This is a genomic window from Sphingomonas asaccharolytica NBRC 15499 (genome assembly GCF_001598355.1).
In the GTDB taxonomy this organism is placed as follows: domain Bacteria; phylum Pseudomonadota; class Alphaproteobacteria; order Sphingomonadales; family Sphingomonadaceae; genus Sphingomonas; species Sphingomonas asaccharolytica.
Window position 1 is genome coordinate 1 of the sequence record NZ_BCYU01000031.1, and the last position, 50,916, is coordinate 50,916.

Sequence of the window (50,916 nt, forward strand, 5' to 3'; positions counted from 1 at the left end):
CCCGATCATTATCGCTACTAAGGCAGCGTCGATGCACAGCTCGCTCACGGCGCCATCCAGCGCTGCCGATCCGGCGGAGGCCCTGCGCGAGCGCATCGTCGATCTCGCGCGCGAGGCTTCGTATGAAGTCTCCGCGCGCGACGACAAGGGAATCGACGCGGCGATTGCCCGGCTGGCGCCCGGCACGCGCGTGTCGGTGACCTGGCTGCCGGCCGACGACGACGATAATCGCGTCGCAGCCTCGCGCAAGTTGCGCGACGCCGGGTTCGAGCCGGTGCCGCACATCGCCGCGCGGATGGTGACCAGCCAAGACCATCTCCAGCGGCTGCTCGGCCGGCTGTGCGACGACGCCGGGGTCACGCAATTGCTGGTGATCAGCGGCGACGTGAATCAGGCCAGCGGCCCGTTCAACGACAGCGCCGCGCTGATCGCCGGTCCCGCGTTCAGGCAGGCGGCGTTACGGAATATCTGGCTCGGCGGCTATCCCGAGGGACATCCCAAGGTCGATGATGCGACGCTCGACGCGACACTCGATGCCAAGATCGAGACCATCCGGAGCCTTGGCATGACGCCGGGCGTGATCACCCAATTCTGTTTCGACGCGGACCCGATCCTGCGTTGGATGATCGCTTTCCGCCGACGCAATGCCGACGTGCCGGTGCGTATCGGCCTTGCCGGCCCAGCCGGCATCCGCACGCTGCTGCGTTTCGCCGCGATCTGCGGCGTGGGAGCGTCGGCCAAGGCGCTGATCACGCGCGGATCGTCGATTGCGAGACTGCTCAGCGAAACCGCGCCCGATCCGATCATCCGCGATCTTGCCGAGACATCGGCTTATCGCGAGCTTCAGCCGATGGGCTTCCATCTGTTTCCCTTCGGCGGCCTCGACCGAACCGCGCAATGGATGGGGTCGGTCGCCGCCGGCGAATTCCAGTTGCGCGGGTCCGCATCGGGTTTCCAGGTGACCGAATGACCGTGAACAATTCCCACCTTCTCACCCTCTCGTGCCTCGACCGCCCCGGCATCGTCGCGGCGATCTCGAGCTTCCTCGCCGAAAGGGGCGGGAATATCCTCGAGGCGCAGCAGTTCGACGATGCCGAGACCGGGCGCTTCTTCATGCGGGTCGATTTCGGGCTGAGCGGCACGACCCGCTACGAACAGGTCCATCGCGAGTTCGCGCCGCTCGCGCGCACGTTCGAGATAGAGTGGCAAATGCGGCCCCGCGCCGAATGCCGCCGGACACTGATCCTGGTCTCGAAATTCGATCACTGCCTGGTGGATTTGCTCTATCGCCAACGTACCGGCGATCTCGAGATGGATATCGTCGGCATCGTCTCGAACCATCCGCGCGAGGCATTGGCGATCCCGCTGATCCAGGATTTGCCGTTCCATCATCTACCGGTCGACGCCGCCACCAAGGCAGTGCAGGAAGCGCGGATCAAGGCGCTGATCGAGGCGACCGGCGCCGAACTGATCGTGCTCGCCCGCTACATGCAGATATTGTCGAACGACATGGCCGCCTATCTGTCAGGCCGGTGCATCAATATCCATCACAGTTTCCTGCCCGGCTTCAAGGGCGCCAAGCCCTATCACCAGGCCTATGCCCGTGGCGTCAAGATGATCGGCGCGACCGCGCATTACGTCACATCGGACCTCGATGAAGGCCCGATCATCGCGCAGGATGTCGAGCCCATCACGCACGCCGACCGCCCCGACGCGCTGGTGGCAAAGGGGCGCGACATCGAGCGACGGGTGCTGGCGCAGGCGGTCAAGCTCCACCTGGAGGACCGCGTGCTGCTGAATGGTGCCAAGACGGTCGTGTTCCGGAATTAGAACGCGCTGTCCCTGGCCGGCGGCGCGGCTATTCCCCGGCCTGAATCTTGGCCCAATCCTCGTTGGCGCGGTGAATCAGATAGGTGTGGACCGCTTCGGCATCGGACTTGGAAACCAGGTCGGCGAAGCTCGCCATTCCCTTTTCCCGGCGCTTGCCGCCAAGGACGATATTGAGGAAATCGTCGTGCGTCGTCGGGCTCATCCGGCGCAGGTCCTTGACCCCGCCGCGCGCCTGCTCGCCGTGGCACGCCGAGCATTGCTGAGCATAGACCAACTCGCCGCGGGCGATCGTCTCGGGGCTGGCATTGGTCTCGGCGGGCCGAACGAGCTCGGGGCCACTGCCCTTGATCGCCGGCAATTGCGCGGTGCCGCCAAGCTTGAACACCAATAGCCGCGGCGAGGGCGACAGCGGGAAGCCGAGCGATTTGGCGCTGGTCGAATGGGCAAGTCCCCCACCCCAGCCGGCATTGACCGCGATATACTGGACCCCGTTGACCATGTAGCTGATCGGTGCCGCGATCGGCACTTGTTGAACCGGCATTTCCCAGACCTTGGCGCCGGTATCGGCGCGGTAGGCCGCGAACGTCCCGCCGACAGTGCCCTGGAACACGAGGTTGCCGCCGGTGGCGAGCAGGCCGCCGCTGCCGCGCACCGGATAGGGCACGCGCCAGCGCTCCTTCTGCGCGACCGGGTCCCAGGCAGTCAGCCAAGTCTTGTTGTTCGCGGTGGCGTAGTCGTTGATGGCCTTGCGGTTGAGCTCATAGCCGGTGGTGGCGATGCCAAGCTGGCTCATATTACCCGGCGTCGGCTTGAAATTCGGGTTGAGCGCATACGCCATGTACATCTCGGTAACCGGAAAATAGGCCAGCCCGGTCAGCGGGCTGTATGCCATCGGATTCCAATTGTGCCCGCCGCCCGCGCCAGGGGTGATCATCACCGGCGTCACGCCATAATGCGCTTCGGGATTCACGTTCGGACGGCCGGTGGCCATGTCGATACCGTTGGCCCAGCTCATCGCCACATAGGGCCGGCCGGAGATCAGCTTGCCCGTCGCGCGATCGAGCACATAGAAAAAGCCGTTCTTGGGCGCCTGCATCAACACCTTGCGGAGCTTGCCGTCGATCGTGAGGTCGGCGAGGATCATCGACTGGGTGGCGGTGAAGTCCCATTCGTCGCCCGGCGTGGTCTGGTAATGCCAGACATAGGCGCCGGTCTTGGCGTTGAGCGCGACGATCGACGACAGAAACAGGTTATCGCCGCCGCCGGGGCTGCGATAGGCCTGCACCCAGGGACCGCCATTGCCGACACCGATATAGACCAGGTCCAGATCGGGATCGTAGACGATCGAATCCCAGACGGTGCCGCCGCCGCCGCGCTTCCACCATTCGCCTTTCCAGGTCTTCGCAGCCATTTCGAGCGCCGAGTTCGCCTGCGGCTTGGAGGGATCGCCGGGCACGGTGTAGAACCGCCAGAGCATCTTGCCGGTGTTGACGTCGTACGCGGTGACATAGCCGCGCGCGGCGCCCTCGGCGCCGGCATTGCCGATCAGCACCTTGCCGTTGAACACGCGCGGCGCCCCGGTGATCGTGTAAGGCCACACCGGATCGAAGGTATTGACGCTCCACTTGGGCTTGCCCGTCCTGGAATCCAGCGCGATCAGACGGCCGTCCAGCGTGGCGATGAGGATCTTGCCTTGCCAGGCAGCGAGACCGCGGGAGACGATGTCGCAACAGGCCAGCCGACCCTTGTCGCGATCGACCTTGGGATCGTAGCGCCACAATTCCTTTCCGGTGGCCGCGTCATAAGCGACCGTGACGTTCCAGGGCTCGATATTGTACAATATTCCGCCGATCATCAGCGGCGATGCCTCGACCCCGCGATCGACCTTGAGTTCGGCGTACCAGGCGAGCCCAAGCGTGCCGACACTGGCATCGGTGATCTGCTTGAGCGGGCTGAAGCGTTGCTCGTCATAGGTGCGGCCCGGGCCCATCCACTCGCCGGGCGTCCGATCGGCCTCGGCCATGCGCTTTTGATCGACATTGGCGGCATTCTGGGCCTGGCCGATCTGCGCTACGCCAAGCCCCAAGCCGGCCACGAGCGCGATCCACAACCATTTACTCGCCATGCCCTACTCCTGATTGTGCCGACGCTCGACGCCGTCCTATTTATAAGCCTGTATGATATCTAAGTCGCCGCGACGGGGGAAGGAATTTCGCCGCTGACCAATCGGCGATGCAGGCGCAGCAGATCGCGGCGATTGGCGACCCCGAGCTTGCCGTAAGCACGGCGGCGATAGGTAACGACGCTGCCGCGCGAAAGGCGAGTGCGCACGGCGATCTCCTCCTGGGTTTCGCCGAGTATCATCGCCGCCGAAATCTCCGCCTCGCGGATGCTGAGCCGGCATTGTAATCCCATCAGCGACTGGACCAACGCCGTCTCGTCGAACATCGGTATAGTGGCGTGCTGGTGGCGCTCGATCGCGGCCATCAGCAGTGCCGCATAGGTTTCGAGCCGGAGAATGTCATCGGCCGCAAAGGGCGCGCTGGCCGCGGTGAGATAGCCGTTGGCGACGAGGATCGACGCACCATGCAAGACGATCGACAGCCGCTCGGCGACCCCGCCGCGATCGTAGCAGGCTGCGCGCCAGGCGGGATCGGCGATGTCGCTGGCGCGCTTGCGTACGACCACCGGCCCGGCCCGCGCCGAGCGCGCAAGCCGGATGATCTGGTCGTCCGAACGCCAGTAATTGCGGGCATAATCGAGCGAGGCCCGCATCGGGAAATCGGGCGTAGACGGCGCGCCCTCGGCGAACAGCAGTTCGACCGGCTGACCGCGGTCGCAGCGGAAGACCGAGCACAGCTCCACGCCCGCGAGCGCGCGCATCGCGCTCAGGAACCTGCTGGGGAAAGTGGCGCCGCCGATCGCGCCGACCAGCTCGGCCAGCGCGCCGGCAATCGCCTGCTCGCTGGCCGGCGTCGCGGTCATTGCGCGAGCAGGCCCTTGCGCTGGCTCCAGTCGATCACCGCATGAATGCACTGGGCAAGCAGTTCGGGCTGGCCGAGATAGTAATGCGTCGCCCCCTTGAGCTGGAGATATTCCTTGTCGGGCGTCGCCAGCGCCGCGAAGATCGCCGGATTATGCGTCGCGGGCACGGCTTCGTCGGCGGTATTCTCGATCAAGAGCACCGGCGAATTGTGAATTTTAGCCGCGTTGAGCGGGCCCTTGGCGTTGGATTCGTCATAGCTCCACTGGCTCAGCCATGAGCGCAGCGTGGTGTAGCGCGCCAGGCCGACCGGCCCGACATTCACCGCGATCGGATCGCCCATATAGCTCCAACCGACACGACGATCCGAGGGATCGACCGCCGGGTCGAACCAGCGGACGTCGCACATCGTGCGGTGAACGATGAAGGCGCGCTCCTGCTCGGCGGTGCCCTTGGCCTTGAGCGTCTTGAGCATGTCCTGCGCCCAGGCGGTGATCTTGCGGTTGCGCGCCCGTTGCGCCTCGCGGAAGCGCGCGACGAAATCGGCGCTATAGGGCGGCTGGTTGGGGCAATCCGGCGAATAGATATCGAGCTCGGGATCGCGACTGTCGGGATCGAGCTCGTCGATCACCGAGGGATCGAGCCATTCGGTCAGCGTCTCGGCGCGCGACAGATGCGCGGCGATGAAGATCACCCCGTCAGCCGGTTGCAGCCCTGCATCGACCAGATCGACGGGGTCGCCGGCCGGGGTGTGGGTGATCGTCGGAGTCTCGGCCTGCGCCTGATAGAAGAGCGACAGCGAACCGCCGCCGGACCAGCCGAGCAGAACGACTTTCTCATAGCCAAGTTCGCCGCGGGCATAAGCGATCCACTTGCCGAGATCGATCGCGACCTTTTCCTGGATCAGCGCCGCGTCGTTACGTGGATAGCGGCTGGCTGCACACAACACGTCGAGGCCGGCATCGGCGAGCGACACCGGCATGGGCAATAGATGCAGCACCGAGGTCGGGTGCATGAAAATATAGACCGTGCGCGCTGTCGAGCTCGGGCTGCGCATCAACTGGCCTTCCAGGTTCACATGGCCCGAATTGCCGGCAAAGCCGTAGGTCTCGTTGAACTTGGGATTGTCCGGAAAGGACAGGATCAGCGGCTGACGCGTCCATTCGGTCTTTTGGTTCGTCATGTCAGGCGTCCGCCGCTTCGGGGTCGGTCAGCGACACCCTGGTAGCGTCGTAGCGGAACAGCCATTCGTAGCGCTCGACGACCTTATCGGCCGCCCATTGCTCGTCGATATAGGCCTGGCCGTTGCGCGGATCGGCAAGGGCGGGATTGTGGAAGCGCTCGGTATTGGCATAGGCACCCATCACCGCGCGCGTGGTGCGCGGGATGCGGGCCTGCTGATAACGGTCGAGCGCTTCGGCGATCGTGTCGAATTCCTCGAAGGCGCGCGCGAGGATGCAAGCGTCCTCGAGCGCCATCACTGCCCCTTGCGCCAGGAACGGCAGCGACGGGTGGCAGGCATCGCCGAGCAGGGCGACGCGACCATTGACCCATTCATTCATCGGCGGACGCGCGATCAACGCCCATTTGAACGGCTGCGGAATCGCCGAGATATACGCGTGCACATCGGCGTGCCAGCCGGGATAATCGTCGTGATATTCCTGGTTGGTGCCAGCGCTCGACCAGCTTTCGGTGGTCCAGTCGTGGCGCTCGATGACGCTGGTAAAGTTCATCAATTCGCCGCGGCGGATCGGATAATGGATGACGTGCCCGCCCGGCCCGACCCAGTTGGTTCCGACCGGTCGGGTCAGCCGCGCGGGCAGCAATTCGGCGGGAATCACGCCGCGCCAGGCGACGATGCCGGTGAACTTTGCGGGGCCCGCCCCGAACAGCAACTCGCGAGTCTTCGAATGAACGCCGTCCGCGCCGATCACGATGTCGAACGTCGCCGCAGGCTTGCTATCGAACGACAAGGTCACCTTGTTGGCGTTCTGCTCGACCCCGCAGACGCGATGATCGAGCCGGATCGAACTCGGTGATGCCTGCTCGACAGCCTTGACCAGAATTTGGTGGAGATCGTTGCGGTGAACGGTGACGTACGGAAAGCCGTAGCGTGCCGAGGATTCAACGCCGAGGTCGAACAGCTTCCAGGTGTCGCCGGTATTCCACAGGCGGATTTCCTTGCCCTCTGGCTCGAAGCAGATGTCGAGCAACTCCTTCTCGAGCCCGAGCAGGCACAGCACGCGAACCCCGTTGGGACTGATCTGCAGCCCCGCCCCGACTTCGGCCAGCACGCTGGCCTGTTCGAACACGGTAACGTCGAACCCCTTGCGCAGCAGCGCCAGCGTGGCAGTAAGCCCGCCAATTCCACCACCGATGATCCCGATTCCCGGATTATTCTTCAAAATTACCCCTCCACCTCAGTGGCTTATCGATATGACGAACGGCATTCGTCACGAACGCATGACGCAAATTTTTTTAGAGCGCGATCGCCACGGACTTGACCTCCGTATAGGCATCCACACCCTCGCGGCCGTTCTCGCGGCCCCAGCCTGATTGCTTGAAGCCGCCGAACGGCAATGCGGGGTCGAGCCCGCCGCCATTCACCCGGACGGTGCCGGCCTTGAGCTTGCGCGCCAGTTTGTGCGCGGCGGACAAATCATTGGTCCACACCACCGCGCCCAAGCCATAATCACTGGCATTGGCGTCAGCGGCGATGCGATCGAGGTCCTGGTCGGCGAACGACATCGCACACAATACCGGGCCGAAAATCTCTTCTCGGCGCACGGCCATCTCAGCGCTGGTCCCGGTGAGGACCGCCGGCGCGACGAAGAAGCCCTCGCCGTCGATCTCGCGGCCGCCGGCATGCAGGGTGGCCCCATCGGAAACGCCGCTTTTGACATAGCCGCGGACGCGGTCGCGCTGTTCTTGCGAGATCAACGGGCCCATGGTCGTATCGGCGTCGAACCCCGAACCGAGCTTCATCGCGTCGGCGATCTTGCCGACCCCGTCGACGACCTGGTCGAAATGGCGCTCATGGACGAACAGCCGCGAGCCGGCGTTGCAGACCTGACCGGCATTGGTGAAGATCGCGCGCGCCGCGCCTTCGACGGCCTTGAGCGGATCGGCATCGGGCAGCACGATCACCGGGGTCTTGCCGCCAAGCTCGAGCGTGACGCGCTTGAAATTGCCGGCGGCGGCGCGAAGGATCAGCCGCCCGACTTCGGTCGAGCCGGTAAAGGTGACCTTGTCGACGCCGGGATGCGCGGTCAGCGCCGCGCCGGCAGGCTCGCCGAAACCGGTCAACAGATTGAACACCCCGGCAGGGAAGCCGATTTCCTCGACCAGATGCGCGAGGCGCAGCGCGGTCAGCGAGGTTTCTTCCGCAGGCTTGAGGATCACGGCGCAACCGGCGGCAAGCGCCGGGCCGATCTTGGCGCAGGCCATCGCGAGCGGCGCGTTCCATGGGACGATCTGGGCGACGACGCCGACCGGTTCGCGCAGGGTATAAGCGTGCCACGTGCCCATACCCGACAAGGCGACCGTCTCGCCGTTGAGCTTGGTCGCCCAGCCGGCATTGTAGCGCAGCGATTCGATCGCGTAAGGGATGTGGAAGAATTTGGCGTCGCGCACCGGCATGCCGTTGTCGAGCGTCTCCAACGCGGCGAATTCGTCGATATTGGCCTCGAGCGCATCGGCGAGGAGATTGATGAGGCGCGCACGGCGCGACGGCTTCATCTCGCTCCATTCGGGATCGTCCATCGCCGCCCGCGCGGCGACCACCGCGCGATCGACATCGGCTGCGCTCGCTTCGGCGATATCGGCATGCTTGGCGGCGGTCGCCGGATTGTGGCTTGCGAAGCTTTTGCCGTCGAGCGGATCGACCCACTGGCCGCCGATGAACAACTTGTGCGTCCTGGCGGCAAAGGCCTGCGCCTTGTTCAGCGAGGGCACTTGCGGGTGTTCCAGCGTTACCGCGCTCGTCATTTCTAGGCCCCTCTCAGCACAATTTCACGCTCGGAAGACGGTCCACATTTGTCCGCCAAGCTCCGCCTGCAGGAGGCATCATAACCAACGACATTATATCTTGTCGAATGCTATTTGCCATGCCACAACGCAATCGACCGGGTCGCGTCAGGCTTTCGCGCCCCAAAATCACCATGCGTCAGGGGCGTTTGCGCTTCCGAAAGACGGAAAGACGGCATGCCTGAGAGAGAGCGCGAATTTGATTACATCGTCGTCGGCGCCGGATCGGCCGGCTGCGTGCTCGCCAATCGGCTGAGCGAAAGCGGTACGGAATCGGTGTTGCTGATCGAGGCCGGCGGCAAGGACGACAATTGGCTGTTCAGGATGCCGTTGGGCTTCATGATGGCGGCCGCCAATCCGGTCTATGACTGGGGCTATTCCAGCGAGCCGGACGCCAAATTGGCGGGGCGATCAATGCCCCTGCCGCGCGGGCGCGTCCATGGCGGCTCCTCCTCTGTAAATGGCATGATCTATATGCGCGGCCATTCGGGTGACTATGACGGCTGGGCCCAGATGGGCGCCCGCGGCTGGAGCTATGCCGATGTCCTGCCCTATTTCCGCAAGATGGAGACGAGCTGGCGCAGCGCCGGGAAATATCATGGCGACAGCGGACCGCTCAGCGTTACGCCGGTCGATGGCAGCCGCTTGTTGCAGGCGCCGATCCGGCAATCGGTGGTCGCTGCCGGCTATACGGAAAGCGACGATCTGAGCGGGGACAGGCAGGAGGGCTTTTCCGGGTGCGAAGTGACGGTCGATCGCAAGGGCCGGCGCGCCAGCACGGCCCGCGCGTATCTCGCGCCGGCGCTGAAACGGCCCAATTTAACGGTGCTTTCTGGCGCGCAGGCGACCCGGATACTGATCGAGGACAAGCGCGCCGTCGGCGTCGAAGTCAGCCAGGAGGGCAGGCTTTCGCAGCTGCGCGCGCGCAAGGAAGTGGTGCTGAGCGGCGGGGCCTATAATTCGCCGCAATTGCTGATGCTGTCGGGGATCGGACCGGCAGCGCAGCTCGACGCACTGGGCATCCCGGTGGAAATCGATGCGCCGGGGGTCGGCCGCGACCTGTCCGAGCACCCCCTGGTCTACATGACCTTCGCGGCGCGCGAGACCAGCTTTCTCAGTGCGCTCCGCTTCGATCGTGCGGCCTGGTCGGTGCTGCGCTGGATCGCGACCGGGAAAGGCCCTTTCGCCAGCCAGATCACCAGCGGCGTGCAGATGCTGCGGACGAGGCCCGAGCTGGAGCGGCCCGACATCCAATTGGTGTTCCTCCCGGTGCGGCTCGATGCCAAGCTGTGGTACCCATTCGGCAAGCGGCAAAGCCACGTATTGTCGGTAATGGTGATGCAATTGCACCCCGAGAGTCGCGGCACGGTCGAATTGCGGTCATCCGATCCGCTCGCCAAGCCGCGTATCGATCTCAACCTGCTCTCCACCCCCACCGACTTCGCCGATATTCGCGGCGGCATCGCGGCGGTGCGCAAGATCTTCGCGGCGTCGCCGCTGCGCGACATGGTCGAGAAGGAGATCGCGCCGGGCAGCGACGCCGATCTCGACGACTTCATTCGCAACAATCTCAAGATCACCCAGCACCCGACCGGCACCTGCCGGATGGGCGAAGACCCCGCTGCGGTCGTGGACAGCGACTTGCGGGTAAAGGGCATAGCTGCGCTGCGGGTCGTCGACGCATCGGTGATGCCGACGGTGCCGGGCGCCAACATCAACGCCGCGGTGATCATGGTCGCCGAACGCGCCGCGGATTTGATCCGCGGCCTGACACCCCTCGCGGCGGAAGCTGATCGAGCTGTAATCTAGAGTTGAACGCGACCAAACTGAATCGTCACTCCGGCCTTGTGCCGGAGTCCACCGGGCGGCAAGTCCGGGAAAAGAAGCTCTTGTTACTGCGCTAACCTGCACGGTGGATGCCGGACAAGCCCGGCATGACGGCCAAAGCTGATCGCAACCGATTTTAGAGCCTGATGACGAGCGTACGTTTCGTGTGGAAGTTCATGCCGGATACCGGCGCGGCTCCGCCGTCCAAAGCCGGCCGCCTCCGAATGGGAGGGCTCATATCACTGCTTGTCGTCGCTGCCTTGGCTCTCACGCTTCTGGATGACGTTCAGGAGCAGCCGCGAGGCCGTGATCGACGCGGGCCAGGAGGCGTAAAAGGCGAGATGAAGCATCGCTTCGCCCAATTCCTCCTCGGTAACGCCGTTATCGAGCGCCAATCCGAGATGCGCCTCGAGCTGCTGGTGGCGATTGGCGGTCATCAGCGCGGCAATGGTGAGCAGCGAGCGGTCGCGCTTCGACAGTTCCTTTCGCTCCCACACCTCGTTGTAGAGGATCCGGTCGGTCATCTCGACGAGGCCGGGAGCCACTGCTCCCAGTTCGTCGCCCTTCTTGGCGCTGGGCCGCCGCATGGCGCCTACTTCCCTTCGCGGTTGTAGTTACCGAGACCCGGCTTGTAGGTCTTCTCGTCGAGGAACTGGACCATGCCCTTTTCGCGACCCTTCTCGCGATCGACGAACGTGGTTTGATCGACCTTGGCGGTAAGATATTCGGCGGCGAATTCCCAGTCCATCTCCCGGGCGTATTTATATGCCATGCGCGCCTGGCGCAGCGTCGTCGGGTTCTTGTCGATCAGGACCTTGGCGAGTTCGCGGGTGCGCTCCTTGAGCCTGTCGGCGGGCACCGCTTCGTTGACGAGGCCGAGTTCCTTCGCGCGCTTGCCGTCGAAATTCTCGCCGGTCATCACGTAATAGAGCGCTTCGCGATCGCCCATCAGCGTCGAGATCGCCTTCGAGACCACGCCGCCCGGGATGATGCCCCAGTTGATCTCGGAGAGGCCGAACACTGCTTTCTCGTCAGCGATCGCCAGGTCGCAGCAGATCAGCGGCGTGAAGGCGCCACCGAAGCACCAGCCATTGACCATGGCGATGGTCGGCTTGGCGTAATACATCAGGGTTCGCCACTGCCAGGCACGAGTCTCGCGATAGGCCCGATGGCGCTCGACATCGCTGACCGCGTCCGAGGCGCGGAAGAATCCCTGGAGATCCATCCCCGCCGAAAAGGCTTCGCCGCTGCCGGTGAGAACAATGACCGAGCAGCGATCGTCGATCTCGAGCGCGTCGAGCACCTGGTTCATCTCGCGCGCCAGTTCCATGCTCATCGCGTTGCGCTTTTCGGGTCGGTTGAGGTGGACCCAGGCGATACCGTCCTCGAACTGGACGAGGACGGTGTTGCCGCCGGGGATGGGCTTTTCTTCGGTGGTTGCCATGGTCGTTTCCATCTGTCTGATCCTGTAACTATGCGCCGGTGACGATCAGCGCGTCGAGCGCGACTGCGCCCTCGCCCTGGGCCAGCACCATCAGCGGGTTGATATCGATCTCTTCGATGCCGAGTCCGGCGCGCATCGCCGCGCCAACCTTGACCACGACATCGGCGACGGCGTGAACATCGCGCGCGGGCCTGCCGCGGAATTCACCGAGCATCTTGGCACCGCGCAGCCCCAGGATGCGCGCGACAGCGCGATCATGGGAGATGTCGGCCGGGAGCAGTTCCGCGGCGTCAAGCGCCTCGATCAGCACGCCGCCCAGGCCGACGAGTACCGACGGACCCCATTCGGGATGGTTTCGCGCGCCGACGACGAGTTCGAGCCCGGGTGCGGACATCTGTTCGACCAGAACGCCATCGAGCGCCACCGCGCCGACATTGGCCATCAGCGTCGCCCAGCCGTCGCGCAGCGCGGCCTCGTCGCGCAGGTTGAGGATCACGCCGCCGGCGTCGCTCTTGTGCGACAGCGCCACGGCCTGCGCCTTGAGCACGACCGGAAAGCCGATCCGGGCGGCGATGGCGACGGCTTCGTCGATCGTGGCGGCGAGGCCGCCGGCGGGGATTTGGACGCCGATGCGGCGCAGAAAATCCTTGCCGACATATTCGGGTTTCACGCCGGGCTCACCCCAGCCGGTCAGGCCGGCCGCGGCCGGGGTGCGATCGCTGACGCTGGCCAGCGCCGCCGCGTAGCGGGCAACCCCGGCGAAGGCGCGCATCGCGCGCTCAGGCGAGCGGAACAGCGGCGTTTCGCTCGCGCGCATCGCCGCGATGAACTCGGCGTCGAGCGCCGATTCGTCACCGGTGATGACGACGGCCACGGGCTTGGTCGCGGTCAGCGCCACCGGGATGATCGAATCACCCTTCGAGCGTTGCTGCGAGGGCCCGCCACCGGCCATGGGCAGGAGGACCGCGCCGACTGCAGGATCGGCGAGCATGGCCTGGGTCGACTGGCCGAAGATGCCGCCATTGATGAAGCCGGTGGTGCCGACGTCGAGCGGATTGTCGATCTCCATGCCGGCGGGAAGCAGGGTCGAAATTCGCGCCAGCGTCTCGGCCGAAAGATCGGCGATCGGCAACGCGATATCCTCGGCGAAGTCGAACGCCATGCCGCGGATCGCGCCCGAGTTGGTCACGACGCCCAGCGCGCCGGTGGTGGGCGACGGAAAGCGGTGGAGGATCGCGACAGTGTCGAACAATTCGTCCATCGTATCGACGACGACGACCGCTTCGTTCTCGACCGACGTCCGCATCAACGCATAATCCCCGACCATCGAGCCGGTGTGCGATTGCGCCGCTTCCTGCCCGCGCTTGCTGCGGCCAGGATGCATCATGATCACCGGCACGCCGGCGTCGCGCGCCTTGCGGACCGCGCGTAGGAACGCCTGCGGGTTGCGGATCTGCTCGACATAGAGGGCGATCGCATTGGCGGTTCCCTCGGCAACGACCAGCTCGATCAGATCGCTGGCATGGACCACGGCTTCGTTCCCGGTGGCGACCGACAGCGATACCGCGATGCCACGACCGAGCATGCCAGCGCGAATGCCCGAGGCGGTCGCGCCACTTTGCGCGATTACCGCGACGTTGCGGCGATCACCGAGCGGCTGGGGGTGCGCGGGTTCGAAGGTCAGCGCCGCGCCGCCGGCATAATTGACATAGCCCATGCAATTGGGGCCGAGCAGCGCCATGCCGGCTCTGTTGCAGATCGCGGCGATATCGTCCTGCTCGCGTCGGCCCTCGTCGCCGCCCTCGGCAAAGCCCGAGGCGAAGACGATGACGCCGCCGACACCACGCGCCGCGGCCGCCTCGACCGCGGGCAGGATCGCCGCGCGCGGCACATTGAGCACCAGCGCATCCATGCCTTTGGGCAAGTCGTCGACCGACTTCACGCAAGGGCGGCCGTTGATCTCGTCGCGGGTCGGGCTGATCAGGTGGATCGGCCCGTCGAAGCCGAAGCGTTCGCAATTGGCAAGGAGGACGCCGCCCATCGTCGCCGGATCGGGCGAGGCGCCGGCAATGGCGATCGAGCGCGGCTTGAGAAGGCGTGCGAGAGAGGATGCGGGATCGGCCGCCGCCGGCGCGCTTCGTAACAGAGCTTGCGCTAAGTCCACCAAGTCCAATTCCTCTCCCAAACCCCTCGCGGGCAGTGCTTTGGCGGCATGTTGTCGCACCCCCTTCGCAGGTCCAATGCCAATTTCGGCCGGTTACGATAAGATCACGATATGAGTCTCAATTCGGTCACTCTGATACCTATGCGGTATCATGCCGCCCGCGATTAGGAATTAGACGAACCGGCAATTCCGGCGCTATATAACAGCCAAGCTGCGATAACAGCCACTTTGGATGAGGAGCGCCGATGTACGGGCAGAACGATTTGCGGACGACGCTTGTCGCCGCGCCAAACGGGCCCTCGCCCAAGAGCTTCAAGCACGCCAGCTATGCGCGCTTCTACGCGCAGCCGCCGCAGCAACGTACCGACCTGGCCGCTACCTGGTATGCTCGCGGCGCAACCATGATCGTGGCCTATAGCGACGTCGAAGCGGGAGCGGTGTTCGAGCGGAGCGGCCAGCCCGACGAATATGCGGTGGTGATCCCCGACGATGGCGTCGAGATCGAGATCAGCATCGCCGAGGGCAGCACGATCGCCAGCGGCAAGACGGTCAGCTTCGTACCGGCGGGCGCGAGCAAGATCACCGTGTTGAAAGGAGGACGGATCCTCCGCCTGTTCACCGTGGACTCCACCGACCTGGCAGCGCTCTGCTCGAACGCCGCCGATTATGCAGAGCCGGATCCCAACGTGCCGCCGCTCATGGCATGGCCAGATCCGGTCGGCGGCCGCAAGGTGCGCGTCTATTCGGGCGATGTCGCCCCCGAACAGGGTCGCTTCGGGCGGATCTATCGCGGTTCGACCATCATGGTGAATTTCGGCGACGGCCGCGTCGGCCCGCGCGCGGCGGACAATCTCTCGCCGCACCACCATGACGATTTCGAGCAATATTCGGTCGCGCTCGACGGCGACTATATCCACCATCTGCGCTGGCCGTGGATCAGCGATTCGACGCAGTGGATCGAGGACGACCATGAGCGCTGCGGAGCGCCTTCGGTGGCGGTGATCCCGCCCCCGGCGACGCACACCTCGCAGGGAATCGGCGACGGGCTCAACCGCCTGCTGGACGTCTTCTGCCCGCCTCGCCGAGACTTTTCGAACAAGCCCGGCTGGGTATTGAACGCGGCCGATTACCCGATGCCCGAAAATAAGGAGATCGCAGCATGAGCGACCGGATCAGCGACCTCCTGAAAGGCGCGATCGACCTGCATTGTCACAGCGGGCCGTCGGTGATGCCGCGCAGCCTCAATCATGTCGAGGCGATCAAGGAAGGCGAGGCGGCGGGCCTGCGCGCGATCCTGTTCAAGGACCATTATTATTCGGTCACGCCGGTCGCGGCATTGCTCGACGAGATCATGCCGGGCTCGGTGAAGTTGCTGACCGGGGTGCCGCTCAACAACACCACGGGCGGGCTCAATCCGTATGCCGTCGAGCATGGTTTCAAGCTCGGCGCGCGCCTGGTGTGGATGCCGACCTTCTCGGCGGCCAACCATATCCGCCATTCGCACCGCCGGCAGTTCCTGCCGACCAAGGACGCAATGCTCGCGCCGACGATGCTCACGGTGGTCGACGAGCGCGGTAAGCTCAAGGACGAGGTCAAGCAGATCCTCGACCAGATCGCCGCTTACGACGCGGTGCTGTCGGCCGGGCATCTCCACATCAGCGAGATCTGGCCGTTATTCGCCGAGGCCAAGGAGCGCGGCGTCACCCGCTTGCTGGTCAACCACCCGACCTTCCTGATCGGATGCAGCGTCACCGATATGGCCGAGCTGGCAAAGATGGGCGCCTATCTCGAGCATAGCTGCTGCATGTGGGCGGGCGTGCAGGGCAAGGGCTATAGCCATGACAGCCTCAAGATGTGCGTCGATGCCGGCGGCGTCGCCAACACCATCATCGGATCGGACCTTGGCCAGGTCGGCAATCCCTCCCCGGTCGAGGGATTGCGCTACGTCGTCCAGATGCTGATCGACATCGGCTACACCGATGCCGAGATTCGCGCGATGATCGGCGACAATCCCGCCCGGCTGGTCGGCCTCGACGATGCCGAGCCGGCCGCGGAAGGCGTGCTGGCGCAGGCGCTGTCCGCCTGACCTCCCGACAAGGAAAACCCATGGACCACCAGTTTCGTCTGCTCATCGATGGCGCCTTGGTCGCCGGAGCGAGCAGCTTCGACGTGATCAACCCGGCGCTCGACGCGCCGTTCGCGCAATGCCCCAAGGCCGATGCGGCGATGCTGGAGACCGCGATCGCCGCGGCCAAGCGCGCCTTCCCGGCCTGGGCCGCGACGCCGATGGCCGAGCGCGGCGCCAAGGTGGAGGCACTGGCGGCGGCGCTCGAAGCGCGCGTGCCCGAATTCGCCGCGCTGATGACCTCGGAGCAGGGGAAGCCGCTCGACCAGGCAACCAAGGAAGTCCGAGGCTGCGTGTTGGTGCTGCGCGCCTTCGCGGCGATGCGGCTCGAGCCGAAACTGCTGCGCGACGAAGGCGGCAATCGCGTCACCGAGCATCGCACGCCGTTGGGCGTGGTCGCGGCGATCACCCCGTGGAACTACCCATTGATCCTGCTCGCCAACAAGGTCGGGCCGGCGCTGATGGCGGGCAACACGATGGTCTGCAAGCCGGCGCCGACGACGCCGCTTACGACGTTGCTGTTCGGCGAGCTGTGCCAGGCGATCCTGCCCGCGGGCGTGATCAACATGCTGTGCGATCAGAACGAGCTTGGGCCGGTGCTGACGACGCATCCCGATATCGCCAAGATCTCGTTCACCGGATCGACCGCGACCGGCAAGAAAGTGCTCGCCTCGTCCGCGGACAGCCTCAAGCGCGTAACGCTCGAGCTGGGCGGCAACGACGCCGCGATCGTGCTCGACGATGTCGATGCCAAATATGCCGCGGGGAAGGTCTTCGAAGGCGCGATGCGCAATGCCGGGCAGATCTGCGTGGCGGTCAAGCGCGCTTATGTGCCCGACACGATGTACGACGAATTCTGCGACGAGATGGCGCGGTTGGCCAGGGAAATGGTCGTCGACGACGGCGCCAACCAGGGCGCGCAGATCGGACCGGTCCAGAACAAGCTCCAGTTCGACAAGGTCTGGGCGCTGGTCGAGGACAGCAAAGCGCGTGGCACCGTGATCGCCGGCGGCGAGCCGCTCGACCGGCCGGGCTATTTCATATCGCCGACGATCGTCCGCGATATCGACGACGACGCGCCGCTGGTGCGCGAAGAGCAGTTCGGGCCGGTGTTGCCGGTGCTCCGCTATTCCGACGTCGATGATCTGATCGACCGCGTCAACGGCACCGATTATGGCCTGGGCGGCACGGTCTGGGGCAAGGATCTGGTACGCGCCAACCAGGTGGCGACGCGCGTGACGTCGGGCACGGTGTGGATCAACCAGTTGATGGCGATCGATCCGCGCATTCCGTTCCGCGGACTCAAGCAATCGGGGATGGGCACCGAAATGGGCCTCGAGGGGCTGGAGGAATATACCCAGCCGCAGGTAATCAACGCCGTGGCGCTCGACGCGGCGTGACGCTGGCGGCATTGCGGCCAAGCGCGGCCGAGCGGATCGACGGACGCGCGATCGCCGCGCGGCTCGATGCCGAGACCGCAGCCAACGTCGCCGCGATCGTCGCACGCGACGGGATCGCACCCGGCCTGGCAGTGGTGCTGGTGGGTGAGGATCCGGCGAGCCAGGTCTATGTCGCACACAAGATCGAGACGTGCGCGCGCGTCGGCATTGCCTCGTTCGAACACCGCCTGCCTGCCGATACGCCGCAGGACGCACTGCTGACGTTGATCGCACAGCTCAACGCCGACCCGCGCGTCCATGGCATCCTGGTCCAGGTGCCCCTGCCCGCTCATATCGATGCCGGGATCGTGCTCGGCGCGATCGATCCGGGCAAGGATGTCGATGGCTTCCACCCGGTCAATGTAGGGAGGCTGTCGACCGGAACCGGCGGGCTGGTGCCGTGCACGCCGCTCGGGGTGATGATGCTGCTCGACAGCGTGCTGCCCGATCTGACCGGGCTCGACGCTGTGGTGATCGGCAAGTCGAACATCGTCGGCAAGCCGATCGCGATGCTGCTGCTCGAGCGCGAGGCAACGGTGACGGTGACGCATATCGAGACGCGCGGGCTCGCCGATATCGCCCGCAAGGCCGACATCGTCATCGCCGCCGCGGGGGCGCCGCGATTGGTGCGCGGCTTCTGGATCAAGGAAGGCGCGATAGTCATCGATGTCGGCATCACGCGCATGCTTCAGGACGATGGGCGCACGCGGCTGGTCGGCGATGTCGCGTTCGACGAAATCCAGCATGCGCGGGCGGTGACTCCCGTCCCGGGTGGGGTTGGGCCGATGACGATCGCGTGTCTACTGGCGAATACGGTGAAGGCCGCCAATCAGAAGAAATAGAAGCGCAGCGCCGCGTCGGACATACGCCGGCGGTCGCGGGCATCGGGGACGATGCGGTAGAGGGTGGCAAGCGCCTCGCCATAGGTCATCCGGTCCTCGGCGCCGACGAACGGCGCATCGCTACCCCAAAACAGTCGATCGGGTCCGGCGACCTGCAGCAATCGCGCCGCATAGCCGCTGAGGCTTTCGGGCGGCAGGCGGAAGCCGGCGGAGATTTTCACGAACGTCAGGCCCCGGTCGATCGCTTCGATCATCGCCTTGAAGCCGGGACCCTCCATCTCGTTCTCGCTGCGCAGCAACCCGAAATGGTCGACCACCACCCGGACACCGTGATCGGCCAGCGCGGGCAGCATGGTACCGAGTTGCTCGCCGCCGAGATTGAGCTCGAGATGCATCCCGGCATCGGCCAGGCGGGTAACGAAACGGCGGAAGCGATAGCCGGTCAGGTCGGGCAATTCCGCCTCGAGCGGAATCTGGAAGCGCACCCCGCACACGCCCTGTGCCTTGAGGTCGGCGAGCTCGCGCGGCGCGGTGTCGGGATCGAGCATCACCGTCGCGCGCAGCCGTTTATGCCGCGCCAGCGCCGCCAGCGAATAGTCGTTATAGTCTCCGAACAAACTGGCCGCGGTGATCACCCCGAAGGCAATGCCCTGCGCATCGAGTTCGGCAAGATAGGTTTCGACCGGATATTCGTAGTCCGGCCGCGTCCAGGCAGTGTCGGTGAACGGCATTCCCTTGACGAAGACGTGCGCGTGGGCGTCGATGACCGGCGGTTCGGGCGCTGCGTTCACAGGCGATCCGCGAACAACTTGGCGCCGTTGTCGTGCAGCACCTGCGCGCGCTCGGCTGCGCTCAGGAGGCTCGTTGCGGCGATCGCCTGCGCGACCATGTCGGGATAGGCATCCTTGGTGTTGCCATAATCCGACCCCCACATCACCCGGCTGGCGCCATAGGTATCGACAATCAGCCGTACGAACTGCGCCGCGTCGATCCCCGTTTCGCGGAAGCGGTTGAGGTTGATCTGGGTGAATTTGAAGACGATGTTGGGGACGTCGACGAGTTCGAGATGCTCGGACCCGATGGTACCGGCGACGCCGTTTTCGACACCAGGCCAGCCGCAGTGATCGAGCGCGATCACCGTCTTGGGAAACCGCCTGGCGAGCGCGATGATCCGGTGCAGCGCCGCTCTGGTCGGCTTGCCCGGCGCATACATGATCACCATCGTCAGCCCCAGCGACGCGGCGACTTCCCACGTTTTCAGCGCTGCCGGCGAATCGAGCCAGGGATAGCTGCCGTCCGCATCGGGAAAGCCGAACAGCCGCAGCCCGCAGACATTGTGCCGGGTTGCCAGCGCGCGCAATTGTTCGGGCGTCTCCGGCAACTCGGCGCGCAGGATCAGCACCGCGGAGACGCGGTGGTGGTTCACGTCGGCGACCGACAGCGTGTAGCTGTTGTCGGTCTTGTAGATGGTATTGTATTGCACCGCCGCGCCGCCGGTGACGCCGCATTGGTCCCACAAAGCCAGCAACCGCTCCGCCGTCGCCGGATCGCGAGCGATGCGCGCGCGGACTTCGGCCTCGCCCTCGCGCGCGCCGGTCACGTCGATCGGGAAGCGCTCGGTATCGTTGGTGAAGAAATGCGCGTGGGTATCAAACAGACGCGGGTTGGGCACCGAAATCTCCTGCGAGGTGACTCGCCGCGCGCGCGGCGAGGCGATTGGCGAGGTACATCGTCACGGCGGGGATCACCGCGATGATCGAGAACACGATATAGGTGTCCATGCGCGTCAGCCCGGCGCTGAACAGGAAGCCGCCGATCATCGGGCCGATGATCGCGCCGATCCGCCCGAAGCCGACGACGAAGCCGAGCGCGGTGTTCTGGATCGCGGTCGGATACATCACCGCGGTAACCAGGAACAATCCGGTATAAGCGCCGACGACGAAGAACGTGGTCAGCCCGGCCATCGCGAGCAGCGGGATCGGGGCGGCCGGCATGATTCCGAACATCACCAGCGTGACCGCCGCCATGCTGAAGAAGAACGCCGTCAGCCGCCCTTCCCCGACGCGCCGGCCGAGCAAGCCCATGGCGAGATGGCCGACCGCGCCGCAGGCGCCGGTGATGATTCCGCTTGCCGCCGCCAGGCTGGGGCTGAGCCCGGCATTGGCGAGGACCGTCGGCTTCCAGTTGAGCAGGAAATAGCCGACCAGGGCATAGGTGAGCGAGGCGATCCAGATCAGGATCGTCGGGTTGCGCATCGGGCCGGCGAGCATCGATCGGATCGCATGTGCGCTGGTTTCGGCAGCTGCCGGCCGCGGCGGCATCGCCGTCAACTCGGGCAGCTTCATGCGGCGATGGAGGCGGTTGAGCGGGGCGACGTCCTTGGGTCCCTGGCGGCGCAGCAGGAAATCGCGCGATTCGCCGAGGATGAACAGCGCCAGCGTGAAGGTGACGGCGTTGAGCAGGCCGGCGGCCAGGAAGATGGTGCGCCAGTTACCGGTATCCAACACCGCCGCGGCGATGCCGCTTCCGAGCATCATGCCCAGCGTGAAGCCGATATGAACCGTGGCCATCGCCATGTTGCGGAAATTGACGCTCGAATATTCGGCGGCGGTTGTATTGAGGCAGACCACCAGCGTCCCCAACCCGATCCCGGTGACGAAGCGCAATGCCAGCAAATGCAGGATGTCGGTGGCGGCGCTGGTCAGCAGCAGCGATACCGCCAGCGAGCCGAGCGCACCCAGCATAACCGGGCGGCGCCCGACCTTGTCGGCGAACGGCGCGACCAGGAACGCGCCGATCACCAGCCCGACCGCGACCGCGCTGAACATGGTGCCGAGCACCGCCGGATCGATATGCCATTGCTTGGAGAGAACCGGCGCCGCAACCGAAAGCGACACCACGTCAAAGCCATCGGCAATATTGGCGGCGCAACACAGAGCGACGACGAGATACTGATACCGGGTCATGCTGGGAGGCGCTGCCATTGCGCCGCTCGGTTCCATAGCCGCCGCCATCCCGCTCTCTCCCGTTTCGACCCGTTATCGGCCCGCACAATCGTCCTGATCCGTGACGCTTATATCAAATGTCGTTCGGCAGTATCCGATTTTTCTCTTGTCGGCTAGAGAATATATGTCATAAGCAACTACCGTTCGTCATTTCAGAATGAATGGCGAGGCGACTGCGAATACGCGAGCGTCGAGACGTCGGTGCATCAGGATCGACGCGAAATTCTGATGACGGCCCGAAGGGCCGCATCGACTTGGGGAGGAAGCAATGCGCACGTCACCTTCAGTATCGGGCCGCACGCAATCGTCGCGATTCAGGGATCCCAGCCTCGCGGCCATTGCGCTGGTGCTTTCGACAACCGCCGCGCCCGCATTCGCGCAGACGGCCGCCGCGGCCCCCGCGGCCGGCGATCCCAATGGCGTCAGCCCCCCGCAAGACGCCCCCGCCGCCCCTCCCGAAGGGGCCGGGCAGGAAACCGGCGACAAGGAAATCGTCGTCACCGGTTCGCGCCTTGGTGCGGGCTTCACCGCGCCGACCCCGGTCACCACCATCGCTCCCGAGCAGATCAAGGACCGCGCGCTCGCCAGTGTCGCCGAGCTGGCCTATGATATCCCGCAACTGCGCATCAATCAGAATGTCGGCAAGTCGAGCGAGCCGGTCGGCCAGAACGTCGCCGATCTTCGCGCATTGGGCGGCGCGCGCACGCTGCTGCTGCTCGATGGCCGTCGCCTCGCGGCGACCAGCCCGTTCGGCGGCGTCGACACCAATATCTTCCCGCTGTCGCTGATCAGTGGCGTCGAAGTCGTGACCGGCGGCGCCTCGGCCGCTTATGGCTCGGATGCCGTCGCCGGCGTCATCAACTTCTCGCTGCAGAAGAAGCTCGAGGGCGTCAAGATCGACGCGTCGTACGGCATTTCGAACTATAACGATTTCAACCGTCCGGTGATCTCCGCAGCGGCGGGCAAGACGTTCGGGCGCCTCAACATCACGATCGCGGGCGATTTCTATCGCAACACCGGCCAGACCAACGTCGGCACGCGCGACTGGGGCCGCGGTGCGCCGGTGCTGTTCAACAATCCGAACTACACCGCCACCAACGGCCAGACCAAGAACTACATCGCCTATAACGCGCTATATTCGCGCATGACATTCGGCGGTGTCACCGCCGTCCCGACCACCAGTCCGCTTTACGGCATCCAATTCGGCGTCAACGGCACGCCGCAGCCGTTCGTCTACGGCAACCCGATCAACACCACCTTCATGCTGGGCGGCGGCGGCGTATCCATCGAGGATCAAGGCAATATCCTGCCGCATATCACCCGCTATTCCGGATATGGCCGCGCCACCTATGACCTGACTGACGGGATTTCCTTGTGGGCAGAGGGGTTGTGGTCACGGGTCGAAGTGCTGTCCGACCTCGCGCCGAACTATGACAATGGCACGCTGAACATTCAGCGCGACAATGCATTCCTGCCGGCGTCGATCCGCGCAACGATGGCCGCCAACAATATCAATTCATTCAGTTTTGGCCGCATGAACCTCGAAGACGGCAATTCGCAGAACAACAGCGTTTCCCGCGCGCTACGCTATGCCGTGGGCGCCGAGGGCAAGATCGGCGATTGGTCCTGGGATGTCCATCTTCAGCGTTCGGACAACCACTTCCGCCAGGAAAGCGTGAACAACCGCATTCAATCGCGCTGGTTCCAGGGTGTCGACTCGGTGATCAGCCCGGTCACCAACCAGCCGGTATGCCGGATCAACGCCGATGCCAGCACGACCAACGACAACCCGGCGTGTGTCCCGATCAATGTGTTCGGCCCCGGATCGATCAGCCAGCAGGCGCTGGCCTGGTATCGCGGTACTTCGTGGTACGACGCCCGGATGACCCAGAACAATGCCGGCGCCAACCTGTCGGGCTCGCCGTTCAAGACCTGGGCAGGTCCGGTCAAGCTCGCGGTCGGTGCCGAATATCGCAAGGAGACGATCAAGAGCGTCTCCGACCCGATCTCGGCGATATCGGGATGGCGTTCGATCAACCAGCAACCCTTCGCCGGTGAACTCACGGTCAAGGAAGTCTATGCCGAGGTGGCGATCCCGCTGGCCCAGGATTGGGCCTTCGCCAAGAATCTCGAGGTCAGCGGCGCCGTCCGCTACGCCGATTACAGTTCGAGCGGCGGCGTGACGACGTGGAAGGTCGGCTTCAACTATTCGCCGATTTCCGACATCCGCTTCCGCGGCACGATTTCGCGTGACATCCGCGCGGCCAATATCAACGAACTCTATGCCGGCCAGAACCAGGTGATCAACTCGATCTCCGATCCGCGCATCAACGTCACCACCAACACGCTGCAGCTGACCGGCGGCAACCGCAATCTCAACCCCGAAAAGGCCGATACCAAGGCGATCGGCGTTGTCCTGCAGCCCAGCTTCATCCCGGGCCTGAACGCCTCTATCGATTATTACTCGATCAAGATCAACGACGCGATCACCGCGATCGCGCCACAGACTATCGTCAACAATTGCTTCACGTTGAAGATCGACTCGTTTTGCGGTCTGATCACCCAGGACGCGGGCAATCACATCACGTCGATCCAGGCGACGCTGATCAACGCCCAGACCATCGAAGCTGCCGGGCTTGACTTCGAATTGTCCTATCGCCGCCCAGTGACGTGGTTCGGGGCGACCGGGACGATCGGCAGCCGCCTTCTCGTCAACTATGTCGACAAGCTGCAACTGACCGCATCGAACGTCACGACGATCCTGCTGGGCGACATCGCCACCGATCCGGGCGGTCAGCCGCGCTGGAAGGGAAATTTCGATCTGACCTATTCGGGCGGCCCGCTGCGCCTGGGCGCGTATGTCCGCTATATCGGGGGTGGCAAATTCCGGACGATCTACGTGGACAATGTCGATCTCCCGACGTCGCAGAACCGGGTCAAGGGGCGCGCCTATGTCGATCTGTCGGCGTCCTACAAGATCACCAAGAATATCGAGCTCTATGGCAAGATTGATAATCTGCTGAACCAGGATCCGCCGGTTGCGCCGAACAGCATCATAGCGCCGACGGTGTCGAACTCGCAGATGTACGACAAGATCGGCCGTTACTATGTCAGCGGCGTCCGTATCCGCTTTTAACCCGCGCTTCGGCTGAAAGGTCGGGCGAAATCCCGGCGCGCCACAAACGCGCCGGGCTTTTCGCAACGGCCGAAACGCAACGGATGTCGTTCGTCTCGATTCGCGCATTCGCAATGGCGTTTGTAATTGCCGAATTGACAGGGCATTGATAAGAGGTGCGTGTGCGTAGACAGCCGACCGCCAGACTGCCGCGTCGTCACTCGGGCGAAGGGCAGCCCGCATGAGCCAGCCGATCACCCCCAACGATATCGTCAAGCAATCCCCCATGGGCTGGTATCAATATGCGATCGTCGCGATCTGCATGCTGGCCTATGCCGCTGACGGGCTCGACGTCGTTACGCTGTCTTATGCGGCGCCGGTGATGATCAAGGAGCTGCACCTTTCGATCCAGGAGTTCGGGCTGGCATCGAGCGCGACGCCCGTGGGCGTCGCAATCGGATCGATCTTCGTCGCACCGCTGGCCGACCGGGTCGGACGACGAGCGCTCACGCTAACGCTGCTGGGTTCGCTGGTGTTGCTGCTGCTGATCACAGCGACCAACGGCACGATCACCACATTGATGATCCTGCGCCTGCTGACCGGTGTTTGCCTGGGCGCGCTGGTCGTTTGCCTGAACGTCACCGTCACCGAATTCAGCAACGAAAAACGTTCCAATCTGCTGATCGGCATCCTCCACTCCGGCTATGCCTTTGGCGGGATGCTGTGCGGCGCGATGGCAGGGCTGCTGATCGAACCATATGGCTGGCGATCGATCTTCCTCGGCGCCGCGGCGCTCAACCTGACCGCGTTCCTCCTCGGACTGTTCATCCTTGCCGATTCACCCGCCTTCCTGATGGCGCGACGTCCGCCGGACGCACTCGCGCGGATCAATGCGTTGATGCGGCGGATGCGCAAGCCAGAGGTAGCGGCGCTGCCCGAAGAGCCGATCGTCATCGGCAAGCAGCGGGCAAGCCTGACGATGATCCCGCGCTCGCTGTGGATCGGCACGGCATTGCTGTGCCTGGCTGGCTTCGTGTTCACGATCAGCGGCGGCTTCATGGCGGGCTGGCGCCCACAGATATTGTCGATGGCCGGGATGAACATGCAATGGAACGGCGTTGCCGGCGTGACCACCTACGGCGCCGGAATCGTCGCGCAACTGATTGTCGGGGCGCTGTCGCGCCGCGTCGGCGAGGTGCGGATCGCGGCCATCTTCCTGCTGGCGATGGCGGCATCGTTCACGTTGCTCGGCGCGGTGCCGGATGGGGCGAACTGGGCGTTGGTCGGCGCCTCGACCTTGTGCGGCTTTTTCAACGTCGGCGCTTATACGGCGCTGATTCTGGTCACGCTCAACTATCACGGTGTGGCTACGCGCAATGTCGGCCTCGGCATCATGCTCGGCTGCTCGCGCATCGGCGGGATCATCGGACCGCTGCTCGGCGGCTATGTGATCGGCGCCGGCATAGGGCGATTCTCGGTGATGCTATTGTTCGGCGGACTGATGATCGTCCCCGCGGCGGCAGCGGTATTGGTGCGAATGCGCGCGGTACGCCAGCAGCCCGAGCCCATTCCGGCATGAGGAAATTACAGTGACTCACAAAAATGCATATCTGAACGCGGCCATGATCGGCGCTGCATTGCTGTCGATCGTCGTATCGGCGCGCGGCGTCGGTCGCGCGGCAGCGCCCGCAGCGCCGATGCTCCCGGCCGCTGCTGCGCCGCCCGCGGCCTTCGCGACGTGTAATGCCTGCCACAATACCGCCAAAAGCGAGCCCAACGGCGTCGGCCCCAATCTGTTCGGCGTGGTCGGCAGAGCGGCAGGAACGAGGCCAGGCTATGCCTATTCTCCGGCCATGAAGGGATCGAATATCCGCTGGGCGCGTGCCAAGCTCGACGCCTTTCTCGCTGATCCCAAGGGCGTCGTGCCGGGCACGAAGATGATGATTCCCGGGATCAAGGATGCCGCCAAGCGCGGCGAAATCATCAGCTATCTCGAGACACTGAAATGAGCCGCCGTCTCGCCCTTGCCGCGACTTTGCTGATCGGCGTACCGGCTTCCGCGCAAACCGCGCGACCGGTGCTCGATTATGCCAGCGCCGCCAAGATCCGCGACACTTGCCTCGGCTATGCGCGCGCGCACAATATCAAGGTCGCGATGGTCGTGCTCGAGAATCACGGCATGACGGTGACGCTTGCGCATATGGACGGCGTGTCAATGGGGGTCGGCGAGATCGCGTTGTGGAAGGCGACCTCCGCCGCCAAATATGGCCGCGCCACTGCCGATACCGCCGCGCTCAATCCGCCGGCGAACATGCCGAGCGCCGCGACGATCATGGGCGGCGTGCCGATCTATTCGGCCGACGGCGTGCTTCTGGGCGGCGTCGGCACGTCGGGCGGCAAGCCCGCCGACGATGCCGCGTGCGGCACCGCCGGCATCGAGGCGGCAGGGCTCAAGGCGGCAAAGCCCGACCCTGCCCCCGCTCGGGCTCAGTAAGCGTCGATTTCCTTGAGCGCTTCGGCGGCGAGCGCCCAGCTCTCGACGCCGCCGGCAACGCCGATATACATCGTCGTCTGGAGCAGGGTTTCGCGGATATCCTCCTTGGTCGCGCCATTAGCGATCGCGCATTTGACCATACGCTTCAGCGGGATCTGGCGGTTGAGCGCGGCGCTGATCGCGATGGTGATCAGGCAACGTTCGCGCAACGTCAGCCCGGGCCGCGTCCAGGTTTCGCCAAAAACGGCGGAAGTGACGTAATTCTCGAGCGGCTCGCTGAAATCGTCGGCATTGTCGAGCCGCTCGATGCTGGCATCGCCGAACATCTGCCTGCGCAGCTCGCGGCCGGCCTGGAATGCGGGGTCTTCGGTCTTGAGCGCCACGGTCTAGTTCCTTGCGTTCGTGAGGGTTCGGAAGGTGTCGCCGAGCCAGCGCATTTCGGCGCAGGCGGGGGCGGAGAAACGGACGGCGCGGAGGAAGCCGTGACACATGTCCGGAGCAACGCGGAACTCGCAATGCACGCCGGCAGCGCCAAGCCGCTCGACGAATTCGCGACCCTCGTCGACCAGCGCGTCATGCTCGGCCTCGAGCAGGATCGCCGGCGGCAGGCCGTCAAGATTGCTGCGTAGCGGCACCTCGAACGGTGCCGGATCGCGGGCGTCGGCGTCGCGATAGGCGGCTATAACCGCCCTGATCAGCGGCAGCGTCAGCACCGGATCGCGAACGGCACCATAAGCGGCGCGGCCATTGTCGACATCGAACATGCCGTATGCAAGCAATTGGCAAACCAGCTTCGGGCCGCCGCGATCGCGAGCGAGAATCGCAACCTGCACCGCGAGGAACGCGCCGGCGCTGTCGCCGGCGACCGCGATCCGCGCCGGATCGATGGCGAGGACGCTCGCCATCCGCGCGGTCCAGGAGAGCGCGTCAAAGCATTGTTCGACCGTCGCGCGCGGCGTGGCTTCGGGCAGACGGGCATAATGGACGCTGATCACCACCGCGCCCGTCGCCTCGGCCAGCGCCATCGCCAGCGGTTGATAGGTCTCGATGCTGCCGGTGGTGAAGCCGCCGCCATGAAAATAGACGATCGCCGGCAGCGCCCCTTCCCCGGTCGGACGATAGATACGCACCGGCACCTCGTCCCCGGCTCGCACCACGGAGCTGTTGGCGACCGTCATCCCCGTCGGCAGAGGGTACGCGATCCGCTGTGCATCGCGGTCGGCGAGGAGGCGCGCCGTTTCGAGCGGGGTACCAGGCGTGCCGCGGACGGCATTCAGATACTCGGCCAATCCCGCGGCGAGCCTGGGATTGTCGCTCATCTCATGGCCACAACTGCCGCGAGGCCAAAGCGGCGCCCTCGACCAACGCCGACAGCTTGGCCCACTGCACCTCGGGATGGACCCTCGCCATGTTCCAGCCCTGCGAGAAGCCGCAATCGGTGCCGGCGATGACATTCTCGCGCCCGACCACGCTCGCAAAGTTCGAGATCCGCCACGCGACCAGCTCGGGATGCTCGACGACGTTGGTCTGGTGGCTGATCACCCCAGGGACGAGGATCTTGCCGTCGGGCAGCTTCACGTCCTTCCACACCATCCATTCGTGCTCGTGGCGCGGATTGGCGCCTTCGATCACATAGGCCTGCGCCTTGATCTTCAGAATGATGTCGATGACCTCGTGCAGCGGCACGTCGGTGGTGTGCGGCGTGTTCATGCTGCCCCAGCACATGTGATAGCGCACGCGGTCCTCGGGAATGCCGCGCAACGCGTGGTTATAGGCTTCGACCTGACGCTCGGAGGCGCGCCGCAGATCCTCGGGGGTCGGATTGGGATTGCCGGGCAGCACCTGGTTGCGCGCCGGCAGGCCAAGGTCGAGCTGGACGACATAGCCGGCGTCGACGATCGCCTTGTATTCGACATGCATCGCATCGGCGAGCGCGTAGAGATATTCGGATTCGGTCGCGTACACCGTGCCGGCATCGGCATCGTCGCGCGCCGGCGTGGCCGAGGGCATGAACGCCTCGACGAAGTCCTTGCCGGCGAGCGCCGCCGCGTAATTGTCGAGATCGGTCTGGAGCGCATCCTGCCCGACATAATGGATCGGCGCCGCGACGCGGACACGCGCCGGCGGCGTATTGGCCGCCTTGCGGACCTTCTCGGCGTCGAGCTCGGGGGGCATCCACATGGTTTTGTACATGGCGTTGTACTGGGTCATGAAGCCCGGGAATTCCTCGGTCAGCGCCGCATAATAGGCGCCACGCTCCGAGGGCGGGACCTTTTCCAGACCGCCGAGCCGCTCGACCACATAATTGTGGAAACTCGGCTTGGAGATTTCGCCATCGCTGGGAATGTCGATGCCGATCTCCGCCTGCTTGGCCACGACATCGGCGACTCCCTGGCGGACATCGCGCTGGAACTGCGCCTCGTCGACGGGCTCGCCGAGGACCTTGGCCATCATCCCCTGAAGCACGTTGAGCGGCCGGATCAAGCTGCCTACATGAGTCGTAAGGATGCGATCTGTGCTGCGCTTCACATCATCTCCTGTCGCTGGCTGCCTTGCTGGCGGACCGGGTTACCGCCTTCGCATATGAAAGCTTGGCTTATAGCCGCACTGCTGCCATGTTGAATGGCATTTGTAAATAGCAACTCCGCCAAGCGGATCGGGAGAGGGATGCGGCAATGTTCAACGGCGACGTGAAACGCAAATTGGAGGCCGGAGAGGTCGTCTTCGGCAGTTTCGTCAAGCTCGACGCCCCCGCCATCGTCGAGCTGTACGGTATCGCCGAGTTCGATTTCGTAATCCTCGACGCCGAACATGGCTGCTACACGCATGCCGGCCTCGAGAACATGATCCGCACCTGCGAACGGATGGGGATGAGCAGTGTCGTCCGCACCCCCGATGCCGGCGAGGCCAATATCCTCCACGTCCTCGATAGCGGCGCGAGCGGCATCCAGGTGCCCTCGCTCAGGAGCGCGGCGGACGTGCGCGAGGTGATTCGCAAGGCCAAATACTGGCCACTCGGCGAGCGTGGCTCGGCGCGCGCGTGCCGCGCCGCGGCTTACGGCACTCTCCCCGACTACGAACAGCGCGCCAATCGCGAGACCCTGGTCAGCGTCCATGTCGAGAACAAGGAGATGGTCGAGGATATCGAGGCGTTGTGCGCGGTCGACGAGCTCGACGTGCTGTTCATCGGCCCCGGCGATCTCAGCGCCTCGCTCGGCCATCCCGGCGATGCCGCGCACCCCGATGTCGTCGCGGCGATCGACCGCGTGATCGAGGTGGCGGCGGGCCGCAAGCATATCGGCACCGTCGTCGCCAATGTCGCCCAGCTCGAATCCTATGTCGCGCGCGGCGTCCATTACATCGCCTGGCTTTCCGAGCTCGGCATGCTGCGCGGCGCGCTCAACGCGGCGGCGGGCAATTTCAAATCCTATCGGGGAGAGGCGAAGTGAAGCGACCATCTGGCGGACGCGGCAGGGAACTGGCGGGGGTGGCGCCGTTCCTGGACGAAATCACCCAGAGCGTCCTCTACGACAAGGTCTGGGAGCGCGCCGAACTCTCGAAGCGTGACCGCAGCCTGATCACCATAACCTGTCTGATCGCGCTCAACCGCGAACAGGCACAGGGGCATATGGAACTGGGACTAGAGAACGGCCTGACCGTCGAGGAACTCGGTGAGGCGATCGCGCACATCGCCTTCTACGCCGGCTGGCCGGTTTCGGTAAGCGCGGCGCGCAAGCTCAAGAATATCGTCGATGCGAAGGCCGAGCAGACCTGACACCCACGCTCCTCGTCCCCCGCGAAGCGGGGCGAGGGAATGAGCGAGTTATCCCCGTCCCAGAAACGGGATCTTGTTCTGCACCATCAGCGCTTCGTAGAAATTCAGGTGATCCGGCATATCGGCCATGTGGACGATGATACCCGCGGCGTCCTCCGCCCGCGCGGTCATTTCGGTCGGCTTGGTGCTGGGGCCGCCGCCCAACTCCGTTGCGACGATGCCAGGGTGGAACGCCGAAACCGCGATATTGTCCGCGCGGCAATCGACCGCCAGGGCGCGGGTCAGGCCGGCGAGGCCCCATTTGCTCGCGGTATAGGCCGGACTGTCCTTGCGCGGCACCTTGGCGGAGATCGATCCGACATTGATGATCCGCCCCCTGCCCTGCGCCTTCATGATCGGGATCGCCGATCGCGCGCACAGAAATGCCGAGGTGAGGTTGGTGTCGATGACGCGGCGCCACAGCGCGAGGTCGGTCAGCTCGGCCGGCGTGCTGTCCGCAACGCCGGCATTGTTGATCAGCACGTCGACCGTGCCGAACCGCGCCAGTGCGTCCGCGAAGAGATTGGCGACCGCGTCCTCGTCGGTGACGTCGGTCGCCACCGCCAGCGCCTCGCCGCCTGTCGCCTCGATCAGATCGACCAATGCACCCAGACGCTCGGCGCGGCGCGCGGCGAGGACGACCCTGGCGCCCTTTTCAACGAAGGCGATGGCGCAGGCCGCGCCGATCCCGGAGCTGGCCCCGGTGATCACGACGACCCTGCCCTCGAGGATGCTCACGTCTTCGCAGCCTTTTCCGCCTGGTTCGAAACCAGCGCCAGGGGATCGTCCGCCACCACCGCCAGCCCGCCGCCACGATCCGAGCGGACATTCTCGTAGGTCCCGGCTTCCTTCTTGCGAAGGCCATAGGATTTGACGATCTCGATATCCTCGACCGCGAGTGGCGCCATCTTCTGCTTGCGCGCCAGCGCCGCCTCGAAATAGGGCGCCAGTTCGGCTTGCTTCTTCGCCAGACGTTCCTCCTCGCCCACTTTCAGCCGCGGCATCGCGGTGGTCGCGAACAGCTCGAGCGATTCGCAGATATGGTCGTGGTTGGCGGGGCCGGTCTGCTGGACGAAGATGATCTGGTCGACGCCGACGTCCGCATAGGCCTTGCAATGGTCATGGACCTGCTCGGGCGTGCCGATGCCGCCATTGCCGTGATTGTCCTCGATCCCCGCCTCGGCCTTCTTGAAATCTTCCCACACGCTCGAATGGCCGGGCTTGAGCTTGCCGAACGACGCGTAGAATCCCAGCGAATAGCCGAAATACTTGAAGCCCTCGGTCCCGCGGTCGATCGCGACCTGCTCGTCCTCATTGACCGACAGCGCGGTCACAATCGCAAAATTGGCGTTCACGGCATGGCCGATCGGCACGCATTCGTCGGACTTGATGATGTCGTAATATTCCTGGACCCATTTGCCCGCCTGTTCGGGCGCGGCAAAGCCGAAGACGAGCGCGCCCATGCCGTTGCGCGCGGCATGCAGGATCGTGTCGCGCCGCGAGCATGCCACCCATAGCGGCGGATGCGGCGCCTGGATCGGCTTGGGCACGATATTGCGCGTCGGCATCGAGAAATGTTCGCCCTGGAAACCGGGATAGGGCGTCATCGTCAGCATGTTCGCACATTGCTCAGTCGCTTCGCGCCACATGCCCTTCTTGAGATCGGGATCGACGCCGAAACCTTCGAGCTCCATCGCCGTGCCGCTCTCTCCGGTGCCCCATTCGACCCGGCCCTTTGAAAGCAAATCGAGCGTGGCGATCCGCTCGGCGACGCGCGCCGGATGGTTGATCAGCGGCGGCATCACGCAGATGCCATGGCCGAGCCGCATCCTTTTGGTGCGCTGGCTGAGCGCGCCGAGAAAGACGTCGGGCGCCGAGCTGTGCGAATATTCCTCGAGGAAATGATGCTCGACCAGCCAGGCATAATCATAGCCCAATTTGTCGGCGAGCTCGAGCTCGTCGAGCGCGTTGTGGAAGATCTGCATGTCCTTCGCGGCGGTGAACGGCGCGGGCGACTGATGCTCGTAAAACAGACCGAATTGCATTGCGCTGTCTCTCCGGTTCCTCTCCCGCCCGGAATTCCGATGCGGTACACTTTGACAGCCTATCTTATAACAGCCTATCTGACATTATGGAAGATGCCGGTGGTCGAATTCTGCCAAATTCCCGATCTGCGTTCGTCATTGTCGAAAATCGTTCACAATGCTGCAGTCACTCCTTATGGTCGGCGTTACCGTCGAGTAACGGGAATGAGGGGATGTGCCGATGAATATGCTGCTGCCCACGACACTTGTTGGATCCTACGCAATGCCGGAATGGCTGATCGATCGGGCCCGCCTTGCCGGTCGGTTCCCGCCGCGGGTGCGCGCCCTCGAACTCTGGCGCCCGGCCCCCGACCATCTCGAGGAAGCGCAGGACGATGCCACGATCATGGCCATTCACCTGCAGGAACGGGCTGGGATCGATATCGTCACCGACGGCGAGATGCGCCGGGAAAGCTATTCGAACCGCTTCGCGACAGCGCTCGAAGGGGTTGATCTCGACAATCCGGGCGTCGCGCTCGACCGTAGCGGCCACCCCAATCCGGTGCCGCGCGTCACCGGCCGGATCCGCCGCAGGCATTCCGTCCAGGTCCGCGATGTCGAATTCCTGCGGCGCAACACCGATCGCAGGATCAAGATCACCGTGCCCGGCCCGTTCACGATGACCCAGCAGGCACAGAACGACTTTTACGCGAGCGAGGAGGAAATGGCGCTCGATTATGCGGCCGCGGTCAACGAGGAGATTCGCGACCTGTTTGCCGCCGGTGCCGACATCGTCCAGATTGACGAGCCCTATCTCCAGGCGCGGCCCGAGAAAGCGCGGCAATATGGCGCCAAGGCGATCGATCGCGCGCTGCGGGATGTCGGCGGCGTCACCGCACTGCACGTCTGCTTCGGTTATGCCGCGATCATCCATGGCGATCGGCCGCACGGCTATGACTATCTGGGTGAGCTTGCCGGCACGCGCGTCGACCAGGTATCGGTCGAGACCGCGCAGCCGAACCTCGACCCGGCGGAGCTGGAGCCGTTGCGCGGCAAGCACATCATGGTCGGGACAATCGACTTGAACGATCCTGCGATCGAGACGCCCGAGATCGTCGCCGAGCGAATCCGCCGGGCGATGACCGTCGTGCCGGCCGACAAAATCGTCGTCGCGCCCGATTGCGGCTTCAAATACGTGCCCCGCGACATCGCCTTCGCCAAGATGCAGGCAATGGTCGAGGGCGCCGCATTGGTGCGCGCGACGCTCTGAAGGTGGTCGTGCGCTGAGCCAGATCTAGACGGATCCCGCCAGCGTGCCGCGCGGAACCGGAATGCCGGGGATCAGGAGGCGAATGCGGTTGAGCGAGCGAGCGCCGGTGAAATAGAGCGTGCGCCAGTCGCTATCGCCCCAGTTCATGTTGGACGTGCGCCCCTCCATGGCGATCGTGCCGAGATGATCGCCGGTCGGGCTGAGAATCCAGATGCCGCCGGGGCCGGTGCAATAGACATTGCCCTCGACATCGACCTTCATGCCGTCGGGCCCGCCCATACGGGTGTCGGCGCGCATGTCGCAGAACAAGCGAGCGCTGCCCAGGTCGAGCATACCGTCGGCCTCGACGTCATAGGCCATGATCAGCTTGCGATGCTGGTTGCTGTCGTTGACGTAGAGGACCTTCTCATCGGGCGAGAAGCACAGCCCGTTGGGATTGATCAGGTCGCGCACGACCATGTTGAGTCGCTCGCCGTCGGGCGAGACGCGGTAGACGCCGGCGCAATCGATCTCCGGGGGGTGGTCCGGCGGGGTGAACGGGACCTTGGGCGGCGGATCGGTGAAATAGATCGCTCCGTCCGATTTGACGACGACATCGTTGGGCCGGTTGAGCTTCATGCCGCGATAATTGTCGGCGATCATGGTGACGGTGCCATCGGCATGCTCGCGATCGACACAGCGGCTGAAATGGTGGCAGACGACCAGCCGACCTTCCTGGTCGCGGGTCTGGCCGTTGCCGTTCTTGGTGTCCTGCTTGTCGACGGAGATGCCGTGTTCCGGATGCCAGCGCATGCGCAGGCTGTTATGGATGTCGCTGAACAGCAGATAGCCGCCCTCCGCGATCCATACCGGCCCTTCGGCAGGTCCGGTGGGCCCGCCAAAGCCGCGACCGAGCTCTTCCCAATCCACGTCCGGGGCGACAATGGCGTCCAATCGCGAATCGAGTCGTTCGACGGGCATTGGCTGTTCTCCTCTCCCTGCCGCCAAGTTCAGGCCTTGGTCCAGCACAAATAACAGCCTGACTTATAGCAGCTCTACTGATAATTCGGAAACGATTTGCGCCGTTGACAGACAGCCAGGCTTACATTCTTATGCTGGATAATGCCGACCCGTTCGAGCGGGCACGCAATCAGCATGAGAGGATCGCGCATTGGCCCGGCCGACCGTTGACATCGACACCTTCCTCAATGGCGTGAAGTTCCGCCCGTTCCACGTAAAAGTGATGCTGATCGGGGCGCTGGCGATGCTCGTCGACGGGTTCGACCTTGGCGTGCTGAGCTGGGTGCTTCCGAAGATTTCGGACGAGTTCGGGGTGACGCGGACCTCGCTGACCTGGGTGCTGTCGATGCAGCAGGTCGGGATGGTATTGGGCGCCTTCCTCATCGCGCCGTTCGCGGACCAGATCGGACGGCGGACCTTGCTGATGCTGTGTCTGGGCGGCGTCGCCGCGACATGCTTCGTGACGATCTTCACCGACAGCATCTGGGCACTGGCGATCTGCCGGCTGCTCACTGGCATGTTCGCCAGTTCGGTGATCGCCAACATGGTCGCGCTGGCCTCCGAACTCGCTCCTGCGCGGCAACGCTCGACCGTGGTGACGGTGGTGCTTGCCGGCGCGATGCCCGGCGCCCTGCTCGGATCGGCGATGCAGGCGTTCCTGCTCGAACCCTATGGCTGGCACGTCGCGTTCTGGATCGGCACGGCGATGCCGCTGCTGCTGGTGCCGGTATTCTATTTTCTGTTGCCCGAATCGCCCAAATTCCTGGCGGCGCGCAACCCTGACGATCCCCGACTGCAGGCGATCGTGCTGGCCTTGATGCCCGAGGGCGAAGGCGAAGCGGTGGTCTTGTCGCGGGGCGTGAGCGAGAAGCGTCCGAGCAGCCTGTCGCTGGTCCGCGATCTGTTCAAGCCCGGGCTGGCGCTGCCGACGATTCTGCTGTGGCTGAGCTTCGTCAGCAGCTTCGGCTTCATCAGTGCCGCGCTCTGGAAGACGACGGTGTTCCACGACGCTATCGGGCTCAACTGGGGCCAGGTCGGGATCACCACGGCGATCGGTACCGCGTTCGGTGCGACGGGTATGCTGACGATCGGACTAATGATCGACAAGTTCGGCTTCAAGGCGATCGTTCCAACCTATTTCATCGTCGCCGCCGCTGCCGCGATCGGCATGGGGTTGTTCGCGCCGGGCTGGGGAATGTTCGTCGCGCTGGCACTCAACGCGCTGGCGCAGCATGCCGCCCATGCCGGGCTGGCCTCGATCGCCTCGACGCTCTACCCGACGCGCAACCGCGCGACCGGGGTCGGCTGGGCCTATGGCGCCGGGCGCGCCGCCTCGATCGTCGGGCCTTGGTACGGCATGCTCGCGCTGCAATATCATTGGGGCGCGATCGGCTATTTCTTCCTGCTCGCCGCGCCGCTGGCATTGGCTGGGGTGGTGATCTGGATGCTGCTGACGCTCAAGCCGCTCGACCCGGCGACCCGCATCGCCGGGCACTGACTTGCATTTCTAGACTGGCGGTTGCCAGCCGAGCACGCGCTTGACGGTGCCGCCGAAGATCGCCGCCTTGGCATCGCGGTCGAGTTCGTCGCTGTGGAGCAGCATGTCGCGGCTCTCGCTGTACAGGCAGCCGCGGTTGCGATGCGGCCCGCCGGCCTCGGCCATGCGCAGACGCGTATAGTCGCTAGCCCATATCAGCCGATCGGGCCCGAACGCGGCGATGACGCGGCGCAGATTCGGCCAGACATCGGCGAACGGATAGGCCTGACGCGACAGCAACGGCAGCCCGCACAATTTGACCGAGACGTTCGGCAGATCGGCGAGGCCGAGCAGCCCATCGAGCCGATCCCAGGGATCATCGCGCGCCGGCGACACCGGGTGCTGGCTGACCCCGACATGGTCGATGATCACGCTGAGATCGGGATGGCGCTCGATCAGCGGACGCATCGCCGCGGCCTGGCCGTGAGTCGACAGGAATAGCGGCAGGCCGACCTTGGCCGCGGCAGCGAACCCGGCATCCATCGCGCCGCTGGTGAAGGCCTCGGAGAGTTCGGTGATACGGAAATCGGTGACGAGCAACCGGCCGGCGACGATGCGGTCGTCGCCCTTTGCCCGCTCCACCGCGGCTCCCAGTTCGGCGTCCCTCACCATGAACGTCTCGACGCCGATGAAGCGGCTCGGATAGCGAGTCACGCACGCATCGATATAAGGCAGCGCCGCGACGACCAACGTGGCGTCGACGCCGACGCTATCCATCGCTTCGCGCGCGAGTTCGACATTTATCGCGAGTTTGACGTCGTCGGGCACATCGTCGCCGAACGGCACCGCGGGCGCAGGCTGGTGGATCTGGGCGTCGATGATGTCGAAGTCGGTGCTCTTCACGATTGTGATTCCTGTTTTGCCGCGAAGCCGCGGTAGATGGCGCGGCCACAGGTGGCGCAGCAAATGTCTTCGGTCGGCAGCGCCGCGGCGGCATGCAGCGCCGGTGCTCCGCCGCAACAAGCGCAACCCGAAGCCACGGTGGAGCGGTCGAGTTGGGTTAGCATGTCCTCGCTCCACGCCGCCCCGCAAAACGGGCAGGTCGCGCCGTCGCTCTCGCTCATCATTCTTCTCCACCAACATGCATCTTGTTGAATGCCATTCGTCTTTATATAACCGGCGCGATCATTATCCAGCGCCTTTCGCGCATCCGTCATCCTCGTCATGGAGACAAGCCAGCATGCAGCCCGCCCGTTACGACGTCCTCGCCATCGGCAACGCCATCGTCGACGTCATCGCCCATGCCAGCGACGATTTCCTCGCCCAGGAGGGCATGGCCAAGGGCGGCATGGCCCTGATCGACGAAGACAGCGCCGAGCGGATCTACGCCGCGATGGGTCCGGGGATGGAAATCTCCGGCGGATCGGGCGGCAACACCATTGCCGGGGTCGCGGCGTTCGGCGGCAGCGGCGCGTTCATCGGCAAGGTCCGCGACGACGCGCTGGGCGACATCTACCGCCACGATCTGCGCACGATCGGCGTCGCTTTCGATACGCCGGCGACCACCGCCGGCGCCGCTACCGCGCGCTGCCTGGTGCTGGTCACGCCCGACGCCGAGCGGACGATGAACACCTTTCTCGGCGCCTGCACCGGGCTCGATGAAGGCGATATCGACGAAGCGCTCGTCGCCTCGGCGGAAATCATTTATCTCGAAGGCTATCTGTTCGACCAGCCTCCCGCCAAGGCGGCCTTTCGCAAGGCCGCGTCACTAGCGCACGCCGCCGGGCGCAAGGTCGCGCTGACCATGTCCGACAGCTTCTGCGTCCATCGCCACAAGGATGCGTTCCTCGAACTGGTCGAAAGCCATATTGACATATTGTTCGCCAATGAGGACGAGATCCGGGCGCTGTATGGCGTCGACGACACGATCGAAGCGGCGAAAATCGCCGCGCAGCATGTCGACCTGGTGACAGTGACGCGCGGGCCGGCCGGGGCGCTGTTGATCGACGCGAACGGTCTGGTCGAAGTGCCTGCCTCGCAGGTGTCGGCGGTGGTCGATACCACCGGCGCCGGCGATCTGTACGCGGCTGGCGTATTGTACGGCCTAACCCGCGAACTGCCGCTCGCCGAATGCGGACGGCTGGGCTGTGCGGCGGCGGGCGAAGCGATCAGCCATTTCGGGGCACGGCCGCAGGCGGATCTGAAGACGTTTTTAGCCAACTGATTCCTCCCTTCTGCGAGAGGGGCGTAATATCAGTTCAACCGCGACCGCCGCGAGATGAGGTAAATCTCGTCGTTGAACCACAGTCCCTGGTGGCGCTGAAGAGCTTCGCGCGTCGCGTCGAGATACTGGTCGTTCGACAGCGCCTTGGCGAAGCGGCCATCCTCGATCTGCGCGACATAGCTTGCCGCGTTCCAGGCAGCGAACAAGGTCGAACTGCCGATAGGGGTATGCGCGTCGATCTCGGTCGGGAGCGTGCGGATGTCGTAGCGGAACAGCGCTTCTTCATCCGACAGCGAATGGAAATGATAGTCTCGCGCGGCCGAGCCCAGTTCCTCGCGCACGGCATGCATGATGTCCTCGCGGCTGGTATGGAAGGGGTCCTCGTCCGGCCAGATCGTGCGGATAATCTCCAGTCCGGGATCGTTGCCGTGACTGTGGACGCCCATCAATTTGCCGTTGGGACGAAGCGCCCGGACCAGCGGCGTGACCACGCGCGAGCTCTTGAACTCGAGCGGTGCGTGCGCGCGATAGGGCTGGGACAACAGCACGAAATCGAAGTCCGCCTGCGCATAGCCGCGCCGCGGAATGATCGGATCGAGCATGAAGTGATGGTCTTTGCGATACAGGACGAGCACCGTCGGCGTCTTGTACATCGGGTTGCCGCTCGGTGCGATGCTCGCCTGCCAATGCTTGGCGAGGAACGGATCGAGCTGCTGGACCTGTTCCTCGAACTGTCCCGCCGAGGTGCCCTCGAGCCCGACTTCGTGCCACACCATCGCGCTTGCCCCGGCCGGGGTCTCGGGTTGCAGCGTCGGCGCTTCGCCATATTTGAGGTTGGTCAGCACCAGCACGGTGGCGGGATGCTCGCGCAGTCGGTCGGGCATCTTCTCGAGCGTCAGCCGGATATTCTCCATGCTGATCTCCTTGACCACCACGTAGAACGGCACCCAGGGATGGCGCCGGTGCAGCCCGCGCAGCATCCGCGCCAGCGCGGTGCCGTCGCCGGCACCCCCGTCGAACAGCCGGATCGCCGGCGGGACCGGCTGGGTGTCCGACAATTCGTGCACCGCACGATCCGCGATGATCTGCTTCTCGTTGGTGGTGTTGACGAAGGCGAGATACTTCTGACGATTGTCGTAGAAGCGGAAATTATGCTCGGGGCGCAATTCGGCGCGCAGCCCCTTGATGCCCGACCGCAGCGCGCTGGCGGAGGCGCCGTTCTGCTCCTCGATGAAGCGGTGGACGCGCTCGACGGTCTGCACCGTCACCCGCCCGCCTTGCTGCAGCCGCTGCACGAGCTTGCCGTCATTGACCGCCAGCCGGCCGAACGTCGACTGCGCCATCTTGAGCCGCCGACAACTATGCTCGATCTGCTCGAGAAGGGCCTGGGTGTCGTCCATCGCTCAGGCCGACAATCGCGCTGCGCGGGCATAGCCGCCGTCGAGATAGATCAGCGGATCCACATCGCCGGAGACATGCACTTCCTTGACTGCGCCGATCACCACCGCGTGAGTGCCATATTCGATATGCGTCTCATATTCACAGAAGAAGCTCGCCTGCGCGTCGCACAGGCGCGGCGAACCGCACGCGCCCGAGCCCCAGCGGCCCTCGGCGAAACGCTCCTCGCCCTTCAGCTTGCCCGCGCAGGTCTGCGACACGGCGAGTTGATCGGCATGCAGGATGTTGACGCAGAAAGGCGCGCCAGCCGTCAGCGGCGCATGGAGGCTCGCATTCTTGTTGATGCAGACCAACAGCGACGGCGGGTCCATGCTCAGTTCGCTGACCGCGGTCGCGGTCATCGCCCAGCGCCTGCCTTCGTGCCAGGCGGTAATGACCACCACCGCCTTGCCGAGCCGGCGCAGGCCATTCTTCAGTTGTTCGGCGATGCTCAACTGGGCGATGTCGATCCGGGAGAATTGCATTTCACTCATCGCTACCCAGCCCTTCCCTGCCCATGATGCGCAGCCCGTACCCCTCGATGCCCGACAGCCTCGCTTCGCTGTCGGAGAGCAGGATCAGATCCCTGACGCCCAGATCGAGAAGGATCTGCGCCCCGACGCCGTAATCGCGGATGCGCTGGTCGCGGGTCGGGCCCGGGCTGCTGCGCCGCTCGGATATCGCGCTGACCGACGGATCGCGGATGAACACGACGACACCGGGGCCGTCATGCGCGCCGATCCGCGCCAGTGCGCGCGAGACATATTCGCGGCGGTCGGTCGGTGGCCCGAGCATGTCCGAGACGAAGTCCAGGCGGTGCATGCGCACCAGGGTCGGCACGTCCGGGGTGATGCGTCCGCGCGACAACGTGACATGCTCGACATTGTCGATCGTGTTGCGGAACACCGACAGGCGAAAGCCGTCGCCATAGACGGTCTCGAACGCTTCCTCATGGACGCGTTCGACGCAGCGTTCGGTGCGGCGGCGATAGCTGATCAGGTCGGCGATCGTGCCGATCGGAATACCATGCTCGCGCGAAAACTCGACCAGGTCGGGCAGCCGCGCCATCGTGCCGTCCTCGTTCAATACTTCGCAGATGACGCCGGCCGGGATGAGGCCGGCCAGCCGCGACACGTCGACCGCCGCCTCGGTATGGCCGGTGCGGACCAGCACCCCGCCGCCGCGCGCGACCAACGGAAAGACATGGCCGGGCGAGACGATATCGTCGCAGCTCTTGGAGGGATCGATCGCCACTGCCACGGTATGTGCCCGATCGTGCGCCGAGATGCCGGTGGTGACGCCATCGCGCGCTTCGATCGAGATGGTGAAGGCCGTGCCGTGGCCGGAGTTATTCTCGGTCACCATCGGCGGCAGGCGCAATTCGCGCGCCCGTTCCTCGGTCATCGCCAGGCAGATCAGCCCGCGCGCATGGCGAGCCATGAAGTTGATCTGGGCAGGCGTCGCGAACTGCGCCGGGATGATGACGTCGCCTTCATTCTCGCGATCCTCGGCATCGACGAGAATGTAGGGCAGGCCGTTGCGCGCAGCCTCGATGATCTCCTCGGTCGAGGAAATCGAATTGTGGAGCCGATCGGCCACCGGTTCGATCAGATCAATAGACATCGTTTTCCTGCAGGACTTCGCGCGCATGGCGCCAGCTGTCCGTTCCGGCGGGCAGGCCGACGTAGAGCGTCGCGTGGAGCAGGATCTCCCTGATCTCGTCCTTGGTGACGCCATTGGCCAGCGCGCCGTTGATGTGGTTGCGCAGCTGGTCGGGCCGCGACTGGCCGATCAGGATCGCGATCGTCAGCATGGACCGGGTCTTGCGGTCGAGCCCCGGCCGGTTCCACACGTCGCCGAAGCACAACCGCGTCACCAGATCCTGTAGCGGCTCGTTGAAGTCGTCGGCATTGTCGAGGCTGCGCACGCCGGGCTCGCCGAACATGTCGAAGCGCATCGCGCGGCCGCGGTCGTAGGACTCATCTTTGTTCACGCGATTTCCTTCCTGATCTCGGTAGATGCCGGCGCCGACAGCAAGGGGCGGATCGCGTCGGCCGCGGCCACGAGTTCGGCCCGGGCGGCGGCCGAGACGCCGACCGCACGCAGGAACCCGTGGATCATGTCCGGGGCGATATGGAGCGTCGTCGGCACGCCGGCTTTTTCGAGCCGCGCGGAAAACGTGATCGCTTCAGCGCAGAGCGGGTCATGTTCGGCAGCGACGATGTGCGTCGGCGGAAGATCGGCAAGGTCGTCGCGATCGACCGGCGCCGGGTTGGCGTCGAGGCCGCCGCAGCGCGTGAACAAGGCGATGTACTGGCCGACGCGGTCGGCGGTCAGCATCGGATCGAGCGCGCTGCGGTAGGCGGGCGCATCGGGGTCCATCGCGAAGGTGCCGTAGAAGAGAAGCTGGCAGATCGGACGCGCGGTGGCGGTGCAGGCCAGTGCCAGCAGCGCGCCAGCGCTATCCCCGGCCACGGCGATCCGCGTCGGATCGATGGCGAGCGCTTCAGCCTGACGGCCGACCCAGGCAAAAGCCGCGTCGCAATCGGCTTGCGCACCGGCATAGTTTGTTTCGGGCAGGCGGCGATACTGGACGCTGGCGACGACCGCGCCGGTCGCTTCGGCCAGCGCCGCGGCGACGATGTCGAAGCTCTCGACGCTGCCGAACGCAAAGCCACCGCCGTGGAAATAGCAGATTGCCGGCCGCGGCCCCTCCCCGCCCGGATCGAAAATGCGCAGCGCGATCTCGCGCCCAGGTGCGGCGACAAAGGTGTCGAAGCGCGCGACTTGCGGCGCATCGCCCTCGGCATAACGCCGCCCGGTGAGGTCGCCGACCAGCCGCATCGTTTCGATATCGGCAGTCGGTGGCGTCGCGCGGACCAGCGCTACGTAACGGTCCATGCCGTCCGCAAGGGCGACTTCAGCCAACGGCCTCATACCGCACCTCGACCGTCCGCGTCGCGAGCTCGGCAAGCCGCGGCGCGACTTCGCGGCCCATCATCGTCAGATTGTCGGCCGTCTCCCGGTGGTCGAGTTCGCCGGCCTGCGCCATCATCAGCAGATTGCCGAAGCCGCCGGTCTCGTCGTGGAACGTCGCCAATTGCTCGTAGACGTCGTCCGGCGTGCCGACGAAGAACAGACCCGCCTCCATATATTGCTCGATCGTGCCATCGACCGGCAGCGCCTCGCCGTTGCGCAGGCGCGGACGCATCGCGTTGGCGCCGGCCTGGAGCATGCGGATATTCGCATCGACCGGATTGAAGCCGAGTGGATTGCGGAACTGCGGATCGAGCCGGGCGGCGGTGGTGAAGTAGCTCTTCATCTTCTCGGCGCGGGCGAACGCGGTGGCGCGGTCGTTGGCACATGAAACCAGCGCCAGATAGGCGAGCTTGTCCTGGGCGGGCTGCACACCGTGCGCGGCCAGATATGCTGCGCGATAGCCGCTGAACACCGAGCGGGCGACGGCGCCCGACAGGAAGGTCGCGCAGGTATAGCCGCGCTTGCCGTATTCCTGGGCGCTGGTCGCACTCGACGCGGTCATCCAGATCGGCGGATGCGGCTGCTGGATTGGGCGCGGCCACAAGCTGGCAGTGCGGTAATGAAAATGCTCGCCTTCCCAGGAGAAATTGTCGCCTGTGTTGGAAAGCGCAGCGAGGATCAGGTCGTGCGCTTCCCAGAAGCGGTCCATGAAGCCGGTCGGCTGGCGGTTCGACATGAACAATTCGTACGCCGCGCCCTTGACGAGCCCAACGTCGAGTCGCCCGCCCGACAGGCAATCCACCATCGCGATCTCTTCCGCGACGCGCAGCGGATTGGAGCGGTTGGCGAGCGGGATGCCCAAAGCGAGCAGGCGCGCCTTGCTGGTCTGGCGCGCGAGGATGGCCAGTGTCGTCATGCACGACGTCGACATGCAGGTCGCGGCGGCGTGATGCTCGTTGACCATGATGTTGAGCCCGACTTCGTCGGCAAGCATATATTCGTCGAGATAGCGGTTGAGCAGTTGCCCGGCCTCGACCGGATCGCACTCGCGCTGCGGCAACGTCACGCGCATCGCGCCCGGCTTCTGGAAGGCGGGGTGATAGGCCTGTTCGCTGAATTGCCAGATCTTCATCTTTGTCTCCGAGCGGTCGTTCAGCGGCCGGCGAAGGCGGCGATGCGGGCGGCGAGCCTGGCAGGCTGGTCGGCGTGGACGCGATGGCCGGCGTCTGGGAAGGTCTCGACATCGGCCCGGGGCAGCGCCTTGCGCCAGTCATCGCGATATTTGGCGCCGACGATTCCGTCCGCTTCGCCCCAAACGACGAGAGTCGGGCTGGCGATGCGGTGTGTGCGGTCCCCGAGCTTGTGGTTCGACATATACGGGGTCCAACCGAAATGGCTCGCCGCCTCGTCATTGCGCATCAGCCGGCGCAGGCGGTCTTCCGGCAGTGTCGCCAGCGTCTTCATGTCGCTACCGAGCGCGGGCTCGCCGACCTGCATTCGCTTGCCCAGTTCCTGGCGCGACAGCATGAAGATATCGGCGACATATTGCTCGCGGCGATCGGCAGTGGGCAGGCCGAGCGGCGAGACCAACACCAATTGGGCGGCGCGGCCCGGCTCCTTGGTCAGCATCTCCGCCGCCACCCAACCGCCGAACGACGTGCCGACGATGACCGGCCGGTCGAGCCCGAGCTGATCGAGCATGTCGAGGTAGAAATAGCCGAGATCATCGACGCGGTTGATGCGCGGCGAGCCGGCGGAGGCGCCGAAGCCGGGATGCGAAGGAGCATAGACGGTGAAGTGCTTCGCCAGTTCACGCTGCAGCGGCGCGGCGCCCTCGAGCCCGTCGAGCCCGTGCAGGAAGACAAGCGGCGGGCCGTCTCCAGCCTCGAAGAATTCGAGCTCGGTGCCCAGCACGTCGAGTGCCGACACAGTGCCGAAGCTCAGTTCTTCAAGGCCTTGGGACTGCATCGCTCTCCACTCGTCTCTTCTTTGCTAGCTTGAGAGTGTTGCCCGACGACTGATACGTCCAATTCTTTGTACTTGAGGCTTTGATGCCCAGAAAGTATGGGTAGGCGATGGAGCTACGCCATCTTCGCTATTTCCGCGCGATCGGCCGGGAGCAGCATTTCGGCCGTGCCGCGGTCGCGTTGCGGGTCGCGCAGCCGGCGCTCACGCGGCAGATCCGCGACCTTGAGGCCGAGCTCGGCATCGAACTATTCGAGCGATTGCCGCGGGGAGTGCGCCTGTCGAGCGCGGGGCGCGCCTTTCTCGGCGAGGTCGAGGAAATATTGTCGCAGGTCGACCGCGCCGTCGATCGCGCCAAGCGGCTGGGCAGTGGCCATCTCGGCACGATCCGCGTCGGGCTCAGCGAGATCATCACCGCGCACGACTTCATCTCGCACAGCCTGCGCAATTTCCGCGAGAGCGAGCCTTCGGTGGTGCTCGATCTCAAATCGATGGGCTCCGTGAACCAGATTGCCGCGCTCAAGGAAGGCACGCTCGATGTCGGGCTGATTTATGACGCCCATCTCGACGAGCGCGACCATGACGTGCTCGACCGCATCTGCCTGGGCTATGGCGAGACGATGCTGGCGGTGCACGAAAGCCATCGGCTGGCCGGGCGCGCCTCGGTGACGATGGCCGAGATCGCCGAGGAGCCAGCGCTCGGCCCGGCGCGGCTGACCGCACCCGGCTATTACGATCGGTTGATGACGGCGTGCGTCGAGAGCGGCAGCACCCCGCGCATCGTCCAGGAATGTACCACCAACTCGATCCTGCTCAGCCTGGTCGCCGTGGGGATGGGCGTCGGCTTCGTAACGGCGTCGAGCCAGTCGTCGCCGGCCCACCATATCCAGTTGGTGCCGATCAGCGATCTCGGGCTCAAGTTCGAGGTGCTGCTGGTCTGGCGCCAGCGCGACCGCTCGGCGGCGCTGCAGCGCTTCATAGACATGATGGTCCACCATGCGGGCGTCGCGACCTAGATGCGGAGCGTGCTGCGCAGAGGCGGAATTCGGTTATTCGCAATCAAGCACGCGACCACGGTCCTCCCCGCAGGGTGACAAAAGCCGACGCTCGATCCTGCTATGTCACGGCGATGAGGAGAGAAGCATGACCGACGCACCGCAGCTCAAGGGCCTGTATCATTTCGCCTATCCCTGCCGCGATGCGGAAGAGACGCGCCACTTCTACGAGGACATTCTCGGGCTGCCCCTGGTCAATTGCATGATGGCCGAAAAAGTGCCGAGCACCGGCGAAGAGCAACCTTATGTCCACTTCTTCTTCCAGCTCGGCGACGGTTCGTACATCGCCTTTTTCGACCTGGGCGGCGACGAGAAACCGGCACCCTCTCCCAACACGCCCGAATGGGTCCAGCATTTCGCAATCGAGACCGATTCGGTCGCCGACGTCGAGGCGATGCGGCGGCGGCTTGCCGAGCATGGGGTCAAGACCACGCCGTTGGTCGATCACGAGTTCGTACGGTCGATCTACTTCTTCGATCCCAATGGCTTGCGCCTCGAAGTCGCGGCGCGAACCGAAGCGCCGGGCTTTCTGGAAGAAGCCGCCAGCGAAGCGCATGGAATCCTAGAGGCGTGGAACGCGCGCAAGCATCGCGCACCCGCCGCCGGCTGATTACCTCCTCGTCACCGCGCTCCGTGCTCGCCGTCAATCATTGCCGAATGGACAGATCGACGGCTGGACGGCAGGAGAGCAGCGGGAAAATGTGACGAGAGGATCTGAACGCATGGCAGACACCGAACAATCGCGCCGGCGTGTCCAGTCGATCGAAGTGGGATTCCGGGTGCTGCGCGTGCTGCGCATGGCCGAAGGGCCGCTGCCGCTGCGCGAGATAGCGGCCCGCGCCAACATGCCGCCGAGCAAGGTGCATCTCTACCTCGTCAGCTTCGTGCGTGAAAACATGGCCTATCAAGACGTCCACAACGGCCATTACGGGCTTGGCTCGTTCGCCATCCAGCTCGGCTTGGCCGCCATCCGGCAGCTCGACGTGGTCGGACTCGCCGCCGAAACGCTGACCGACCTTCGCGACAAGACCGACTGCGCGATCTACCTGTCGTTATGGGGCGACCGCGGCCCGTGTATCGTCGCGAAGGCCGATGGCAGGCTGCAAGGCGCGTTTCTGATCCGGCTCGGCTATATCCTGCCGGCAGCGACAACCGCGACCGGGCTGGTGTTCCTCGCGCACCTGCCGCAAGCCGAGGGCGATCGCGCGCTGGCGGCGCAGGCCGCCTATGACGCCGCGCGCGGCGATACCCGCGCTCCGACCAAGGAGGAGCTGGCCGAGAGCGGCGAGAAGATCCGCCGCGATGGCTATTCGTCGACCGCCGGGATGCTTAACCGCAACTTCGCGGCGATCGCCGCGCCGATCTTCGACCATAGCGGCAAGATCGCCGCGACAATCACGCTGCTCGGGCCCACCGACTTCATGAGCAAGGCGCGGCTCAAGGACTTCGGCAAGATGCTGCTGGCATCGACTCAGGCGGTATCAGAGCGGATGGGGGCGCTTCCCAGGCCCGTCGAGAAGCCGGCAAAGGGCTGATCGCAACGCTGCGCTTGGTCGATCCACCCTAGGCCGCGCCCCGCACGAAATCCGGCGCGCGGCGGCCTGCCGCGGCGGCGTCGAGGCGAAGCTTACGGGCTTCGGCACGTTTGGCGTCGTCGAGCCAGGAGCGTTCATGTCCCCACAGGCTGGGGCCGTAATCGCATTCGAACGGCTGCCACGTCTCAGGATCGATCGAGCGCCCGCCCCAGCCCAACTCGACCATGAAGTCCGACGGCGTGCGGGCGTAGAAGCTGGTCATCAAATCGTTGGTGTGACGACCGAGCGTTACGCCGATGCGGCCCTCCTCCAGCTGGGCGAGGTCATAGGCCTGGCCGACATCGTCGAGCGAATCGAGTTCGACCATCAGGTGATGGAAGCCGTCGACACCGGTCTCGATAGCGGCGAAGCTGTGATGCCGGCTGTTGAGATGGAAGAAGAATGCCTTGAACGGGCGCAGCGCATAGTCGCTGAGGCGGAAGCCGAGCAGGTCGACATAGAAAGGCAGCACCGCGTCGAGCGACCGGACGGTCAGAACGACGTGGCCGAGCCCGAGCGCTCCGGTGCGAAAGCCGCTGAGCGCGCGGCCGGGGACGAAGGCGGAGGGCGCCGCGGCGGCGCCGTGGAAGAATTCGAGGCGGTTGCCGGCGGGATCATGGGCGATGATCAGCTCGGCGACGCGGCGTTGCTCGGCCTTGATCGAGGTGCCCGGGATGACCGGATGGCCGGCGTCGGACAGCCGCGTCGCCAACCGCGCCAGGGCATCGCCATCGGCGACTTCCCAGCCCATCGCGCTGACGCCGTCGCGCGCGCCGCTTTCGACGAACAGGCGCCCCGCGCGATCGTCGGTGCGCAACGAGAAGCCGTGCGCGCCTCGATCGGCAAGCTGCATGCCGAGGAGGTCGGTGGCGAAAGTCGCCCAGGCATCGACCGACGCGGTGGTGACTCCGATATAGCCGAGGGACTGCAGCATGGAACGAACGCTATTCGGTGATGCCGAAAAACGCCAGTCGAGATTAAGGCCGCTGCACGCCGGGCCGGCTGTATTCGGGGGTGAATTCCTCGATATCCAGCGCGAGGTTCTCGGTCGGCGCGCTGAGCGACGCCAGCAGCCGGGTGAGGTAGCCGCGCAATATTTCCCGCTCGTCGGCATTCAGCGGCGTCAGCAATTCGGTTTCGAGCGCGCGGCTGTCCTTCTGGAGCTTCTTGAGCGCGTCCTTGCCGGTCGCGGTGAGGCTCAATTCGAGCAGGCGTTTATTCGCGCTACTGACGCGGCGATCGATCAGTCCCTTGGATTCGAGCAAGGCGATCTGCTTGATCATCGTCTGCGGCTTGACGTCGTAGAGACGCGACAATTCGGCCGAAGACATGTTCGGCCGCGTCGAGAGCGTCGTCAGAATTCGGAACTGCACGGCGGTCACGCCGAGCGGATTGAGCACCGATTCCAGCCGCACATACGCCTTGTACTGCACTTGCTTGACCAGATGCAGAATCGAGGGCGGATGTCGATCGGTAGTTGCGCGAACGGCTTTCCCCATCCGCCCTTAGTGTCCGATCATGTCGAAGCTGTCCAGAGTCGGGCGATGCGTCCTTCGCCGCACCGCCCGCTCTAGCTTCTTCGCGGTCGCGCGCTTGATCGCGAATAGCCGGATCACTTATTCGCAGCATGCTCTGCGTCAGCCCTTGAGCTTCTTGGTGGCAATTGCCGCGCCTTCGGCCATCGCCGCCAGCTTGGCCCACACCACTTCGGGATGGCCGACACGCGAGCCGATGCCGCAATCGGTCCCGCCCTGGATATTCTCCATGCCGACAAGCTTACCGACATTGACGAGCCGTTCGGCCACCAGCTCGGGATGCTCGACCAGGTCGGTCATATGGCCGACAACGCCGGGGCAGATGATTTTGCCGGCGGGAAGCTTGACGTCTTCCCAGATGCGCCACTCATGCGCGTGGCGGACATTGCTCGCCTCGAACGTGTAGCACTGCGCGTTGATCTTGAGCATCAGGTCGACGATGTTCTTGAACTCGATGTCGTGAACATGCGGGCGATGGCCGCTGCCCCAGCACATGTGAAAACGGATCTGCTCCTCGGGCAGGCCCTCGACCGCATGGTTGATCACCTCGACCGCGAATTCCAGATAGTCGCGATACTGGTCGACCGACCATTCGGGATAGAACATCCAGCTCGTCGCGAATTCGGGCTCGTCGATCTGGACGATCAGCCCGGCATCGGTGATCGCCTTATATTCCTCGCGCATCGCCGCGCCGACCGCCATCATGTAATCGCGCTCGTCGCGATAGAAAGCGTTGCGCGCGCCGGCGCCGGCGCTGAGCGGGCCGAGAGCGGCGATGAAGCCATCGACCTGGCTCTTTCCCTCGATCCCCTTTTTGAGCGCGTCGATGTCCTTCGCGATCTCGGCTTGACCAATATAGGTCAGCGCGCTCGTGCAGACCTTTTCGGTGGTCGGGCGCTTGGGGACGTTGCCGGGCGTCATGAAGCCAGGGCGGACCGGGCCGCCGGCGCCGGCGAACCACAGGCCGGATTCATAGAAGCCCGGGAAATCGCGGCGGTCGCGCTCGCCCGGACCGGCACGCTTGGACGGCGCCGCAGGGTCGCGCGGCAGCGATTCCCAGCCCGTCACGCGCTGCTGGATATAGCTGGTGTAGCTGCCCATGTTGGCGGCCTTCACATATTCGCCGTCGTTGATGATATCGACGCCGCATTCGATCTGCTTATCGACGACTTCGCGCACCGCCTTGGGCAGCCGCACGGCGATCTCGGCCTGTTTGGTGTCGGCATCGACGAGCAGCGCATCGAGATCGGCGGGACGCGGCAGATTCCC

At 64.7% G+C, this 50,916-nt stretch carries 48 protein-coding genes; 19 read left to right on the top strand and 29 right to left on the bottom strand.

Annotated elements, in window-relative coordinates; all coding sequences use genetic code 11:
- Together SAS01S_RS10245 and purU are read left to right on the top strand one after the other, a co-directional pair.
- On the top strand, nucleotides 1–970 hold a 970-nt coding region (locus tag SAS01S_RS10245), incomplete at its 5' end, for a methylenetetrahydrofolate reductase (RefSeq protein WP_066807590.1).
- Complete coding sequence (gene purU / locus SAS01S_RS10250) at nucleotides 967–1,830, top strand: formyltetrahydrofolate deformylase (protein ID WP_066807591.1); 864 nt, start codon at nucleotides 967–969, stop codon at nucleotides 1,828–1,830. The genes SAS01S_RS10245 and purU, both read left to right, overlap by 4 nt.
- 28 nt (nucleotides 1,831–1,858) lie before the next feature.
- On the opposite strand, the gene SAS01S_RS10255 is transcribed toward purU, so the two are convergent.
- From SAS01S_RS10255 to SAS01S_RS10275, 5 genes are all read right to left on the bottom strand, one after another.
- Nucleotides 1,859–3,955 carry a PQQ-dependent dehydrogenase, methanol/ethanol family gene (locus tag SAS01S_RS10255; RefSeq protein ID WP_066807592.1) on the bottom strand — a complete coding sequence of 699 codons (2,097 nt, stop codon included), beginning with the start codon at nucleotides 3,953–3,955 and terminating at the stop codon, nucleotides 1,859–1,861.
- Nucleotides 3,956–4,014: 59 nt separating this feature from the next.
- Nucleotides 4,015–4,815, bottom strand: coding sequence for a helix-turn-helix transcriptional regulator (locus SAS01S_RS10260; RefSeq protein WP_066807593.1), 801 nt, complete (start codon nucleotides 4,813–4,815; stop codon nucleotides 4,015–4,017).
- Nucleotides 4,812–5,996, bottom strand: coding sequence for an alpha/beta hydrolase family protein (locus SAS01S_RS10265; RefSeq protein WP_066807594.1), 1,185 nt, complete (start codon nucleotides 5,994–5,996; stop codon nucleotides 4,812–4,814). Before SAS01S_RS10265 ends, SAS01S_RS10260 begins: the two co-directional genes overlap by 4 nt.
- A gap of 1 nt (nucleotide 5,997) precedes the next feature.
- Complete coding sequence (locus tag SAS01S_RS10270; protein WP_066807595.1) at nucleotides 5,998–7,218, bottom strand: FAD-dependent monooxygenase; 1,221 nt, start codon at nucleotides 7,216–7,218, stop codon at nucleotides 5,998–6,000.
- A 73-nt stretch (nucleotides 7,219–7,291) separates the two neighbouring features.
- Nucleotides 7,292–8,800, bottom strand: a complete 1,509-nt coding sequence (locus SAS01S_RS10275) for an aldehyde dehydrogenase family protein (RefSeq protein ID WP_066807596.1) — start codon at nucleotides 8,798–8,800, stop codon at nucleotides 7,292–7,294.
- 216 nt (nucleotides 8,801–9,016) lie between these two features.
- Between SAS01S_RS10275 and SAS01S_RS10280 the strand changes: the two genes are divergently transcribed.
- Nucleotides 9,017–10,648: a GMC family oxidoreductase gene (locus SAS01S_RS10280; RefSeq protein WP_066807597.1), complete on the top strand. Its 1,632-nt coding sequence runs from the start codon at nucleotides 9,017–9,019 to the stop codon at nucleotides 10,646–10,648.
- Between the two features lie 257 nt (nucleotides 10,649–10,905).
- On the opposite strand, the gene SAS01S_RS10285 is transcribed toward SAS01S_RS10280, so the two are convergent.
- From SAS01S_RS10285 to SAS01S_RS10295, 3 genes are read right to left on the bottom strand one after another with little or no spacing between them, the layout of a single operon-like run.
- On the bottom strand, nucleotides 10,906–11,253 hold the full coding sequence (locus SAS01S_RS10285; RefSeq protein WP_066807598.1) for a carboxymuconolactone decarboxylase family protein: 348 nt from the start codon (nucleotides 11,251–11,253) through the stop codon (nucleotides 10,906–10,908).
- 5 nt (nucleotides 11,254–11,258) lie between these two features.
- Complete coding sequence (locus SAS01S_RS10290) at nucleotides 11,259–12,110, bottom strand: p-hydroxycinnamoyl CoA hydratase/lyase (protein ID WP_157082770.1); 852 nt, start codon at nucleotides 12,108–12,110, stop codon at nucleotides 11,259–11,261.
- 28 nt (nucleotides 12,111–12,138) lie between these two features.
- On the bottom strand, nucleotides 12,139–14,274 hold the full coding sequence (locus SAS01S_RS10295) for an acetate--CoA ligase family protein (RefSeq protein WP_218016283.1): 2,136 nt from the start codon (nucleotides 14,272–14,274) through the stop codon (nucleotides 12,139–12,141).
- Nucleotides 14,275–14,519: 245 nt separating this feature from the next.
- Here SAS01S_RS10295 and SAS01S_RS10300 point away from each other — a divergent pair, with 245 nt between their 5' ends.
- Genes SAS01S_RS10300 through folD form a run of 4 tightly spaced genes read left to right on the top strand, consistent with a single transcriptional unit; the run spans nucleotide 14,520 to nucleotide 18,680 of the window.
- Nucleotides 14,520–15,437 (top strand): cupin domain-containing protein, encoded by a 918-nt coding sequence (locus SAS01S_RS10300; protein WP_066807600.1) that lies wholly within the window; start codon nucleotides 14,520–14,522, stop codon nucleotides 15,435–15,437.
- A complete protein-coding gene (locus SAS01S_RS10305) occupies nucleotides 15,434–16,360 on the top strand; it encodes a DUF6282 family protein (RefSeq protein ID WP_066807601.1) in 927 nt (308 codons plus the stop codon). The genes SAS01S_RS10300 and SAS01S_RS10305 overlap by 4 nt, the downstream gene beginning before the upstream one ends.
- 20 nt (nucleotides 16,361–16,380) lie before the next feature.
- Nucleotides 16,381–17,799, top strand: coding sequence for an aldehyde dehydrogenase family protein (locus tag SAS01S_RS10310; protein ID WP_066807602.1), 1,419 nt, complete (start codon nucleotides 16,381–16,383; stop codon nucleotides 17,797–17,799).
- Nucleotides 17,796–18,680, top strand: a complete 885-nt coding sequence (gene folD / locus SAS01S_RS10315) for a bifunctional methylenetetrahydrofolate dehydrogenase/methenyltetrahydrofolate cyclohydrolase FolD (RefSeq protein WP_084238792.1) — start codon at nucleotides 17,796–17,798, stop codon at nucleotides 18,678–18,680. The genes SAS01S_RS10310 and folD overlap by 4 nt, the downstream gene beginning before the upstream one ends.
- Here the strand turns inward: folD and SAS01S_RS10320 are convergent.
- From SAS01S_RS10320 to SAS01S_RS10330, 3 genes are read right to left on the bottom strand one after another with little or no spacing between them, the layout of a single operon-like run.
- Nucleotides 18,668–19,471 (bottom strand): amidohydrolase family protein, encoded by an 804-nt coding sequence (locus tag SAS01S_RS10320; protein WP_066807603.1) that lies wholly within the window; start codon nucleotides 19,469–19,471, stop codon nucleotides 18,668–18,670. The genes folD and SAS01S_RS10320 overlap by 13 nt on opposite strands.
- On the bottom strand, nucleotides 19,468–20,352 hold the full coding sequence (locus tag SAS01S_RS10325; protein WP_066807604.1) for an amidohydrolase family protein: 885 nt from the start codon (nucleotides 20,350–20,352) through the stop codon (nucleotides 19,468–19,470). Before SAS01S_RS10325 ends, SAS01S_RS10320 begins: the two co-directional genes overlap by 4 nt.
- Complete coding sequence (locus SAS01S_RS10330; RefSeq protein ID WP_169804939.1) at nucleotides 20,330–21,664, bottom strand: MFS transporter; 1,335 nt, start codon at nucleotides 21,662–21,664, stop codon at nucleotides 20,330–20,332. Before SAS01S_RS10330 ends, SAS01S_RS10325 begins: the two co-directional genes overlap by 23 nt.
- Before the next feature lie 289 nt (nucleotides 21,665–21,953).
- Here SAS01S_RS10330 and SAS01S_RS10335 point away from each other — a divergent pair, with 289 nt between their 5' ends.
- The 4 genes from SAS01S_RS10335 to SAS01S_RS10350 all read left to right on the top strand — a co-directional run bounded on the left by SAS01S_RS10335 (nucleotide 21,954) and on the right by SAS01S_RS10350 (nucleotide 27,294).
- A complete protein-coding gene (locus SAS01S_RS10335) occupies nucleotides 21,954–24,821 on the top strand; it encodes a TonB-dependent receptor domain-containing protein (RefSeq protein WP_084238798.1) in 2,868 nt (955 codons plus the stop codon).
- A gap of 220 nt (nucleotides 24,822–25,041) precedes the next feature.
- Nucleotides 25,042–26,379 (top strand): MFS transporter, encoded by a 1,338-nt coding sequence (locus SAS01S_RS10340; protein WP_066807606.1) that lies wholly within the window; start codon nucleotides 25,042–25,044, stop codon nucleotides 26,377–26,379.
- Between the two features lie 10 nt (nucleotides 26,380–26,389).
- Nucleotides 26,390–26,809 carry a c-type cytochrome gene (locus tag SAS01S_RS10345; RefSeq protein WP_245656832.1) on the top strand — a complete coding sequence of 140 codons (420 nt, stop codon included), beginning with the start codon at nucleotides 26,390–26,392 and terminating at the stop codon, nucleotides 26,807–26,809.
- On the top strand, nucleotides 26,806–27,294 hold the full coding sequence (locus SAS01S_RS10350) for a GlcG/HbpS family heme-binding protein (RefSeq protein ID WP_066807607.1): 489 nt from the start codon (nucleotides 26,806–26,808) through the stop codon (nucleotides 27,292–27,294). Before SAS01S_RS10345 ends, SAS01S_RS10350 begins: the two co-directional genes overlap by 4 nt.
- Here SAS01S_RS10350 and SAS01S_RS10355 read toward each other — a convergent pair.
- From SAS01S_RS10355 to SAS01S_RS22790, 3 genes are read right to left on the bottom strand one after another with little or no spacing between them, the layout of a single operon-like run.
- On the bottom strand, nucleotides 27,288–27,677 hold the full coding sequence (locus SAS01S_RS10355) for a carboxymuconolactone decarboxylase family protein (protein WP_084238800.1): 390 nt from the start codon (nucleotides 27,675–27,677) through the stop codon (nucleotides 27,288–27,290). The genes SAS01S_RS10350 and SAS01S_RS10355 overlap by 7 nt on opposite strands.
- A gap of 3 nt (nucleotides 27,678–27,680) precedes the next feature.
- Nucleotides 27,681–28,613, bottom strand: coding sequence for an alpha/beta hydrolase (locus SAS01S_RS10360; protein WP_066807608.1), 933 nt, complete (start codon nucleotides 28,611–28,613; stop codon nucleotides 27,681–27,683).
- 1 nt (nucleotide 28,614) lies between these two features.
- A complete protein-coding gene (locus tag SAS01S_RS22790; RefSeq protein ID WP_169804940.1) occupies nucleotides 28,615–29,823 on the bottom strand; it encodes a cobalamin-independent methionine synthase II family protein in 1,209 nt (402 codons plus the stop codon).
- A 146-nt stretch (nucleotides 29,824–29,969) separates the two neighbouring features.
- Here SAS01S_RS22790 and SAS01S_RS10370 point away from each other — a divergent pair, with 146 nt between their 5' ends.
- Both SAS01S_RS10370 and SAS01S_RS10375 read left to right on the top strand, forming a co-directional pair.
- Entirely contained in the window at nucleotides 29,970–30,743 is a 774-nt protein-coding gene (locus tag SAS01S_RS10370; protein WP_066807610.1) for an HpcH/HpaI aldolase family protein, read from the top strand.
- Nucleotides 30,740–31,069 carry a carboxymuconolactone decarboxylase family protein gene (locus tag SAS01S_RS10375; protein ID WP_066807611.1) on the top strand — a complete coding sequence of 110 codons (330 nt, stop codon included), beginning with the start codon at nucleotides 30,740–30,742 and terminating at the stop codon, nucleotides 31,067–31,069. Before SAS01S_RS10370 ends, SAS01S_RS10375 begins: the two co-directional genes overlap by 4 nt.
- Nucleotides 31,070–31,117: 48 nt before the next feature.
- Here the strand turns inward: SAS01S_RS10375 and SAS01S_RS10380 are convergent, their stop codons facing one another.
- Nucleotides 31,118–31,846, bottom strand: coding sequence for an SDR family oxidoreductase (locus SAS01S_RS10380; RefSeq protein ID WP_066807612.1), 729 nt, complete (start codon nucleotides 31,844–31,846; stop codon nucleotides 31,118–31,120).
- Nucleotides 31,843–33,153 (bottom strand): LLM class flavin-dependent oxidoreductase, encoded by a 1,311-nt coding sequence (locus tag SAS01S_RS10385; RefSeq protein WP_084238804.1) that lies wholly within the window; start codon nucleotides 33,151–33,153, stop codon nucleotides 31,843–31,845. Before SAS01S_RS10385 ends, SAS01S_RS10380 begins: the two co-directional genes overlap by 4 nt.
- Nucleotides 33,154–33,373: 220 nt before the next feature.
- Between SAS01S_RS10385 and SAS01S_RS10390 the strand changes: the two genes are divergently transcribed.
- Nucleotides 33,374–34,402, top strand: a complete 1,029-nt coding sequence (locus SAS01S_RS10390; protein WP_245656833.1) for a uroporphyrinogen decarboxylase family protein — start codon at nucleotides 33,374–33,376, stop codon at nucleotides 34,400–34,402.
- 24 nt (nucleotides 34,403–34,426) lie between these two features.
- Here SAS01S_RS10390 and SAS01S_RS10395 read toward each other — a convergent pair whose 3' ends face one another.
- The gene (locus SAS01S_RS10395; RefSeq protein WP_066807613.1) at nucleotides 34,427–35,362 is read right to left on the bottom strand and encodes an SMP-30/gluconolactonase/LRE family protein; all 936 of its coding nucleotides are present in this window, start codon (nucleotides 35,360–35,362) and stop codon (nucleotides 34,427–34,429) included.
- Nucleotides 35,363–35,552: 190 nt separating this feature from the next.
- Between SAS01S_RS10395 and SAS01S_RS10400 the strand changes: the two genes are divergently transcribed.
- A complete protein-coding gene (locus SAS01S_RS10400; protein WP_066807614.1) occupies nucleotides 35,553–36,899 on the top strand; it encodes an MFS transporter in 1,347 nt (448 codons plus the stop codon).
- A 9-nt stretch (nucleotides 36,900–36,908) separates the two neighbouring features.
- On the opposite strand, the gene SAS01S_RS10405 is transcribed toward SAS01S_RS10400, so the two are convergent.
- Together SAS01S_RS10405 and SAS01S_RS22795 are read right to left on the bottom strand one after the other, a co-directional pair.
- Complete coding sequence (locus SAS01S_RS10405; protein WP_066807615.1) at nucleotides 36,909–37,781, bottom strand: amidohydrolase family protein; 873 nt, start codon at nucleotides 37,779–37,781, stop codon at nucleotides 36,909–36,911.
- Entirely contained in the window at nucleotides 37,778–38,104 is a 327-nt protein-coding gene (locus SAS01S_RS22795; RefSeq protein WP_169804941.1) for a hypothetical protein, read from the bottom strand. The genes SAS01S_RS10405 and SAS01S_RS22795 overlap by 4 nt, the downstream gene beginning before the upstream one ends.
- Nucleotides 38,105–38,118: 14 nt before the next feature.
- Between SAS01S_RS22795 and SAS01S_RS10415 the strand changes: the two genes are divergently transcribed.
- On the top strand, nucleotides 38,119–39,102 hold the full coding sequence (locus SAS01S_RS10415) for an adenosine kinase (protein ID WP_066807617.1): 984 nt from the start codon (nucleotides 38,119–38,121) through the stop codon (nucleotides 39,100–39,102).
- A 29-nt stretch (nucleotides 39,103–39,131) separates the two neighbouring features.
- Here the strand turns inward: SAS01S_RS10415 and SAS01S_RS10420 are convergent, their stop codons facing one another.
- From SAS01S_RS10420 to SAS01S_RS10450, 7 genes are read right to left on the bottom strand one after another with little or no spacing between them, the layout of a single operon-like run.
- A complete protein-coding gene (locus tag SAS01S_RS10420) occupies nucleotides 39,132–40,502 on the bottom strand; it encodes a hypothetical protein (RefSeq protein WP_066807618.1) in 1,371 nt (456 codons plus the stop codon).
- Between the two features lie 3 nt (nucleotides 40,503–40,505).
- The gene (locus SAS01S_RS10425; RefSeq protein ID WP_245656834.1) at nucleotides 40,506–41,033 is read right to left on the bottom strand and encodes a flavin reductase family protein; all 528 of its coding nucleotides are present in this window, start codon (nucleotides 41,031–41,033) and stop codon (nucleotides 40,506–40,508) included.
- A complete protein-coding gene (gene ribB / locus SAS01S_RS10430; RefSeq protein ID WP_066807620.1) occupies nucleotides 41,026–42,162 on the bottom strand; it encodes a 3,4-dihydroxy-2-butanone-4-phosphate synthase in 1,137 nt (378 codons plus the stop codon). Before ribB ends, SAS01S_RS10425 begins: the two co-directional genes overlap by 8 nt.
- Nucleotides 42,152–42,532 (bottom strand): carboxymuconolactone decarboxylase family protein, encoded by a 381-nt coding sequence (locus tag SAS01S_RS10435; RefSeq protein WP_218016284.1) that lies wholly within the window; start codon nucleotides 42,530–42,532, stop codon nucleotides 42,152–42,154. The genes ribB and SAS01S_RS10435 overlap by 11 nt, the downstream gene beginning before the upstream one ends.
- Entirely contained in the window at nucleotides 42,529–43,440 is a 912-nt protein-coding gene (locus tag SAS01S_RS10440) for an alpha/beta hydrolase (protein WP_169804942.1), read from the bottom strand. The genes SAS01S_RS10435 and SAS01S_RS10440 overlap by 4 nt, the downstream gene beginning before the upstream one ends.
- A gap of 19 nt (nucleotides 43,441–43,459) precedes the next feature.
- Complete coding sequence (locus tag SAS01S_RS10445) at nucleotides 43,460–44,650, bottom strand: LLM class flavin-dependent oxidoreductase (protein WP_066807622.1); 1,191 nt, start codon at nucleotides 44,648–44,650, stop codon at nucleotides 43,460–43,462.
- Nucleotides 44,651–44,670: 20 nt separating this feature from the next.
- A complete protein-coding gene (locus tag SAS01S_RS10450; protein WP_066807623.1) occupies nucleotides 44,671–45,486 on the bottom strand; it encodes an alpha/beta fold hydrolase in 816 nt (271 codons plus the stop codon).
- Between the two features lie 107 nt (nucleotides 45,487–45,593).
- Between SAS01S_RS10450 and SAS01S_RS10455 the strand changes: the two genes are divergently transcribed.
- From SAS01S_RS10455 to SAS01S_RS10465, 3 genes are all read left to right on the top strand, one after another.
- Complete coding sequence (locus tag SAS01S_RS10455; RefSeq protein ID WP_066807624.1) at nucleotides 45,594–46,499, top strand: LysR family transcriptional regulator; 906 nt, start codon at nucleotides 45,594–45,596, stop codon at nucleotides 46,497–46,499.
- Nucleotides 46,500–46,626: 127 nt separating this feature from the next.
- Nucleotides 46,627–47,148: a VOC family protein gene (locus tag SAS01S_RS10460; RefSeq protein ID WP_066807625.1), complete on the top strand. Its 522-nt coding sequence runs from the start codon at nucleotides 46,627–46,629 to the stop codon at nucleotides 47,146–47,148.
- A gap of 112 nt (nucleotides 47,149–47,260) precedes the next feature.
- Entirely contained in the window at nucleotides 47,261–48,073 is an 813-nt protein-coding gene (locus tag SAS01S_RS10465; protein ID WP_066807626.1) for an IclR family transcriptional regulator, read from the top strand.
- A 28-nt stretch (nucleotides 48,074–48,101) separates the two neighbouring features.
- Here SAS01S_RS10465 and SAS01S_RS10470 read toward each other — a convergent pair whose 3' ends face one another.
- The 3 genes from SAS01S_RS10470 to SAS01S_RS10480 form a co-directional block, all read right to left on the bottom strand.
- Complete coding sequence (locus tag SAS01S_RS10470) at nucleotides 48,102–49,046, bottom strand: VOC family protein (protein WP_066807627.1); 945 nt, start codon at nucleotides 49,044–49,046, stop codon at nucleotides 48,102–48,104.
- A gap of 43 nt (nucleotides 49,047–49,089) precedes the next feature.
- Nucleotides 49,090–49,611, bottom strand: coding sequence for a MarR family winged helix-turn-helix transcriptional regulator (locus tag SAS01S_RS10475; RefSeq protein ID WP_066807628.1), 522 nt, complete (start codon nucleotides 49,609–49,611; stop codon nucleotides 49,090–49,092).
- A gap of 138 nt (nucleotides 49,612–49,749) precedes the next feature.
- A partial coding sequence (locus tag SAS01S_RS10480; protein WP_066807629.1) for a hypothetical protein occupies nucleotides 49,750–50,916 on the bottom strand: 1,167 nt, incomplete at its 5' end.

Excerpts from the sequence above, each read along its gene's own strand:
- purU (WP_066807591.1), top strand. The coding sequence starts at position 967 with ATGACCGTGAACAATTCCCACCTTCTCACCCTCTCGTGCCTCGACCGC.
- SAS01S_RS10255 (WP_066807592.1), bottom strand. The coding sequence starts at position 3,955 with ATGGCGAGTAAATGGTTGTGGATCGCGCTCGTGGCCGGCTTGGGGCTT.
- SAS01S_RS10260 (WP_066807593.1), bottom strand. The coding sequence starts at position 4,815 with ATGACCGCGACGCCGGCCAGCGAGCAGGCGATTGCCGGCGCGCTGGCC.
- SAS01S_RS10265 (WP_066807594.1), bottom strand. The coding sequence starts at position 5,996 with ATGACGAACCAAAAGACCGAATGGACGCGTCAGCCGCTGATCCTGTCC.
- SAS01S_RS10275 (WP_066807596.1), bottom strand. The coding sequence starts at position 8,800 with ATGACGAGCGCGGTAACGCTGGAACACCCGCAAGTGCCCTCGCTGAAC.
- SAS01S_RS10280 (WP_066807597.1), top strand. The coding sequence starts at position 9,017 with ATGCCTGAGAGAGAGCGCGAATTTGATTACATCGTCGTCGGCGCCGGA.
- SAS01S_RS10285 (WP_066807598.1), bottom strand. The coding sequence starts at position 11,253 with ATGCGGCGGCCCAGCGCCAAGAAGGGCGACGAACTGGGAGCAGTGGCT.
- SAS01S_RS10290 (WP_157082770.1), bottom strand. The coding sequence starts at position 12,110 with ATGGCAACCACCGAAGAAAAGCCCATCCCCGGCGGCAACACCGTCCTC.
- SAS01S_RS10300 (WP_066807600.1), top strand. The coding sequence starts at position 14,520 with ATGTACGGGCAGAACGATTTGCGGACGACGCTTGTCGCCGCGCCAAAC.
- SAS01S_RS10305 (WP_066807601.1), top strand. The coding sequence starts at position 15,434 with ATGAGCGACCGGATCAGCGACCTCCTGAAAGGCGCGATCGACCTGCAT.
- SAS01S_RS10310 (WP_066807602.1), top strand. The coding sequence starts at position 16,381 with ATGGACCACCAGTTTCGTCTGCTCATCGATGGCGCCTTGGTCGCCGGA.
- SAS01S_RS10330 (WP_169804939.1), bottom strand. The coding sequence starts at position 21,664 with ATGGCAGCGCCTCCCAGCATGACCCGGTATCAGTATCTCGTCGTCGCT.
- SAS01S_RS10335 (WP_084238798.1), top strand. The coding sequence starts at position 21,954 with ATGCGCACGTCACCTTCAGTATCGGGCCGCACGCAATCGTCGCGATTC.
- SAS01S_RS10340 (WP_066807606.1), top strand. The coding sequence starts at position 25,042 with ATGAGCCAGCCGATCACCCCCAACGATATCGTCAAGCAATCCCCCATG.
- SAS01S_RS10350 (WP_066807607.1), top strand. The coding sequence starts at position 26,806 with ATGAGCCGCCGTCTCGCCCTTGCCGCGACTTTGCTGATCGGCGTACCG.
- SAS01S_RS10360 (WP_066807608.1), bottom strand. The coding sequence starts at position 28,613 with ATGAGCGACAATCCCAGGCTCGCCGCGGGATTGGCCGAGTATCTGAAT.
- SAS01S_RS10370 (WP_066807610.1), top strand. The coding sequence starts at position 29,970 with ATGTTCAACGGCGACGTGAAACGCAAATTGGAGGCCGGAGAGGTCGTC.
- SAS01S_RS10385 (WP_084238804.1), bottom strand. The coding sequence starts at position 33,153 with ATGCAATTCGGTCTGTTTTACGAGCATCAGTCGCCCGCGCCGTTCACC.
- SAS01S_RS10390 (WP_245656833.1), top strand. The coding sequence starts at position 33,374 with ATGAATATGCTGCTGCCCACGACACTTGTTGGATCCTACGCAATGCCG.
- SAS01S_RS10395 (WP_066807613.1), bottom strand. The coding sequence starts at position 35,362 with ATGCCCGTCGAACGACTCGATTCGCGATTGGACGCCATTGTCGCCCCG.
- SAS01S_RS22795 (WP_169804941.1), bottom strand. The coding sequence starts at position 38,104 with ATGACGAGGATGACGGATGCGCGAAAGGCGCTGGATAATGATCGCGCC.
- SAS01S_RS10415 (WP_066807617.1), top strand. The coding sequence starts at position 38,119 with ATGCAGCCCGCCCGTTACGACGTCCTCGCCATCGGCAACGCCATCGTC.
- SAS01S_RS10420 (WP_066807618.1), bottom strand. The coding sequence starts at position 40,502 with ATGGACGACACCCAGGCCCTTCTCGAGCAGATCGAGCATAGTTGTCGG.
- SAS01S_RS10425 (WP_245656834.1), bottom strand. The coding sequence starts at position 41,033 with ATGAGTGAAATGCAATTCTCCCGGATCGACATCGCCCAGTTGAGCATC.
- ribB (WP_066807620.1), bottom strand. The coding sequence starts at position 42,162 with ATGTCTATTGATCTGATCGAACCGGTGGCCGATCGGCTCCACAATTCG.
- SAS01S_RS10440 (WP_169804942.1), bottom strand. The coding sequence starts at position 43,440 with ATGGACCGTTACGTAGCGCTGGTCCGCGCGACGCCACCGACTGCCGAT.
- SAS01S_RS10445 (WP_066807622.1), bottom strand. The coding sequence starts at position 44,650 with ATGAAGATCTGGCAATTCAGCGAACAGGCCTATCACCCCGCCTTCCAG.
- SAS01S_RS10450 (WP_066807623.1), bottom strand. The coding sequence starts at position 45,486 with ATGCAGTCCCAAGGCCTTGAAGAACTGAGCTTCGGCACTGTGTCGGCA.
- SAS01S_RS10455 (WP_066807624.1), top strand. The coding sequence starts at position 45,594 with ATGGAGCTACGCCATCTTCGCTATTTCCGCGCGATCGGCCGGGAGCAG.
- SAS01S_RS10460 (WP_066807625.1), top strand. The coding sequence starts at position 46,627 with ATGACCGACGCACCGCAGCTCAAGGGCCTGTATCATTTCGCCTATCCC.
- SAS01S_RS10465 (WP_066807626.1), top strand. The coding sequence starts at position 47,261 with ATGGCAGACACCGAACAATCGCGCCGGCGTGTCCAGTCGATCGAAGTG.
- SAS01S_RS10470 (WP_066807627.1), bottom strand. The coding sequence starts at position 49,046 with ATGCTGCAGTCCCTCGGCTATATCGGAGTCACCACCGCGTCGGTCGAT.
- SAS01S_RS10475 (WP_066807628.1), bottom strand. The coding sequence starts at position 49,611 with ATGGGGAAAGCCGTTCGCGCAACTACCGATCGACATCCGCCCTCGATT.